General features: G+C 66.3%; 48 protein-coding genes and 1 tRNA gene (2 of these 49 only partly in view). 3 read left to right on the top strand and 46 right to left on the bottom strand.

Translation table 11 applies throughout. From position 1 onward, the window contains the following. The 6 genes from NFR41_RS07610 to NFR41_RS07585 form a co-directional block, all read right to left on the bottom strand. Positions 1-28, bottom strand: partial view of a polyribonucleotide nucleotidyltransferase gene (locus tag NFR41_RS07610; protein ID WP_432762700.1) — the 5' end (the start) only. Its footprint begins 2,210 nt before the window's first position; only the first 28 of its 2,238 coding nucleotides appear in the window; the start codon lies at positions 26-28; its stop codon lies beyond the left edge, outside the window. A 165-nt stretch (positions 29-193) separates the two neighbouring features. Next, positions 194-481 carry a 30S ribosomal protein S15 gene (gene rpsO / locus NFR41_RS07605; protein WP_160212387.1) on the bottom strand — a complete coding sequence of 96 codons (288 nt, stop codon included), beginning with the start codon at positions 479-481 and terminating at the stop codon, positions 194-196. A 222-nt stretch (positions 482-703) separates the two neighbouring features. Further along, the gene (secG, locus tag NFR41_RS07600; RefSeq protein ID WP_160212386.1) at positions 704-964 is read right to left on the bottom strand and encodes a preprotein translocase subunit SecG; all 261 of its coding nucleotides are present in this window, start codon (positions 962-964) and stop codon (positions 704-706) included. A 120-nt stretch (positions 965-1,084) separates the two neighbouring features. Beyond that, positions 1,085-2,986, bottom strand: a complete 1,902-nt coding sequence (dnaG, locus tag NFR41_RS07595) for a DNA primase (protein WP_160212385.1) — start codon at positions 2,984-2,986, stop codon at positions 1,085-1,087. A gap of 3 nt (positions 2,987-2,989) precedes the next feature. Continuing rightward, positions 2,990-4,228: a deoxyguanosinetriphosphate triphosphohydrolase family protein gene (locus NFR41_RS07590; RefSeq protein ID WP_251231357.1), complete on the bottom strand. Its 1,239-nt coding sequence runs from the start codon at positions 4,226-4,228 to the stop codon at positions 2,990-2,992. 99 nt (positions 4,229-4,327) lie between these two features. After that, on the bottom strand, positions 4,328-6,001 hold the full coding sequence (locus tag NFR41_RS07585) for an OPT/YSL family transporter (protein WP_251231356.1): 1,674 nt from the start codon (positions 5,999-6,001) through the stop codon (positions 4,328-4,330). Between the two features lie 129 nt (positions 6,002-6,130). On the opposite strand from NFR41_RS07585, the gene NFR41_RS07580 reads away from it, so the two are divergent. Together NFR41_RS07580 and queA are read left to right on the top strand one after the other, a co-directional pair. Then, complete coding sequence (locus NFR41_RS07580; protein WP_251231355.1) at positions 6,131-6,979, top strand: type III pantothenate kinase; 849 nt, start codon at positions 6,131-6,133, stop codon at positions 6,977-6,979. A 110-nt stretch (positions 6,980-7,089) separates the two neighbouring features. Beyond that, positions 7,090-8,187 carry a tRNA preQ1(34) S-adenosylmethionine ribosyltransferase-isomerase QueA gene (gene queA, locus NFR41_RS07575; RefSeq protein ID WP_251231354.1) on the top strand — a complete coding sequence of 366 codons (1,098 nt, stop codon included), beginning with the start codon at positions 7,090-7,092 and terminating at the stop codon, positions 8,185-8,187. A 404-nt stretch (positions 8,188-8,591) separates the two neighbouring features. Here the strand turns inward: queA and NFR41_RS07570 are convergent, their stop codons facing one another. The 17 genes from NFR41_RS07570 to rnd form a co-directional block, all read right to left on the bottom strand. Then, on the bottom strand, positions 8,592-8,795 hold the full coding sequence (locus NFR41_RS07570) for a cold-shock protein (protein WP_160212380.1): 204 nt from the start codon (positions 8,793-8,795) through the stop codon (positions 8,592-8,594). Positions 8,796-8,982: 187 nt separating this feature from the next. Next, a complete protein-coding gene (gene metK, locus NFR41_RS07565; RefSeq protein ID WP_285833865.1) occupies positions 8,983-10,248 on the bottom strand; it encodes a methionine adenosyltransferase in 1,266 nt (421 codons plus the stop codon). A 206-nt stretch (positions 10,249-10,454) separates the two neighbouring features. Then, on the bottom strand, positions 10,455-12,953 hold the full coding sequence (locus tag NFR41_RS07560; RefSeq protein WP_251231353.1) for an MBL fold metallo-hydrolase: 2,499 nt from the start codon (positions 12,951-12,953) through the stop codon (positions 10,455-10,457). 172 nt (positions 12,954-13,125) lie between these two features. Next, positions 13,126-14,217 (bottom strand): sensor histidine kinase, encoded by a 1,092-nt coding sequence (locus NFR41_RS07555; protein WP_251231352.1) that lies wholly within the window; start codon positions 14,215-14,217, stop codon positions 13,126-13,128. Between the two features lie 86 nt (positions 14,218-14,303). After that, positions 14,304-14,993: a response regulator transcription factor gene (locus NFR41_RS07550; protein ID WP_160212377.1), complete on the bottom strand. Its 690-nt coding sequence runs from the start codon at positions 14,991-14,993 to the stop codon at positions 14,304-14,306. A gap of 116 nt (positions 14,994-15,109) precedes the next feature. Then, the gene (locus NFR41_RS07545) at positions 15,110-15,364 is read right to left on the bottom strand and encodes a TIGR03905 family TSCPD domain-containing protein (protein ID WP_160212376.1); all 255 of its coding nucleotides are present in this window, start codon (positions 15,362-15,364) and stop codon (positions 15,110-15,112) included. 48 nt (positions 15,365-15,412) lie between these two features. Continuing rightward, positions 15,413-16,237: a DNA repair protein RecO gene (gene recO / locus NFR41_RS07540; protein WP_251231351.1), complete on the bottom strand. Its 825-nt coding sequence runs from the start codon at positions 16,235-16,237 to the stop codon at positions 15,413-15,415. A gap of 7 nt (positions 16,238-16,244) precedes the next feature. Then, complete coding sequence (locus NFR41_RS07535; protein ID WP_160212374.1) at positions 16,245-17,522, bottom strand: PASTA domain-containing protein; 1,278 nt, start codon at positions 17,520-17,522, stop codon at positions 16,245-16,247. 72 nt (positions 17,523-17,594) lie between these two features. After that, positions 17,595-18,509: a GTPase Era gene (gene era / locus NFR41_RS07530; protein ID WP_160212373.1), complete on the bottom strand. Its 915-nt coding sequence runs from the start codon at positions 18,507-18,509 to the stop codon at positions 17,595-17,597. Positions 18,510-18,539: 30 nt separating this feature from the next. Next, positions 18,540-19,007 (bottom strand): diacylglycerol kinase family protein, encoded by a 468-nt coding sequence (locus NFR41_RS07525; RefSeq protein WP_251231350.1) that lies wholly within the window; start codon positions 19,005-19,007, stop codon positions 18,540-18,542. After that, positions 19,000-19,479: an rRNA maturation RNase YbeY gene (gene ybeY / locus NFR41_RS07520; protein WP_251231349.1), complete on the bottom strand. Its 480-nt coding sequence runs from the start codon at positions 19,477-19,479 to the stop codon at positions 19,000-19,002. Before ybeY ends, NFR41_RS07525 begins: the two co-directional genes overlap by 8 nt. 5 nt (positions 19,480-19,484) lie before the next feature. Beyond that, positions 19,485-20,468: a PhoH family protein gene (locus tag NFR41_RS07515; RefSeq protein ID WP_251231348.1), complete on the bottom strand. Its 984-nt coding sequence runs from the start codon at positions 20,466-20,468 to the stop codon at positions 19,485-19,487. 24 nt (positions 20,469-20,492) lie between these two features. Continuing rightward, positions 20,493-21,710 (bottom strand): acetate/propionate family kinase, encoded by a 1,218-nt coding sequence (locus tag NFR41_RS07510; RefSeq protein ID WP_251231347.1) that lies wholly within the window; start codon positions 21,708-21,710, stop codon positions 20,493-20,495. Positions 21,711-21,843: 133 nt separating this feature from the next. Continuing rightward, on the bottom strand, positions 21,844-22,095 hold the full coding sequence (xseB, locus tag NFR41_RS07505) for an exodeoxyribonuclease VII small subunit (RefSeq protein WP_285833864.1): 252 nt from the start codon (positions 22,093-22,095) through the stop codon (positions 21,844-21,846). Continuing rightward, positions 22,083-23,498, bottom strand: coding sequence for an exodeoxyribonuclease VII large subunit (gene xseA / locus NFR41_RS07500; protein ID WP_251231346.1), 1,416 nt, complete (start codon positions 23,496-23,498; stop codon positions 22,083-22,085). The genes xseB and xseA overlap by 13 nt, the downstream gene beginning before the upstream one ends. A gap of 4 nt (positions 23,499-23,502) precedes the next feature. Next, positions 23,503-24,171, bottom strand: coding sequence for a zinc metallopeptidase (locus NFR41_RS07495; RefSeq protein WP_251231345.1), 669 nt, complete (start codon positions 24,169-24,171; stop codon positions 23,503-23,505). 163 nt (positions 24,172-24,334) lie between these two features. Continuing rightward, positions 24,335-25,480, bottom strand: a complete 1,146-nt coding sequence (rnd, locus tag NFR41_RS07490; RefSeq protein ID WP_251231344.1) for a ribonuclease D — start codon at positions 25,478-25,480, stop codon at positions 24,335-24,337. Positions 25,481-25,550: 70 nt separating this feature from the next. Between rnd and NFR41_RS07485 the strand changes: the two genes are divergently transcribed. After that, entirely contained in the window at positions 25,551-26,480 is a 930-nt protein-coding gene (locus NFR41_RS07485; protein WP_251231343.1) for a diacylglycerol/lipid kinase family protein, read from the top strand. Between the two features lie 88 nt (positions 26,481-26,568). On the opposite strand, the gene whiA is transcribed toward NFR41_RS07485, so the two are convergent. From whiA to pyrR, 23 genes are all read right to left on the bottom strand, one after another. Continuing rightward, positions 26,569-27,519 carry a DNA-binding protein WhiA gene (gene whiA, locus NFR41_RS07480; RefSeq protein ID WP_251231342.1) on the bottom strand — a complete coding sequence of 317 codons (951 nt, stop codon included), beginning with the start codon at positions 27,517-27,519 and terminating at the stop codon, positions 26,569-26,571. Continuing rightward, positions 27,498-28,625: a gluconeogenesis factor YvcK family protein gene (locus tag NFR41_RS07475; RefSeq protein WP_160212364.1), complete on the bottom strand. Its 1,128-nt coding sequence runs from the start codon at positions 28,623-28,625 to the stop codon at positions 27,498-27,500. The genes whiA and NFR41_RS07475 overlap by 22 nt, the downstream gene beginning before the upstream one ends. Next, positions 28,622-29,599 carry an RNase adapter RapZ gene (gene rapZ, locus NFR41_RS07470; RefSeq protein ID WP_160212363.1) on the bottom strand — a complete coding sequence of 326 codons (978 nt, stop codon included), beginning with the start codon at positions 29,597-29,599 and terminating at the stop codon, positions 28,622-28,624. The genes NFR41_RS07475 and rapZ overlap by 4 nt, the downstream gene beginning before the upstream one ends. Positions 29,600-29,656: 57 nt before the next feature. Further along, positions 29,657-31,867 (bottom strand): excinuclease ABC subunit UvrC, encoded by a 2,211-nt coding sequence (gene uvrC, locus NFR41_RS07465; RefSeq protein WP_251231341.1) that lies wholly within the window; start codon positions 31,865-31,867, stop codon positions 29,657-29,659. Positions 31,868-31,900: 33 nt separating this feature from the next. Continuing rightward, positions 31,901-33,109, bottom strand: coding sequence for a hypothetical protein (locus tag NFR41_RS07460; RefSeq protein WP_251231340.1), 1,209 nt, complete (start codon positions 33,107-33,109; stop codon positions 31,901-31,903). A 348-nt stretch (positions 33,110-33,457) separates the two neighbouring features. Continuing rightward, the gene (gene ilvC / locus NFR41_RS07455) at positions 33,458-34,450 is read right to left on the bottom strand and encodes a ketol-acid reductoisomerase (protein ID WP_251231339.1); all 993 of its coding nucleotides are present in this window, start codon (positions 34,448-34,450) and stop codon (positions 33,458-33,460) included. Positions 34,451-34,516: 66 nt separating this feature from the next. Further along, positions 34,517-35,002, bottom strand: a complete 486-nt coding sequence (ilvN, locus tag NFR41_RS07450; protein ID WP_160212361.1) for an acetolactate synthase small subunit — start codon at positions 35,000-35,002, stop codon at positions 34,517-34,519. After that, positions 34,999-37,005 (bottom strand): biosynthetic-type acetolactate synthase large subunit, encoded by a 2,007-nt coding sequence (ilvB, locus tag NFR41_RS07445; protein WP_251231338.1) that lies wholly within the window; start codon positions 37,003-37,005, stop codon positions 34,999-35,001. Before ilvB ends, ilvN begins: the two co-directional genes overlap by 4 nt. Further along, a complete protein-coding gene (gene ilvD / locus NFR41_RS07440; protein WP_251231337.1) occupies positions 37,002-38,696 on the bottom strand; it encodes a dihydroxy-acid dehydratase in 1,695 nt (564 codons plus the stop codon). Before ilvD ends, ilvB begins: the two co-directional genes overlap by 4 nt. A 418-nt stretch (positions 38,697-39,114) precedes the next feature. Further along, complete coding sequence (locus tag NFR41_RS07435; RefSeq protein WP_251231336.1) at positions 39,115-40,059, bottom strand: TorD/DmsD family molecular chaperone; 945 nt, start codon at positions 40,057-40,059, stop codon at positions 39,115-39,117. A 94-nt stretch (positions 40,060-40,153) separates the two neighbouring features. Then, positions 40,154-42,901: a protein translocase subunit SecD gene (gene secD, locus NFR41_RS07430; protein WP_251231335.1), complete on the bottom strand. Its 2,748-nt coding sequence runs from the start codon at positions 42,899-42,901 to the stop codon at positions 40,154-40,156. A gap of 207 nt (positions 42,902-43,108) precedes the next feature. Further along, positions 43,109-43,183, bottom strand: a tRNA-Ile gene (locus NFR41_RS07425). Between the two features lie 130 nt (positions 43,184-43,313). Next, on the bottom strand, positions 43,314-45,584 hold the full coding sequence (rlmKL, locus tag NFR41_RS07420) for a bifunctional 23S rRNA (guanine(2069)-N(7))-methyltransferase RlmK/23S rRNA (guanine(2445)-N(2))-methyltransferase RlmL (protein ID WP_251231334.1): 2,271 nt from the start codon (positions 45,582-45,584) through the stop codon (positions 43,314-43,316). 1 nt (position 45,585) lies between these two features. Then, a complete protein-coding gene (gene rpoD / locus NFR41_RS07415; protein WP_160212357.1) occupies positions 45,586-46,791 on the bottom strand; it encodes an RNA polymerase sigma factor RpoD in 1,206 nt (401 codons plus the stop codon). A 148-nt stretch (positions 46,792-46,939) separates the two neighbouring features. Further along, the gene (gene carB, locus NFR41_RS07410; RefSeq protein WP_251231333.1) at positions 46,940-50,182 is read right to left on the bottom strand and encodes a carbamoyl-phosphate synthase large subunit; all 3,243 of its coding nucleotides are present in this window, start codon (positions 50,180-50,182) and stop codon (positions 46,940-46,942) included. Next, the gene (carA, locus tag NFR41_RS07405) at positions 50,183-51,523 is read right to left on the bottom strand and encodes a glutamine-hydrolyzing carbamoyl-phosphate synthase small subunit (RefSeq protein ID WP_251231332.1); all 1,341 of its coding nucleotides are present in this window, start codon (positions 51,521-51,523) and stop codon (positions 50,183-50,185) included. A 291-nt stretch (positions 51,524-51,814) separates the two neighbouring features. Then, complete coding sequence (locus tag NFR41_RS07400; protein ID WP_251231331.1) at positions 51,815-52,375, bottom strand: DJ-1 family glyoxalase III; 561 nt, start codon at positions 52,373-52,375, stop codon at positions 51,815-51,817. A 78-nt stretch (positions 52,376-52,453) separates the two neighbouring features. Continuing rightward, a complete protein-coding gene (locus tag NFR41_RS07395) occupies positions 52,454-53,827 on the bottom strand; it encodes a serine/threonine protein kinase (RefSeq protein ID WP_251231330.1) in 1,374 nt (457 codons plus the stop codon). Positions 53,828-54,059: 232 nt separating this feature from the next. Beyond that, positions 54,060-54,482: an XRE family transcriptional regulator gene (locus NFR41_RS07390; protein WP_251231329.1), complete on the bottom strand. Its 423-nt coding sequence runs from the start codon at positions 54,480-54,482 to the stop codon at positions 54,060-54,062. Positions 54,483-54,508: 26 nt separating this feature from the next. Then, a complete protein-coding gene (locus NFR41_RS07385; protein WP_251231328.1) occupies positions 54,509-55,264 on the bottom strand; it encodes a DUF4190 domain-containing protein in 756 nt (251 codons plus the stop codon). A gap of 168 nt (positions 55,265-55,432) precedes the next feature. Beyond that, the gene (locus NFR41_RS07380; RefSeq protein WP_251231327.1) at positions 55,433-56,725 is read right to left on the bottom strand and encodes a dihydroorotase; all 1,293 of its coding nucleotides are present in this window, start codon (positions 56,723-56,725) and stop codon (positions 55,433-55,435) included. Further along, positions 56,709-57,653, bottom strand: a complete 945-nt coding sequence (locus NFR41_RS07375) for an aspartate carbamoyltransferase catalytic subunit (RefSeq protein ID WP_160212350.1) — start codon at positions 57,651-57,653, stop codon at positions 56,709-56,711. The genes NFR41_RS07380 and NFR41_RS07375 overlap by 17 nt, the downstream gene beginning before the upstream one ends. Positions 57,654-57,658: 5 nt before the next feature. Then, positions 57,659-57,671, bottom strand: the final stretch of a protein-coding gene (pyrR, locus tag NFR41_RS07370; protein ID WP_160212349.1) for a bifunctional pyr operon transcriptional regulator/uracil phosphoribosyltransferase PyrR. Its footprint extends 575 nt past the window's final position; only the last 13 of its 588 coding nucleotides appear in the window; its start codon lies beyond the right edge, outside the window — the gene reads right to left on this strand; it ends in the stop codon at positions 57,659-57,661.

The following is a 57,671-nucleotide window of genomic DNA, read 5'->3' as shown; positions in this document are numbered from 1 at the left end:
CGAACTCCTCGACGATTTTCTCGATCATAGTGCTTTCAACCTTTTCTCTTCTCCCCGACGCCCTATGCGCCGGAGCTTCTTCGAGCGGCGGGCACAACGCCCGCCACCCGCGGGCGAGGGCGCCCTTGCGCCTTCGTCCGCTTTAGACGAAAGCCCGCTTACCGCGGGCTTTCGTAATCAAACCAACTTCGCTTTAGATGTTGTCGCGAATGCCGAGCTTCTTGATGAGGGCGCGGTAGCCGTCGATATCGCGCTCCTTGATGTACTTCAGCATCCCGCGGCGCTTACCGATGAGCATCATGAGGCCACGGCGGGTGTGGTTGTCCTTCTTGTGGGTCTTCAGATGCTCGGTGAGGTTACGGATGCGCTCGGACAGGATGGCCACCTGAACCTCGGGGCTGCCGGAATCGTGCTCGTCCTTGCCGAACTCCTTGATGAGCTCCGCGGTACGCTCCTTGCTGATGCTCAGCTTCTCTGCCATGGTTCGTTCCTTTCCCAAATGTCGCCGGCACGTATCCGACGGTAGTTCCTTAACGCCAAGCCGAGTAGCCATGGGGGAATCCGTGGCCACCAGGCAAAGCGCCCCTGCCCTTTTGGCAGTCTACCTATAATAAGAGCGATCGCCGAGGCAAGCAACGGCGATCGCGCAACCACACAGCTTTGGCATAACCTCGCCGAACCGTTCAGGCGAAGCGGTCCTTCCCTACTGGCCCGGGGTGATGGTGCCCTGAGGATAGACGATCATGAGCACGATCAGGGACACGAAGAACACGATGGCCAGGATGATGGTGATGCGGTCGAGGTTCTTCTCCACGATGGAAGTGCCCGTCTGGCTGGAGTAGACCGAGCTGGCGATCATGTCGGACACGCCGGTACCCTTGCCGGAGTGAAGCAGCACGAAGATGATGAGCCCGATGCCGGAGAGCACCAGCAAAATGCACATGATGATAGCGAGGGGATTCAACGAAACACGCTCCTTGGTAGTTTTGATCGGCGCAAGCCGACAGACCGCATACGAAACAGTCATTTTAGCGGTACGAACCGGCCATTGCAAGCAACTCCCGAAGTCCGCACACAACCGCCCTCAGGCTCTTCCGTGGGCGCTCTGCCGCTCGACCAGCTGGGACTGCAGCACCGAGGCCATCTGCAGGAAGACCGCCCGCTCCTCGTCGGTGACCCCCGTGGGGGCCGCAAGCGACGCCCGTATCCCCTGCAGCTCGTCGCGAAGGTCGCCGATGGAAAGCTCGTCGGCAACGAACTGCAGCGTGTCCAGGTAGGACCGCTCGGCGAAGTCGGTCGCCTCGCTGCCCCCCACCCCGCCGGCAAGCACCCGGTCGGCCACGGGGGCGCGCTCGACGACGGCGGCCGCGAAGCGCGAAGGCGACAGGGACGGCTGCTCGGCAAGCACCTCAAGCATGGCCGAGGCGACGTCGCGGTGGGCACCGTCGTGCCAGCGGGTGGACGCCAGCGCATCGGATCGGTCCAGGGCCGCCTGGGGATTGGTCGACAGCTGCCGCAGGAACTCCCGCTCGAAGCTCAACCGGCTGCGCTCCGCCGCAGAAAGCCTCCGGGGACGAGGCGCAGCGGGCGCCGGCGGCGGCACGGACGGTCCCGCAGCGGCAAATCCGAGCGCCTCCTCGTCGGCCGTCTCCGTCCTGCGCGGAGCCTTGAGCGCTGCCAGGCGCGCGAGCACGTCGGCCTCGCTCGCCCGGGTGCGCCCGGCCAGCTGCACCGCGTAGTCCTTGGCCAGAAACGAGCCCTTGATGGGGGCGAGCACCGACAGCGCGTCGGCCAGGGCGGCCGAGCGTCCTTCGGCCGTGGACAGGTCGTGACGGGCGAGCCGCCGGTCGATGCCGTACTGGATGAGGGGGACGGCCTGGTCTATGAGCTCGCGCAGGGCATCGGCCCCGCGCTGCGCCACGAAGTCGGCCGGGTCCAGGTTGTCGGGCAGCGTGACCGCGCACAGCTCCACCTGGGAGCGGCCGGCCTCGGGCGTCATGGACTCGTCGATGAACCCGAGCGCCCGGTCCGCGGCGCGCTTGCCCGCCTCGTCGCCGTCGAACAGGTAGACGATGCGCTTGGAGGCGTGGCGCGAGAGCAGGCGGATATGGCTCAAGGTGAGCGCCGTGCCCAAGGTGGCCACGGCGTTGCGGATGCCGGCCTCGTGCAGGGCGATGACGTCGGTGTAGCCCTCGGTCACGATGGCCACGCCCGTCGAGGCCATGGCGGCCTTCGCCTTGTCCAGCCCGAAGAGCACCTTCGACTTGTGGAACAGCGGGGTCTCCTGGGAGTTGAGGTACTTGGGCTCCCCCTGGCCGATGACCCGGCCGCCGAAGGCGATGGCCGACCCCCGCTCGTCGAAGATGGGAAACATAGCCCGGTTGAAGAACCTGTCGCGCAGAGGGCCGCCGTCACGCTGCAGGGCGACGTTGGCCTGCACCATCTCCTGAGGCGTGAACCCGAGAGACCCCAAGTGGCGCACGAGGACGCCATGGCCCGGCGCAAACCCCAGCTGCCAGCGCTTGGCCACTTCCCCGCCGAGTCCCCGTCCCCCCAAGTACGAGCGGGCGGCGTCGGCCTCGGCGCCCTTCAGGCACAGCAGCTGGCGATGGTAGAAGTCGGCCGTGGCCTTGCACACCTCCTGCAGCCGCCCCTTTCGGTCGCGGCTGACGGCAGGACGGCCGCCTGAAGTCTCCTTGATCTCGATATGGGCGCGCTCGGCCAGAGCGCGCACGGCCTCGGGGAAGGACAGACTGTCCAGCTTCATGAGAAACGAGAAGGCGTCGCCCCCCTCGCCGCAGCCGAAGCAGTGCCAACGCCCCGTGGCGCCGTCGATCTTGCACGAGGGGGTCTTCTCCTGATGGAAGGGGCAGCAGCACCAGAAGTCTCGGCCCTTCTGGCGTATCTGGGTGCGCTCGCCCACCAGGGCCACCAAATCGGTGGCCTCGCGTACCCGCTCGACGTCCTCGTTGCTAATCTGCGCCACGGCCTACTCCCGGCCCAAGTCGGCGCAGTAGCCGCGCGAGACGATGGTCTTCACGCTGCGGGGGAACAGGTGCTCGTAGAGGGCCATGAAGTAGCTGTCGGTCATGGAGGCCAGGTAGTCAACCACGATCTGGTTCGGCTCTCCGGCCATGTAGGCGTCCGCGTCGATGCTCGAGGAGCAGCGAGCGAGGTTTCGGGCGTGGTGGGCGAACACCGGGGAGGACTCGTCGCCCGCGACCACGTCGTCGTACAGGCGCGCGTACATCTCCTGGAACATCTCCTCCACCACGTTGCCCGACCCGTCGGCGAACCCCTCGCGCTCGTAGATGAGCCGGTAGTTCTGGCGCTTGGCCCGCTTGAGGTCCTCGAAGGCCTCCTGCGACATGGCTATGCAGTCGCGCCCGTAGCTGTTGTTCACGATGTCCACGGTGAGGTTGTTCAGTATCTTGGCGTTCTCGCGGCCGATGTAGGAGCTCTCGAAGCACTCCAGGTCGTCCAGCACGCCCATGGCCAAGGCGTCGGCGCGGTCCTTGCCCAGGTAGGCGACCATGTCGGCCACGCGCACCACGCACCCCTCCAAGGTAGCCGGGCGCAGATGGGCGATGACGGACTCGTCGGCGATGCAGGACTCCACCGTGGCGTCCAGGGCGTCGAAGTCGTCCATGGGCGCGCAGGCCAGCTGCTGGCAGGCAAACTCGCCGTTATGGGCGAGCACGCCGTTAAGGGTCTGCAGGCTGACGTTTCGCCGGTAGAGCTCGTCGAGCACCCGCACGGAGTGGACGTTGTGGTTGAAGAAGCGGCCCGTGCGTTCGTGGTAGCACTCGGAAAGGAAGCGCTCCCCCGCATGCCCGAAGGGCGTGTGCCCCACGTCGTGGCCCAAGGCTATGGCCTCGATGAGCTCGGTGTTGAGCCCCAGCAGCCGGCCGATGTTGCGCGCCACGCGACTGACCAGCTGCACATGCAGCCCGCGGCGGCTGATGTCGTCGTTTTCCACGAAGGAGAACACCTGGGTCTTGTCGGCGTAGCGGTTGTAGGCCGGGACGTTGATGATCTTCTCTATGTCGCGCGCGAACCCCGGGCGCAGGAGCGTCGCGCGGTCGTGGGGCAGATCCTCGCGGCGCACCAGGTCCTCGTCGCAAAAGCGCAGCGGGTGGAGCCGTCCCGATTCCCTGTCGGCGCGTATGGCCGCCTCGACGGCGGGGTCGAGGCTTCTGTAGGGGATGGCATCAGAGCTTCTGGTCATAGTCTTCGCAATCGTCCGTAGCAGGCGTCCGTTTTCCGCCGTCAGTATACTACGGGTCGTGGTCGGGCGCCGAGCCGTCGGCGCCCGACCACGGAATAACTAGCCGGCAATGCCCATGCCGATGACGATGAACGCGGCAACGACGCCGACGATGGACTCGCCGCCCAGAAGGCCGCTCGACACCACCAGGCCGGTCTCGGCCTGATCGAGCTGGCGACGTTGCCGCTCCTGCTCGGAAAGGTCCTTGTCGCGGCGCTTGCAGACGGCATCGTAGACGAGCTTGGCCATGGCGCCCAGAAACGCCGTGAGCGACATGTAGAAGGGCAGGTAGACGCCGAGCCCCAGCATCATGGCCGGGAACCCGACGAAGTACAGCGCCACGCCGACGACAAGCCCCGCGGCGAAGGCCGGCACCGACGGGATGCCCGAGACCATGGTGGCCACCACGCTTGCCTGGGCGGAGACGAACTCCTTGCCCACGCCGAAGGCATCGGGGCCGTAGGCCCCCACGAGGGCGACCATGACCGCCACCGCCACAAGCGCGCCCACCACGGCCCCGATGGCCTGGCCGACCCACTGGGCCTTCGGGGACGTTCCCAGCACATGACCCGCATGGAAGTCGTTCATGACGTCGCCGGCAAGGCCGCAGGCCACAGACACCACGGCGGCGACGAAGAACAGCTGCACCTGGGGCAGGTCGGAGGCCGCAGCCACGGCCAGAAGCACGATCAGCCCGAAGATCTCCATGGGGTCGATGCCCGTTTGGCCGACGCTCTGGGCGCTCATGGCCGTGGCCACCCAGGCGAGCGCCACCACGATGACGGCAGGAACGGGACCGAGCCCCAAAGCGAAGCACAGCACCAGGGCGACGGCCGCAACGACCAGGGCCATGACGCCGGCACCCAGCCTGGCGCGCCGAGGGGCTTCAGCGGATGCGGACGAAGCGGCCTGGCGGCGCAGCATCGAGGCCGCCTTCGGGACGATGTTCTTGAAGATGACCCCGAAGCCGGCTCCCATCATAAGGCCCATCCCCAAGCTGGAGACGATGCTCTGGCCGTCGGATACGTCCCACAGCCCCGCAGCCGAGCCGCCCACGATGATGCCGAAGTTGGCGAACAGGCCGCCGGCGAACCACACGGCCACGGCCCCGGTGCCCACGAGGAAGCCCACTGCCAGCATCATGGGCGAGTTGTAGATGCCGAACACCACGCCGGGGATGGAGACGTTGCCGAGGAACATGGAGGGGATCGCACCCAGAAGGTCGCGCAGCACCGTGTAGACCCCGGCGAACCCCATGGCGCCGAAGAGCTTCGCGCCGGTCTTGCCGCCGGCGTCGCCCGCTTTGAGCGTTTGGGCGGCCGCTTCGCCGATGGGAAACTCCAGGCCGGAGTCCTCGATGAAGTGACGGCGCAGCGCTACGGTGCACACGAGTCCTATGGCCACGCCCGACAAGGCTATGAGCAGCATCTCGGCCCAGCCCACCTGGTCGGCGTAGCCCAGCATCCAGATGCCGGGGATGGTGAAGCACAAACCGCCGGCCACCATGGCGCCGGCGCTCATGACCGTATGGGTGACGTTGGCCTCGTTGAGCGTGGATTTCCCGCGGCTTACGGCTTTCAGGAAGAACAGCGAGATGATTGCCGCGAACACGATGGGCCATGGCAGGGCCCCCATTCGCAAGGCGATGTAGACGGAAGACGCGGTGATGAGCGCGCAGCCTATGCATCCGATGACGATGCCGCGCAGGGTCAGCTGCCCTTTGACAGAGTCCATTCTCTCTCCTTTTCGTATATCCGCTCCCCCGCAATCCAGGGAGTCGGGTTACCGATGGACGGTGGAACAGTATAATGAAACGAGCGAGGAAATCCAGCCCCGCCCCGGGGCCGACAGAAAGGCTGCAGCATGGCCGGCAATGCAGACAACCGCCAGGACGCAACGGCTCCCCTCCTGGTGATCGACGTGGGCAACACCCGCGTCAGGCTGGGCTTGGCCCGAGACGGACGCCTCTTGCGCGTCTGGAGCGCCTCCACGGCGCCGGGGTGCACCCGCGACGAAGCCGTGGCCACCGTCCTGTCGCTTGCGGCCTGCCCCGGCCAACCTGCGGGAAGGCCCGACGGCGCGGACGCCTTCCAGCCGGCGCCCGCCCGCTGGAAGGACGCCGTGGTGGCCTCGGTAGTGCCCGACCTCACCGACGCCTGGGTGCAGGCCGCCGCACAGCTGACCGGGCGCCGAGCCCTGGTGGTGGGACCGGGCATCAAGACCGGCGTGCCCATGAGCTACAACGACCCCGGCGAACTGGGGGCCGACATCGTCGCGAACCTTGCCTGCGCCATGGCCTCCTACGAGGCGCCGTTCATCGTGGTTGACCTGGGAACCACCACGACCTTCGCGGTTGTGGATGGAAAGGGCCGCTTCGTGGGCGGCATCATCGCGCCGGGGCTTCAGGTAGCCGCCCATGCGGCGGCCACGGCGGCGGCCAAGCTGCCCTCGGTCGACCTGCGCGCCCCCAGATGCGCTATCGGCAAGAGCACCCGCGAGGCCATGCAATCCGGATTCGTCCTGGGGCAGGCGGCCATGATCGACGGGCTGGTGGAGCAGTGCCGACGCGAGCTGGGAGAGCCGGCGCAGGCGATCATGGCCGGCGAGAACGCCCGCGCCATGGCCGCCCTCTGCAAGACGGTCGGCGAGCATCGGGAGCACCTCACGCTCGAGGGGCTCGTGCGGCTGCATCTTCTCAATCGTCCCGCGTAGAGCGGCCTCCTTGACGCTACGAGCAAAAGCGAGAACCGCCACGCGAGACGCAGCCTTGTCGTGGGACAATAACCCCAAGCATCCAAGAAGCAGGAAGGAAGGCGCCCTCCTTGAGAACCGACGATTTCGACTACGAACTGCCCCCCGAGCTCATAGCCCAAACGCCGGCAGCAGTGCGCGACCGCTGCCGCTTGCTCAAGATGGACCGGCAAAGCGGCCAGATTGAGGACAGGCTGTTCTGCGACATCTCCGACTACCTGCGCCCGGGCGACCTGCTCGTGGCCAACGAGACCCGCGTGCTGCCCGCGCGGTTGCTGGGAGCCAAGCGAGGCACGGGCGGCGCAGCGGAGGTGTTCCTGCTGCGCGAATGCGGCGGTCCCGAGCCGCGCACCAACCGCGTTGCCTTCTGGGAGGCGCTCGTGCGCCCGGGCAAGCGCCTGAAGCCCGGCACCGGGGCCGTGGTCGACTTCTTCGACGAAGCGGGGGACGTGGCCATGAGCGCCGAGGTGATAGACTGGGCCGAGGGCGGGAACCGCGGCGAGCGGAAAGTGCGCCTCTCCACGCCCCTCCCCTCCCTCGACGAGGCGCTCCACGCGGTGGGAAAGACGCCGCTGCCCCCCTACATCCGCGACTACGCCGGCGACGAGGAGCTGTACCAGACGGTGTACTCCCAGCGCGAGAGCTCGGCCGCCGCCCCCACGGCTGGCCTCCATTTCACGCCAGAGCTCATCGAGCGCCTGAAGGACAGCGGCGTCGGCTGGGCCTGCGTCGAGCTGGAGGTGGGCCTGGACACGTTCCGAACCGTGGACGAGGACGACCCCGAGCAGCACGTCATCCACACCGAGTACTACACCGTTCCCCCCGCCACCGTGGAAGCCGTAAAGCGCACCAAGGAGGCCGGCGGGCGCGTGGTGGCCGTCGGCACCACCAGCGTCCGCAGCCTGGAAAGCGCCTGGGACCCCAAAACCGACGGCGACCAGGGCGGTCTGCGGGCGCGCCAGCGCGAGGCCACGAGCCTCTACATCCTGCCCGGCTACGACTTCCACGTAGTGGACGGCCTGGTCACGAACTTCCACGTGCCCCGCTCCACCCTCATGATGCTGGTGAGCGCCTTCAGCAGCCGCGAGAACCTGCTGGCCGCCTACGAGCACGCCATCCAAGAGCGCTACCGCCTGCTCTCCTTCGGCGACGCCATGCTTATCCTGTAACGAGTGCACGCTTGGGCCCGCCCGGCGCAGGATGCCACGCGCAGTTCCGCACGAGCGTGAGCGCGAAGCGCTCGTAAGCGAGCAGGACTGTCCGAGCATGGCGTTCTGCGCCGGGCGGGCCCAAGCCCCATTGCTTGCCGGCGGAGCGGCTTCGATCCGAGCGTGAGCGCGAAGCGCTCGTAAGCGAGCAGGACTGTCCGAGCACGGCGTCCTGTATGTCGCGTCGATGCCGGGGGCGCAGGGGTCCACGCTCAGTTCCGCACGAGCGTGAGCGCGAAGCGCTCGTAAGCGAGCAGGACTGTCCGAGCACGGACCCCTGCGCCCCCGCCCTCCACATCAAAGCGCAAAAGAAAGGCGGCCCCGTTTCCGAGACCGCCTCAGGCATTTGAGTTTGAGAGCGCGAGTTAGATCTTCTGAACGTTGCTCGCCTGCTTCTTGCCGTTCTGGCCTTCGGTCACGTCGAAGGACACACGAGCACCCTCGTCAAGGGTCTTGAAGCCGTCCATCTTGATCTCAGAGAAATGGACGAACAGATCTTCGCCCTGGTCCTGAGAGATGAACCCGTAGCCCTTTTCGGGGTTGAACCACTTCACAATACCTTCCGCCATTTTATTCCTCTTTCCTTTCCCCGCTTTTTGGAGGGAAGTAACAATGCGTGCTGCATGGCGGCAACACTTGCCTTCGCTCCGAAGGCACGGGGAATACAATACACTAAAACGCGTGCTTGTCACCCCTCATTTTGGCAACCACGCCGATTTTGCCGAATCGCCCCGAAGCCGGATGCAACCGCGCGGTTTACGCCAGGTTGCACGCAGCCCGTAGCTCGTCGGCCTTGTCCGTGCGCTCCCAGGTGAACTCGGGCAGCTCGCGACCGAAATGCCCGTAGGCCGCGGTCTTGCGGTAGATGGGCCGACGCAAATCGAGGGCGTCGATGATGGCGCCGGGGCGCAGGTCGAACACCTTCGCGACGGCGGCCTCGATATCGGCCTCGGGCACGTGGTTCGTACCGAAGGTCTCCACCATGATCGACACCGGGCGCGCCATGCCGATGGCGTAGGCCACCTGCACCTCGCAGCGGTCGGCAAGACCGGCGGCCACCACGTTCTTGGCCACCCAGCGCGCGGCGTAGGCGGCGGAACGGTCAACCTTGGTGCAGTCCTTGCCCGAGAAGGCGCCGCCGCCGTGTCGGCCCATGCCGCCGTAGGTGTCCACGATGATCTTGCGGCCCGTAAGGCCGGCATCGCCCATAGGGCCTCCGATAACGAAGCGGCCGGTGGGGTTCACATGAATCTGGGCACCGTCGGCCAGGGCCACTCCCTCGCGGGCCAGCACCGGCTTCACCACGTTCTGAATCACCTCGTTGGCCAGGCGCTCGTGCTCCACGTCCTCGGCATGCTGGGTGGACACGATCACCTTCTCCACCGACACGGGCTTACCGTCCACGTAGCGAACCGACACCTGGGTCTTGCCGTCGGGACGCAGGTAGGGCATCTCACCGGACTTGCGCACCGCCGTCAGCTGCTCGGCCATGCGGTGGGCCAGGTAGATGGGCATGGGCATAAGGGTGGAGGTCTCGTTGCAGGCGTAGCCGAACATCATGCCCTGGTCGCCGGCGCCGATGCGCTCGTAGGGGTCGTCGGCGCCCTCGCCGTGCTGAGCCTCCCAGCTCTCGTCGACGCCCATGGCGATGTCGGGCGACTGCTCGTGGATGGCGTTGATCACGCCGCAGGTTTCACAGTCGAAGCCGAACTTCGCGCGGTCGTAGCCGATCTCGCGGATCACGTCGCGCACGATGCCGGGCACGTCCACGTAGGCTTGGGTGCGGATCTCGCCGGTCACCATGATCATGCCGGTGGTGGCCATGGTCTCGCAGGCGCAGCGAACCTGGGCCGGATCGGCCGGATGTCCGTTGGGGGCAATGTAGCCGGATGCGGCCAGCTCGGTCTCCTTTGACAGGATGGCGTCCAAGATGGCGTCGGAGATCTGGTCGCAGATTTTGTCGGGATGTCCCTCGGTAACGGATTCCGAGGTAAACAGGTAGCTTTGCACAGCGTTTGCCATAGGGCGTTTCCTCCTTCATCGCTGTCGGCTGGACCACCTTGGCTTGCAGGCGCGAAGCCAGGTTGGCGCCGGGATCGGTGAGCCAACTCTCTCCCCCGGCTCTTGATGAGTATGTGCGTCCGAATCGCGGACAGCTAGTCAGTATAGACCATCGCAAACGGCAACGCCGTCCCTCACGAAACGACCACGCCGATGCCTGGCGTCCGCTACTTCGAAGAGTCCCAACGGCCCGTCGCGTCGACGTAGTAGCCGTCCACCCATGCGTCGGTAACCATGGCCCCCGACCCGTCCACATAGTAGCTTCCCACCCAGCAGCTATGCGCCATAGCGCCGGACTCGTGCAGGAAGTACCACGTGCCGCCCACCTTCTGCCAGCCGGTGCGCATGGCGCCGTCATCGGGCGAGTCGCCCAGGTAGTACCACTCGTCGCCCACCTTCTGCCAGCCGACGGCCATGGAGCCCGACCCCGTCAGGTAGTACCACACTCCGCCGATGCGCTTCCAGCCCGTGGCCATGGCCCCGCTATCCTCGAGGAAGTACCACTGCCCCGACACCTTCTGCCAGCCGGTTCGCATAGCGCCGTCATCGGCGGAGTCTCCCAGGTAGTACCATTCACCATCCACTCTCTGCCAGCCGATGCGCATGGCTCCGTCGCCAGCCAGATAGTACCAGCGGCCGCCGGCAAGACACCATCCGATGCACATATAGCCCGAACCGTCGAAGCGGTACCATTCGCCGTCGATAAGCTGCCAGGAGCTTGTCGGGTACGTTCCGTCGGCCCAGGCGTACCACCAGCCGGCAGCGTCACGTTTCCACTCGTTCGGATGCCATACGCCTTCGGAATCAGACCAGTTCCACTCGCCGTTCACCTTGTACCAGCCCGTGGCCATCGCATAGGTCTGCGGGTCGAGCCAATACCACCGATCGCTGACGAGCCTCCATCCTGCGGACAAGGCGCCGGAAGCCGAAGCCCAGTATCGCCGGCCGTCGTGCAGAACCCACCGGTCCGCAGCCATGGCCCCATCGTCCCCAAGCACATAGCTCCTGCCGTCCACCTCAAGCCAGCCCGTGGCCATCGCATAGGTCTGCGGGTCGAGCCAGTACCACAGCCCCTCGACAAGATGCCAGCCCGACGCGAAGGAACCGTCGGCGGTTACCCGGAACCGAGAGGTGCCGTCCTCGATCCACCGCGGCCCCTTCAGCAGCACCCCGGTCTCATCGTCGAAGCAGTAGCGCTTGTCGTCGATGGTTTGGAACCCCTCAAGGGGAAGACCGTCGGAGTCCAGCCGGTACGTACCCGACCCGTCCGTATACCAGGCGTCCTCCAAGGCCACGAAGCTGTTCTTGAAGAAGAACCGTCGGTCTTGGTCCTCGACGATACCGGAATAGCGCACGGGAGCGAAGTTCCTGAACAGATAGTAATGCGGGGAGGATGAGCGGCTCCGCACGCGGTAGCCTTCGACCGCGATATTTGTCGTAAGCCGACCGTCCTCGAAGGTAACGGCAAGGGCGGGCAAGCCCTTTTCGGTCACCACGGCGGAATCGTAGTAGCGATACCCCAGCTTCAGGGAGTCGTCGACCAGCGCCTGCGAGGCTCCCGGGAAATCGGAGGTCTGCATCACGACCGAAGGGCTCAGCGTCCGCAGGTAGTCCGAGGTGTTCGATCCGGCTCCGCCGTGATGGCCCAGCTTGAGGAAGTCCACCTTGCCCACTAGCGGCGCAAGCATTGTTTCGTCCCCGTCTCCGTAATTGTTGATATCCCCGGCAAGAAAACCCGATTTGCCTCCCGCGCTCACCTTGACGCCCAGAGAGAAGTAGTTCGCGTCCGGCTTCGGCGTATGCTTGTAGTCCTCGGAATAGTTCATGACCTCGATAAGCGCGCTTCCCAGCATGAAGACGGGGTTTCCGATGAGGGAATCGCCGGAGTCGTCCGCAGGCTCGCCGAAGGCGACCGGAGCATCCTCGCCAGTACCGGGGGCTCCTTCGGCATCCCCGGGAGAATCGGGTTCGGGCGCATCCTCGCGAGAAGCGGGGATGACGGGGGCCGCCTCGTCGAAGGATTGCACGAGCACCGCCCCGGTATCGGCCGTCGCCTGCAGAACGTGGTCGTAAACGTACAGGTTGTCCCACAGATCGTCGGGCCTCGTCACGTAGGAGTCCTGGTACTCCATCAAATACACCCGCGAGGGCTGAAACTCGTAGATGACCTCGTCCAGCGCGCCGATATGGTCGGAATGGGGATGGGTACCCAGCACGAACTCCAGGTTCCCGGAGGTCACGCCGAGCGACTTCATGTAGGCGATGAGCTCGTCTTCGTGGCCCTCTCCTATGATGATGCCGTCGCGAAGCGGGTAGCGGGGGTCGGACCCGTCCGGATAGTCGTCGTCCTCGCCCGCATCCACCAGCCCGAACCGACCGTCGCTCTCCACCAGGATAGCATCTGAGCTCATGAACGCCATAACGTGAATGGTGACGTTGCCCCCTTCGGCAAGCTCCCGCAGGTAGGACAGACGCTCTTCGGGACTGGAAGCCCCCGGGGCATCGTCCCACGCAGGCGCGCCGGCCTCGTCGGCCCATGCCCGCCCAGGGGCAGATGCGGCCGGCAAGCACAAGACCGAAGCCAGCAGCAGCGAAAGAACGGCGGCGAATGCCGCCCGTGAGGAAAGCGAAGCACCGCCGAAGCGGGCGCAAGGCGAAAGTGTCATCGAGAACCCCGTTCGAGCACTCGCCTGGGCTACGCCAGGCAACATGCTCCTTGTTGCGCGTCAGTTTTCTCGGCTACCCTAGCAAAAACAAAGCTGACATTTCAACACGGCTCACGCAAAACCCGAAACGCCACAGCATGCCGTCGGGCGCAGCGATGCACCGCCTGAAGCCCTACGCCTGCGACGGCTCCCCCGAGACGACGGCCCCCTGGGGAATCCACACGGTGAACGACGTGATGCCCGCCGCGCTCTGCACGTAGATGTCGCCGCCGTGGGCGCGCGTGATCTCGCGCGCAATGGCAAGCCCCAGCCCGGCCCCGCCTCCCGTGGCCGTGGGACGGGCGTCGTCGGCGCGGAAGAAGCGCTCGAAGATGCGCTCGATATGCTCGGGCGACAGCTCGCGACCCTTGTCGGTCACCGTGAGCTCCCACCACAGGAAATTGCCCTGCCCCACCGTAAGCGACGTGCGGACGCGGACCTCGGTCCGGGCGTCGGCGTAGGCCAGGGCATTTCGCAGCACGTTGTTCAGCACGCGCGCCACATGGCTCGCATCGGCGAACACCTCGAAGCTCGCAGGGCCATCGTAAACCACTTGCAGGCCCCGCGCCTGCGCCACCGGGTACAGCTCGTCGATGATCTGGTTCACGAACAGCGCCCCGTCGAAGGACGACCGCTCGATGGGGATGGTCTGCAGGTTGTAGCGGGTGATCTCGAAGAAATCGCTCATGAGCTCTTCCAGACGGTAGGACTTGGAAAGCGCCGTGGCGATGTAGCGGCGTCGAATGTCCCCGGGAAGGTCGGGGGACTCGTCCAGCAGCGCCAGGTAGCCGATGATGGAGGTGAGGGGTGTCTTGATGTCGTGGGCAAGGTAGGCGACCAGCTCGTCTTTGCGTTCCTCGGCGGCTGCGGCGGCGCGCTCGTTCTGCTCCGCCTCCTCCTTCAGCGCATTGAGCACCTCCTGCGCCGGCTCAAGCCCTCGCGGCAGGGCGATGGAGCCTTCCCGCTTGCCCGCGACGTCGGCCATGGCAGAGAACAGCTCGTCGAAGCGACGCACCACGTATCGTATTCCGGTCTTCGCCACCAGATACAGCCCCAGCACCAGGCCGACGAAGGCCAAAAAGGACCAGATACCCAGCACGAAGCGGGCGCCTAGCGCCCAGACGGACCCGAAGATACCGGGAACGACCCACTCGATCAGGCAGTACGTCAAGGTGGCGCACGCGCCGCCGTAGGTGACGAGGAAGAGCAGCAGCCCTGCCAGCACGCGGCGCGACGCCTTTGCCTGGAGGCTCCTGCTCTGATTGGCGCGCTCCCGCGCGATGATCGACCGGTCCACGACGGCAGCCCGCCCTAGGGAATGCGGTAGCCCACGCCCCACACCGTCTCGATGAAGGCTTGGGACGAGTCGATGTCGGCGAGCTTCTTGCGCAGATGGCGGATATGGACCATCACGGTGTTGTTGCTGGATTCGTCCGCCGGCTCGCTCCACACGTCCTCGAATATCGCCTGGGACGAAACGGGGCTTCCCGCGTTTCGCAGCAGCACGGACAGGATGCCGAACTCCTTCGGCGTAAGCGACAGCTCCTCGTCGAAGAGCAGCGCCACGTGCTCCCGCTCCCGCAGCACCAGCCCTCCGCGCTCGAGCGATTCGCCGCGAACCTCGTCGGAGGTCTCGTCGGTGCGCATGCGGGCCCTGATACGGGCCACGAGCTCGCGCGGCTTGAAGGGCTTCACCACGTAATCGTCGGCCCCCAGCTCGAAGCCGACCACCTTGTCCGCCTCGCTGTCCTTGGCGGTGAGGAAGATGATGGGGACGCGGCTCTTGCGGCGGATGCGCCGGCAGCACTCTATGCCGTCGATGCCCGGCATCATGATATCGAGCACGACGAGGTCGAAGGACACGTGGTCGCAAGCCGATACGAGGTCGGCGCCGTTGTAGAACACCGTGGTGTCGAACCCTTGCGTTTCCAGCAGCTGGCTGACCAGGTCGGCGATGGCTTGCTCGTCGTCGCAGATCGCGATATGGCCTTGTGATGACATGACGCCGACAGGCTCCTTCCGCATTCGCAGGCCCCCCTCGGGCCATCGGCCCATTGTAGACCTCGTTCGGCGAAAGAACGGCGCTCCGATAACCTTTACGCAACCCTTAAGGCGGCTTAAGCTTTCCCCTGCGTCTGCGCCTCCCTCAAGGCCCGCACCAACTGATCGGCGCAGGAGGTGGGCCTGTTTCCGCAGGTATTGCCCTCGAGGAGGCGTGCCACTTCGTCGACGCTCATGCCCCGCACCAGCTTGGAGACGGCCTTGAGGTTGCCGTCGCACCCCCCTTGGAACCGCACGTCCGCAACGGTATCGCCGTCAAGGGCCACATCGATGGATCGCGAGCAAACCCCGCGGGTCTTGTAGGTATACATAGAACAGTTCCTCTCGTTACAGCGGCGCCGGCACGGCGGTGCGCAAGCTCAAAGAACGCCGCCGTGGCAGCGCTGCAAGCCGAGCACCAGCTGCTCCAGCGACTTCAAACGGATGCCCGTATGGTAGCCCATCCACAGGTTGGCCAGGCGGAGGAGATCGACGGTTTCCGCAGGCGTCGGCGGGCGGACGGCCAACGCCGAGAACGTCGACTCCATCATCGTCTGGGCGTTAGCCAGGGTGAGGGCGGAGACAGGCTGGGCCTGCAGCTGCGACGCGCAACCGGGGCAGAGCACCCCTCCCTCTCCCACCGAGAAAGGGGCCGACGGAAACGGGTTGCCGGGATAGCCCCCCGCATTTTGGCCATCCCCCCGGGCAAGCGCCACGGGAGCGCCGCACGCAGCGCAAGCGTCCAAGGCGGGACGGTAGCCGAACGTCGCAAGCGCTTTCAGCAGGAAAGCGGCAGCGAGGGCGGCACCCGACGCGGGAGACGCACCCTCCATGACCGTAAGCAGCGCCTCGGTCATGGGGAAGATGCGCTGCTGCTCCAAGGACTCCTGAGCGAGGTGGTCAACTGCGTCGGCCGCCACCGACGCTGCCAGGGTCAGCTCGTAATCGCAGCGCAAAGCGCCATGGCCCCGCACCAGGCGCGCCTCCTTCACGATATCGAGGGTACGACCCCGGGCTAGCAGCACATCGACGCTGCTGAACAGCTCCAACCGAGAGCTGAACGTGCTCGCCGGCTTGCGGGCCCCCTTGGCGACCGCCGCCACCTTCGCACCGCTTTCGTCGAGAAGGGACACCACCAAATCCGCCTCGCCCAAGGCGCGCTTGCGCACCACGATGCCGCGAGTCCTGTAGGTCGGGGACGCCATGGTCCCCTTAGGACGCCTGGGCGGTGATGGTCTCGATATGGTTGTCGGAAGTCCAGGTCATGGCACCGAGAACCGTCCCAAGCTCGCCGGTGAGCGTCTTACCGTCGGCGGTAACCATGGAAGGCGTGGCTTCCAGGGAGAACGCGGTGGTGTTCTCGGCCGTGTACTCGACGAAGTTCACCGAGGAGATGCTGTAGTAGGTGTTACCCACCTCCAGAGGCTCGCCGCTCTGGGCAAGGCTGTTCAGAAGCCCGAGCGCGACCTCCACGAGCTCCGCCCCCCGCGACTGGGAGACGTTGAGGGTGACCGTCGAACCGGGGTCGAGCTTGCTCTCCGCAGACGGATCGGTCCCGAGCACGGTGCCGTCCTCGACGCTGTTATCAGCGATGTAGGCCACCACGGGCACGTAGCCGGCCGACTCCAAGGCGGAGAAGGCCTCGTCGTAGCTCATCCCCTCGACGCTGGGCACCGTGTAGGGCCCGGCCACCACAAGGGACACCTCGTCGGTGGTGCGGGCTCGGGAGTCCGCCTCGGGCGTCATCTCGAGCACCGTTCCCTCAGCCTCGGTGGAAGGCTGGGTCTGCACCGCCACCGTCTCGTAGCCCTCCTCGGCCAAGGCCGACCGGGCCTCGTCGAGGGACATCCCGACGACGTTCGGCACGCGATGCATCACCGAGACGTGGATGATGACCTCCGCGCCATCCTCCAGCCGGCTTCCCACGCCGGGGTCGGTCAGCAGCACGATGCCCTCGGTATCGTCGGAGGGAACCTGCAGCACGCGCACCGCGAAACCTTTCGCTCCCAGTACGTACTCGGCGTCGGTCTGGGTCTTCCCGGTCACGTCGGGCACCGCCTTGCCGCCCCAAAGCTCCAGATGGTAGGTGCCCGCTGCAGCCAGGGCGGCCACCACGGCAACGCACAGGAAAGCAACCCCTATACGGCGGCCAACGGACTTCTTCGGCCGCGCGTCAGGTGCGCGGTAGGCCTTGGCGGAGGGCTGCTGGTCCTCGGAGCCGTGGACGCGGGGGATCTCCATGGTGTCGCCGGCACGCCAGTTCGGGGAGCGGGGGACGTAGGTGGAGTCGATGAGGCACTCGTCCACGCCAGAGGTGTCGGGGCGAACGACGCGGGTCTTCCCTTCCGCATCGAGGTCGTCGGCCGACGAGGACGACTTCTTCGTGGAACGCTCGGCGGACGCATCCCGCTGGGCATCGAGCGGCGCTCCGCATTCGTTGCAGAACTTCGCGCCGTCTCGGTTATCGCTGTGGCAGGAAGGGCACTTCATGCAAAGCTCCTTTTGAACTGGTACGTTTAAGCGACGTTTGCGCCATTGTATCCGAAAGAGCGCATTTTGCCCCTATAACCCCTCGCCGTAACCGAATTTCCGTATCTGCGTTGCGTCTCGGCGCCAGTTCTTCTTGACCTTCACGTTCAGATCGAGCCACACCTTGCAGCCGAGGAGCGCTTCCAGGTCGGCGCGGGCCTCGGTGCCCACCTTCTTCAGCGCCTGGCCCTTGCGGCCGATGATGATGCCCTTCTGCGAGTCGCGCTCCACGTAGATGGTGGCGTAGATGCGGCACAGCTCGTTGGCGGCGGAGCCCACGTACTCCATGCTGTCCACGGCAACGCCGATGGCGTGGGGCACCTCGTCCCTGAACGAGCGCAGGATCTTCTCCCGTATGAACTCGGCCACGATCACCGATTCGGGCTGGTCGGTCTCCATATCCTCCGGAAACCACATCGGCCCTTCGGGCAGGAAGAACACCACCTCCTCGACGAAGGCGTCCACGTTTCTGCCCGATACAGCCGAAAGCCCCACCATGGCATCCCACTGTCCCAGGCCGCGGGCGGCCTCGGCTTGGGCGGCCACCGTTTCGGGGGAGGCGATGTCGGTCTTGGTCAGCACGCACAGCTTGGCGCCGCGGGCTCGAGCCACCTGGGCCGCCACCCATTCGTCGCCGCGGCCGATGGGCTTCGAGGCGTCTATGAGCAGCGCCACCACGTCCACGTCCTCGAGCGCCTTGAGCGCCGAGGTGTTTAGCTCCTCTCCCAGGGCATCGTGGGGCTTGTGCAGCCCCGGCGTGTCCACCATAACCATCTGAAACCCCGGCTCCGTAAGCACCGCCCGAAGACGATGGCGGGTGGTCTGGGCTGTGCCGGAGGTGATGGCAACCTTGCGGCCCATGATGGCGTTCACCAGGGTGGATTTGCCCGCATTAGGGCGCCCCACCAAGGTCACGAATCCCGATTTGAAGCCTTTCACGGTATCCACCGCGGCACTCCCCTTCCCTTCGGCACGAGACTACAGACAAGCAAGCAGGGCCGGCACGAACACCAGCAGCCCCGCCGCGACGGAACCGGCCGCGCACAGGAGCACCGCGCCGGCCGCGCAGTCCTTCGCCCGGCGGGCGAGCTCGTGGTAGCCGGGGCTCACCAGGTCGACCACGGCCTCCACGGCGGTGTTCATGCATTCGGCCGCCATGACAAGCGCAATGCACACTGCGAGCACGGCCATGGAGGTAGCCCCCACCTGCAGGACGAGGCCGGCGACCACCACCAGCACCGCTACAGCCAGGTGTATGCGGAAGTTGCGCTGCGAGGCCAGGGCGCAGCCTACCCCCTTCGCCGCGCACAGAAACGCCTGGGCCAGGGAGAATCCCTGATGGTCGCGCTTCGAGCGCTCGTTGCGCACGAAGGGCTTGGCGCTCGGCGCATCCTCGCAGGCGCAGAAGCCCTCGTCGGCGTCTTGACTCCGCGGGCCGCTACCCATTGCGCGCCGCCGGGTAGAACTGGGTCCATGCGTCCAGGATCTCGGCCTCTCGCGCCTCCATCACCTCGGCCTCGGCCTCTTCGATGTGGTCGTAGCCGCACAGGTGCAGAAGCCCGTGGACCAGAAGCAGGCATACTTCCTCGGAAAACGACGTGCCGAACTCCTTGGTCTGGCGCTGGGCCACATCGGGGGCGATGATGACGTCCCCCAGCTCGAAGGCCATGCCCTCGCCCATAGCATGGGACATCTCGTCCTCCACGCCGTCGCATTCGAAGGACAGCACGTCGGTAGGACCCTCCTTGCCCCGGTAGTCGGCGTTCAAGCGCGCTATAGTGTCGTCGTCGACGAAGCTGATGGAGACTTCGGTGCACTCGGGCCGCTCCTCGCGGGAGAGCACATAGCCGGCCAGCTCGTGCAACGGCAGCATCTCCAGGTCCTCTTTGCGGTAGTCGTAGTTGATCTGGATGTCCATGGCACCTAGCCTTTCCTGCCCGCAGCGCCCTTGGCCGCGCGCTCGTAAGCGGCGACGATTGCGGCCACAAGCGAATGACGTACAACGTCGACGCTGGTCAGATCGCAGAACGAGATTCCGTCGATCCCATCGAGAATACCCCTCACGCCGGCCAGGCCGCTCGTCCCCGACGGAAGGTCGGTCTGGGTGACGTCGCCGGTGACCACCATCTTCGAGCCGAAGCCCAAACGGGTCAGGAACATCTTCATCTGCTCGGCGGTGGCGTTCTGGGCCTCGTCGAGCACGATGAAGCTGTCGTTGAGCGTACGGCCCCTCATGAACGCCAGGGGCACGATCTCCACGGTGCCGTCTTCGATGAGCTGCAGCGCCTTCGGACGGTCCACCATGTCGAACAGCGCGTCGTAGAGCGGGCGTATGTAGGGGTCGACCTTCTCCTCCAGCGTGCCGGGGAGAAACCCCAGGTTCTCGCCGGCTTCGACGATGGGCCTGGTAAGAACGATCTTCCCCACCTGCTTGGCCTTCAGCGCCGCCACAGCCAAGGCCATGGCAAGATAGGTCTTGCCCGTGCCGGCCGGCCCGATGCCGAAGGTGACGGTATGGGTGCGGATGGCGTCGGCGTAGGCTTTCTGTCCGGCCGTCTTGGGACGTATGGCCCGTCCCCGGTAGGTGAGCAGCACGTCGTCGCGCAAGCGCTCCGGCGCGAACTCGGCGGTCTTCGCCAGGGAGATGGCCCGGGCGACGTACTCGGCGGAGACGGCGCCTTCGCTGGCAGCCGTCTTCATCATGTCGCTGACAAGGGCGCGAATCGCCTGGGTCTCTATGGGATCGCCCTCTATGGCAACCTCGTCGCCCCGCACGGTGATGCGGGCCCGAAAGGCCTGCTGCAATGCGTCGAGGTTGCGATCGGCCTCCCCCACCACGGCCGCCATATCGCAGCCTCGGGGAGCGTGGATCACGACGGGGGTCTGTGCGGAAGCTTCGCTGTTCATAGGGCCCATTGTATCACGACCGCATCAGATTAGCGGCACGTCCACCCTTTCGTGAACGATCTCGAAGGTGTCCCTCGCGATCATGGACTCCTCGTCGGTGGGGATCACGATGATGGAAACGGCGGAATCGTCGGAGGAAATGAGCCGTTCGGTGCCGCGACCGCGCTTGTTGCGCTCCAGGTCCAGCTTGATGCCCAGAGGCTGCAGCCCGGTGAAGATCATCCGGCGCATCTTCTCGCAGTTCTCGCCCACGCCGGCGGTCAGCACGATGGCGTCCACGCCGCCCATGACAGCGATGTACTGCCCGATGTACTTCTTCACGGAGTTCGAATACATGTCGTAGGCCAGCTGCGCGCGCTCGTGGCCCTCCTCGGAGGCGGTACGCACGCTGCGCAGGTCGTTGCTGATGCCGGAGATGCCCAGAAGGCCCGACTGCTTGTTCATAAGGTCGCTCATCTGCTGGGGTGTGAAGCCCTCGTGTTCCATCACGAAGGTCACGATGGCCGGGTCGATGGCGCCGCAGCGGGTCCCCATCATGAGGCCGTCCAGGGGGGTGAGGCCCATGGAGGTGTCCACCGCGACGCCGTGGTCGACGGCGCTCATGGAGCAGCCGTTGCCCAGATGGCACGTGATCAGTTTCAGGTCCTCTATGGGCTCGTCCAGAAACGCCGCTGCGCGCTCGGCGATGTAGCGATGGGAGGTGCCGTGGGCTCCGTACTTGCGGATCGCGTACTTCTCGTACAGCTCGTAGGGCAGCGGGTACATGTAGGCCTTCGGGGGCAGCGTCTGGAAGAACGACGTGTCGAAGACGGCCACCATGGGCACGCCGGGCATATGCTTCCGACAGGCGCGGATGCCCATGAGCGCCGCCTTGTTGTGCAGGGGCGCGAGCTCTGCCAGCTCGTCGATCTTGGCGATGACGTCGTCGTCGATGAGCACCGAGCGATCGAAGTACTTGCCGCCCTGCACGATGCGGTGCCCCACAGCGTCGATCTGCCCGAGCGAGTCGATGGCGCGGTCGGGACCGCTCGTCATCGCCTCCAGCACCAGCGCCATCGCTTCGTCGTGGTCGGCCATCTTCGCGTCGATGACGGTTTCGTTGTCGTCCAGGCCATGCTTGTGGAACGACTCGGCGGAACCCACCCGCTCGCAGATGCCCTTGGCAAGGAGCTGCTGGCGCTCGACGTTGAACAGCTGGTACTTCAGGGAAGATGAGCCGGCGTTGATGACGAGGACGTTCAAGGAATACCTCCCGCGCTGATCGGAATCAAACGTATCCCGCCATCTTAGGGGAAGCGGGGCCTTGCCGAACCTTACGCTCGGCAAGCGGTGACCGCAGCGCCGCCATGACCCCTATATTTCGGCAAGCGGCGCTTTAGGACAGGCTCGTATCCCTGGCTTGGTCGTCCATCTCGCCGGCCAGCTCGCCCATAAGCACGTCCACCCGCTGCTGGGCGTCGCTCAGGCGAACCTGCAGCGAGCGCAGGAGCACCACGCCCCGCTCATAGGCCGCAAGGCTCTCCTCCAGGTCCATGGTATTGCTCTCCAGCCGGCCGACGATGGCGTTGAGCTCGCCCATGGCCTGGTTGAACGTGAGTTCCTCTACGGGGGTTGCTACCTGTTCCACGAAAGCTCCTTCTTCTCTTTGCCCGAAACGGCGCATTCCAAAACGCCATCGGCAAGGGTTACCTCTAGCTGCTGTCCGACCGACACCTGGTCCACCGACCGGACAATGCTTCCGTCCCCGGTGCTGGCCACAGCAAAACCACGCGCCACGGCGGACAGCGGGGACAGGTCGTGCAGCCTGGATGCGGCCAGGGCAGCCTGGGCCTCGAAGGGGGCCGCAAGGGCCTCGCCCGACAACAGCAGCCGCTGCCGCAGATGGGATAGGGACTGGGCCGGGGGGCCGGCAAGCGCGCGGCCCGCGGCAGCCAGACGGGATGCCTCGAAGCTCAAGGCTGCCCGAGGCCCCTCGGTCAGGCGCGGCAGAACGCGCCCGAGCCGATCGCAGGCCTGGTCAAGCCCCATGGCCTGACCGGCTAGCAACGCCTGCGGGTCGGTGAACAAAGGGCGGCTCGCCACGGAGGCAAGCTGCAGCCGCGCGCGGGAGGCCGCCTGGGAAAGGCCCGCGACGAGCCCCTTCGCCATCGATTCCATCAAAGCCCGCAGCTCCTCGGGGGCCGGGCTTGCGAACTGCGCCGCCTGGGTGGGGGTGGAGGCCCGCACGTCGGCCACCATGTCGGCGATGCAGGTATCCGGCTCGTGCCCAATGCCGGTGACCACGGGAACGGGGCACGCGGCCACCATGCGCGCCACGGACTCGTCGCTGAAGGGAAGCATGTCCTCGAAGGAGCCTCCCCCGCGCACCAGCAGCACCACCTGCGCGCCGGCCGCCACCACGCAGCGCATCCCCTCGCACAAGGCCGCAGGGGCGCCGGGTCCCTCCACGGGAACGCCGGCGAAGACCACCCGGGCTGCGGGCCAACGGCGCCGAAGCGTTCGCAAAACGTCATGGACCGCGTCGCCCCGCGGAGACGTCACCAGCCCTATCACCTGCGGGTACTTCGGAAGGGGCCGTTTGCGCTGGGCGGCCATGAGCCCTTCGGATTCCAGCTTGCGGGAAAGATTGGCCAGCTGCATGCGCAAATCGCCTTCGCCGGCAAGGGCAACGCAGAACACGTCGAAGTTCATGCGGCCCTTGGCCTCGTACAGGCTGAAGCGGCCGGTGAGATCCACCAGCTGTCCCACCGCCAGCCTGATGCCGGCCGCACGGTAGCGGTTGTTCCACATCATGCAGGGCAGCGAGGCGTGCTGGTCCTTCACGGTGAAGTACACCGCCTTGTAGCCGGGCTTGTCCGACACCTCGGACACCTCGCCTACCAGGCGCACGGTCACGGACTGGAGTGCCCCTTTGGCAAGGGCCATCGCCCCCGACACGCTCAGAGGCTGATCCGGTTGCGCCTGGCCCGGCGCCCCGCCTCCCGCCGCCGATGCGCCCTGCAGCGGCATCTGCCCGTACTCGTAAGCCACGGGGCTAATCCTGACGCTGGGACAGCAGGTAGAGCAGTTGCAGCACCGATACCAGGGCGGCGGCCACGTAGGTGAGCGCGCAGGCCCGCAGCACGCTGAACGACCCGCTCTGCTCCTGCTGGGTCATGCCCACCGAGCCCATGTAGGCCATGGCGCGCCGGGATGCGTCGAACTCCACGGGAAGCGTGACGATGGCGAACACGATGGAGACAGCGTACAGCACGATGGCAACATCCACCAAGCCCACGATGTTCATGACGATGCCCATGATGAACAGGAACATCCAGGCGTTGGACGCCAAGTTCACCACCGGCACGATGGCCGTGCGCACCTTCATGGGAACGTAGCCCTGGGCGTACTGGCAGGCATGGCCCACCTCGTGGCATGCGGTGGCCAGCGCCGTGATGGAGCGGCCCGAATAGGCCTCCGGTGACAGCGTGATGGAGTTGGTGCGCGGATCGAAGAAGTCCTGACCGTGGCCGCCGGGCTGCACGGGAACGCCGCCTATGCCGTAGTAGGAGAGCATCCCCCGGGCAACGTCGGCCCCGGTGACGCCGCGGGAGTTCGGCACCTTCTCGTATTTCTTCAGCTGGTGGTTCACGTACCACGAGGACAGGCCGCCGATGGCCAGCGTGGCGACGATGAGCGCGATGTAACCCATATAGCCGTGCATGATGCACTCCTTTTCCGCCCGGGCGTCCGGGCACGCTTCGTTTCTTGCCGCTATTATACGCACGGCGTCGGGATTCAAGATTCGCACAGGTGTTCGCCATGAAAGAACCGCAACAGCAAACGCCGTCCCAAATCGCCGGCGGACCTGCGCGGCGGTGCGGAGCCTACAGTCGATGGACCTCCAGGCGCTGCCCGTTCAGCGACAGCGACAGCCGGCCCTCCACAAGGTCGACAAGCTCCTCGCCCACCAAGGAGCGCCGCCATCCCCGCAGAAGGTCCACGTCGTCGCGGTAGCCGCGGGCCACGCGGACCATGTCGTCGTGGCTGGCAAGGGTCTGGAACGCCACGCCGTTCTGCTTGGCGCGAAGCCGCACCAGCGCGGTCATGAGGTCGATCTGGAAATCCACGTTGGGCTCGCTTCGCCCGGACCGGTCGAGCTTGGGCCAGGTAGAGGGGTCGGAGTCGAAAGCCTGGGCCATAAGGCGCGCGACGGTGCGCGCCTCGGCCGTGGACAGCTTGCCGGAAAGCCCCCGCACCATGAACAGATCGTCGATGGTGCGCGCCTCGCGCTTGCACGCCTCCACGATCTGCTCGTCGGTGGCCACCCACTTGCGCGGCAGATTGCGCGTCTGGGCCGTGACCTCGCGCCACGCCGCGAACTCGCGGGCCCCGGCCAACTGGCGCTGCGAGAGCTGGTTGGCGCGCTTGAGGCGCTTGTAGCGCTCGCGCTCGCCCGCTTCGAACCGCTTCGGATCCACCAGCTCCTGGAAATCCGGGGCGAGCCACTCCAGCCGCCCCAGCTCAACCAGGCGCTCGCGCATGGCCCGGTACATCCGCGGCAGGTAGATCACGTCTTCGGAGGCGTATTCTATCTGGGATTTCGCCAACGGTCGCCGCGACCAGTCGGTGAACGAGTCGAGCTTGCGTATGGTCACGCCGCACACGTCGTGCACCAGGGCGCCGTAGCCGATCTGCTGTGTATGGCCCAGAAGCGCCGCGGCCACCTGGGTGTCGAAGACGCCCACGGGCAGCGCGCCGGTTTCCCGGTACAGAATCTCGATGTCCTGCGTCCCCGAATGGAACAGCTTCGTGCAGCCGGGGTCTTGCAGCAGCGGCACCAGGTCGTCCAGGGTGCGCAGCGCAAAGGGGTCGACCACCGCCACCTCGTCGTCGGTGGCGAGCTGCAGCAGGCACAGCTTGGCGTAGTAGGTCTTCTCGCGGAGGAACTCGGTGTCGATGGCAAGCACCTCGGCGCTGCGGGATCGTTCGCAGAAAGCCGCGAAGCTCGACTGGTCTGCTATATAGAGCACATGAACCTTCCTTTTCCGTCCCCGGCGAATTGCTATACTGGGAGCCATTCTAGCAAGAGAGAGGGCTGCTGTGAAACTGCTCGTCATCAACAACCTGGCATCCGGTCTGGGAGAGGGGGCCATCTACGATTTCGTCCGCTCCGTATCCCGGGACGGCGACGAGATCGTGATGCGCTCCACCGACGGCACCACCGACATCGCCGCCATGCTCGACGGGGCAGCTGGCTTCGACGCTGTCATCGCCAGCGGCGGCGACGGAACGGTGGCCACGGTAGCCTCCACTTTGGCGGGAACGGGCGTCCCGATCCTCCCCTTCCCCGCCGGCACCGCCAACATCCTGGCGCTGAACCTGCACTCGCCCCTCGAGCCCCATGCCCTGGCGAAGGTCGTGCGGCAGATGCGGGTGCTCGACTTCGACCTGGGGGTCATCGAGACCGGCGAGCGGCGGTTCGGCTTCTCCATCATGGCCGGAGCCGGTTACGACGCCACCATCATGAAGGGCGCGAAGCCCGCCAAGCGCATGTTCGGCCCCATCGCCTACCTCTCTGCCGCCATCGCCAACGCCCTGCCCCAAACCTCCACCTTCACCATCTCCCTGGACGACGCCGAGCCCATCGTGCGCGAGGGGGTGGGCATCCTTCTGGTGAACTTCTCGAAGATCCAGTTCGATATCACGGTGACCCACGAGAACGAGCCCCGCGACGGGGAGCTTGACGTGGTGGTGCTGAAGGCCCAGAACGCCTTCGAACTCATCCCGGCCGTCATCGCGGGCATCCTGGACCGCGAGGGGGACTTCCCCGACCGCACCGACGCGCTCGAAATCCACAAGGCCCGCCGGGTGCGGGTGGATGCCGACCCGCCCATGGAGGTGCAGTTCGACGGGGAGCCGACGGGGCAGACCACCCCGTTCACCGCCACGGTGCTGCCGCAAGCCGCGCGCCTCATCGTCTGCGAGGAGGGCTACGAGACCTTTGCGGACAAGGGCGACGGCGCGGTCTAACCGCCATCCGGCGGCGAAGCACGGCCTTAGCGCACACGCGACGAAGGCGGCATGTCCCCTTGACACGCGCCGCCGTTGACGGGCGGAACTACTGGCAGGCGGTCTGGCGCGCCTGGGCCTCGCGGGCCATGGACTCGATGCGTCGCACGCGATGGTAGACCGCGCTCTTCGACAGGGGCGGGTTTGCCCGCGATCCGAGCTCCTTCAAGCTTACGTCGGGATAGGCGAGCCGCAGGCGCATGTAGTCCCGCAGGGCGGGGGGAATCTCCTCGGGTCCGTAGGAGGAGAGCACCGTGCGGATGGCCGCTATCTGGTCCATGGAGGCGTTCACCGCCTTCGCCTGGTTGGCAAGCTCGGCGTTGGTTTGGCGGTTCACGTCGTTGCGCAGGCTTTTCACCACCCGCGCCTCCTCCATGCGCAGCGCGCTTTGGTGGGCGCCGGCGAATGCCAGGAACTCCAGGATGGCAGCACCGCTTTTCAGATACACCATGTGCGAGCTTCGCCGCTGCTTCACCCGGGCTTTGATGCCCTTGCGCTGCAGGATGCGGGCGATGTCGCCGGCCAGCTCGGCGCTTTCCACCGAAATCTCGAAGTGGAAGTCGCCACGGGGGTTCGACACGAAGCCACTGCCCAGGAAGGCGCCGCGCACGTAGGCGGCGGCGCAGCATTCCTTGGCCACCAGCTCGTCGGCCACCCCCATGCACAGCCCCCCTTCGGCCGCGAGCACGCCCATATCGCGCAGCGCCTCGGCCAGACCCGGCTGGGTCGGCACGCCTATCAGGTAGTTCGGAGTCTTGTGGAGCACAGAGCGGCGCATGGTCAGACTGGTCTTGAGCGCGTAGATCTCGTGCAGCGACTTGATGGCCAACCTGGCCACAGCCGGCGAGTCCGTGGCCAGCTCCATACGGTAGCGTCCTTTGCCGCTCACGTAGAGCGTGCCCTCGATGCGCACCAGGGCGGCCAGCGTGGCCTTCTCGCAGTGCGAGCACGTGGGGGCGACGCGGGCCAGCTCCTCCTTTACCTCTGCCGTGAACGACATAGGCGGATCACCCCCGCGAACGCGTTTCGCAGGGCGGTCGGCGAGTGCCAGGTGGGATGCATGGGGTCCACCAGGTTGCGCACGATCACCAGCGGGCCTCCCGCCTCCTGGACCAGCCGGATGTCCTGGTAGGTGATGCGCACGGGACGCACGCGCCCGGAAAGCTCAAGGTCTCCCATCTGCCCTATAGACGAGCGGTCGTCGTCGCCGGTCACTGCGTTGAACAGGCCAGACGCCATGTCCTCCGGGCGCAGGGGCTCGGGAGAGTGCACCAGCACGTAATCCAGGGCGCCCTCCATGCCGTGGGCCAGCAGCGCCTCGATATGCTCCTTGGCCGTAAGGCCCCAGGTCTCCCCCTGCATGTCCGCCAGCGAGCACACGAACAGCGTGGCTGCCTTCGACTCGCGGATGGCCTCGGTCACACCGGGCACCAGCAGGTTCGGGATGATGGAGGTGAACAGCGACCCCGGGCCCAGCACCACCAGGTCGGCCTCGCGGATGGCCTGCAGGGCCGGCTCGTAGGGGCGGATGGGGCCGTCGGCGCGCAGGCTCACGCGCTCCAGGGCGGTGCGGGAATGGCAGGCCACCGCCTGGCCCTCGATGACGCGCCCGTCGCGGGTGACCGCCTCCAGGTACACGCGCTCAAGCGTGGAGGGGTACACGTGCCCCCGCGCCTGCAGCAGCCGCTCGCATATCTGAATGGCTTGGGGAAACGAACCGCAGGCGTCTTCCAGGGCCGAGATCATGAGGTTGCCCAGGGTATGGTTGCGGGCGAAGGCGAACCGGTACTTGAAGGCGCGCGTCAGCGGGTCGTCGGGGTCGGCGGCCATGGCGGCGATGCACTTGCGGATGTCCCCCGGCGGCGTCACGTCGGCCTCCTCGCGCAGGATGCCCGTGGATCCGCCGTCGTCGGCCATGGCCACCACGGCGCTGGTCTGCGCCCCCATGGAAAGAAGCGTGCGGATGGACACCGGCGCCCCGGTGCCGCCGCCTATGACCACCGCCCGCACCGACTCGCCCGCATCAAGCACCGGGTCGGCGTGCAGCAGCGGCTGGAACTCCGCCGTGAGCGACGGGTCGTGGGTGAAGGCCTCCGCGCCGCTCATGACCTCGCCCCTTCTTCGTCGGCGCCAACGCCCCGGCCGGCCGCCCCGCGGGAGGCGGTACGGTCGGCCCCTTCGGCGTACTTCAGGTCGCGGTGGGCGGTGGAGACCCGGTAGCCCTTCGACTTCAGGTAGTCGCCCGTGGCCTCGGCAATGGCCACGCTTCGGTGCTGCCCCCCGGTGCAGCCCACACCTATGGCCAGCTGCTGCTTGCCCTCGGCCACGTAGCCGGGCATGACGCAGTCCAGCAGCGCCCGCCAGCAGCGCATGAACTCCGAGGTCTCGGTGCGCCCCATGACGAACTCGCGCACCGGCGCGTCCAGGCCGGTCAGGGGCTTCAGCTCGGCGTCGTAGTAGGGGTTCGGCAGGAAGCGCACGTCTATCACCAAATCGGCGTCCTCGGGCGCGCCGTGCTTGAATCCGAAGGAGAACACCGTCACCGAAAGCCCCGTCTGCTCGGTGCCCGGGGCGAACAGCTCCCGGATGTGGCGGTGCAGCTGCTGGGGCAGCATATCGGTGGTGTCGATGACGAAGCTGGCGTTCTCGCGCAGCCCGAAGAGCATGTCGCGCTCCCTGTCGATGCCCTGGGCGATGGTGGTGCCGTCGGTACAGAGCGGATGACGGCGGCGCGAGGACTTGTAGCGCGACACCAGCTTGCGGTCCTCTGCGTCCAGAAACAGGATACGGAAGCTTATTCCCTGCTCGGACAGGGTCTTCAGCTCGTCTTGCAGCTGGGGGAAGAAATCCCGGTTGCGCGCGTCGCACACCACGGCTATGCGCCGGTGGGCGTCCGGCTGGCCGGGGATGCCCGTCATCCGCACCAGGTTGCCGATGAGCGACGAGGGCAGGTTGTCCACGCAGAAGTAGCCCAGATCCTCGAAGGCGTGCATGGCCTCGGTGCGGCCGGCCCCGCTCATGCCGCTGACGATGACCAGCTCGGGCATATCCGGCAGGTCGGCAACTTGAGTCGTGCCCATACAGCCTCCTCGGTCTTAGGTTTCGCTACAGGCGCGCCCGCTTGGCGCCGCCCACGGTCATACTACTTCGCCCGCATCCGTTTCGCCACAGGGATTCCCCTCGTCCACGGCACCCCCATCGGAGTCGTCCCCTGCGGTCGGGGACGGCTGCGTCTCGAAATGGCGCAGCAGCGCGTACAGCTCCTCGGCCACCTCGGCGGGCACGGCCTTGGAGTCCACGATGTCCTGAAGCGACGCTGCCCGCAGGTTGCGAAACGACCCGAAATGCTTCATGAGCGCCTTCTTGCGCACGGGACCTAGCCCGGTCACCTCGTCGAGCACCGAGGCGGTCATGCCCTTGCCGCGCAGCTGGCGATGAAAGGCGATGGCGAAGCGATGGGCCTCGTCGCGCACCTGCTTCACCAGGTACAGCGAGGCCGACCCGCCCGGCAGCACCACCGGACCGCTCTCCTGCCACGGCACGAACAGCTCCTCGTCGCGCTTGGCCAGGCCGCACACGGCTATGTCGTCGATGCCCATCTGCTCGAACATGGCCAGAACTGCATTGAGCTGCGGCTTTCCACCGTCCAAGATGATGAGGTCGGGTTTGCTGCCGAAGCGCTCGTCGGCCATGCGCTCGGGCGAGTAGCGCCGGCTCATCACCTCCTGCATGGACAGAAAGTCGTTGGCCTCGTCCAGCTTCGCGCGAATCTTGAACCGCCGGTACTGGTTCTTGTCGGGCTTGCCGGCGGTGAACACCACCATGGAAGCCACCGTGTAGGCGCCGTGGATGGTGGATATGTCGAAGCATTCGATGCGCATGGGCGGCCTGTCCAGGGCAAGGGCGCTCTCCAGCTGCAGCAGCGCATCGTTGACGCGCTTGTCGTCGTAGTTCGTGCGCACCTTGTAGCGCATGAGCGAGTGCTTGGCGTTGTTCTCGGCCATGGCCAGAAGCTGAGCCTTCTCGCCCTTGGCGGGCGCCGAGAAGCGCACCTTGGCCCCGTGCGCGCTGGCCAGCTTCTCCGTAAGCCACGCCTCCATGGCCTCCACGTCCTCGGGCAGCTGCCGCACCACCACCTCGTGGGGGATGGACGTGGTGGCGTCGTAGTAGCGCAGCAGAAACGCCCGCAGCAGGTCCTGGTCGGGCACGTCGGTGCCGCGGTTCAGGACGAACTCGTTGGAGTTGATGATGCGCCCTTCGCGGATCATGAGCACGTGCACGCCGGCCACAGTCTCCTCGCGGAAGAATCCCACCACGTCGGCGCTCAGGTTGCGAGCGGACACCGCGTGCTGCTTGTCGGCCAGGGCGTTCACCGTGTCTATGCGGGCCTTCACCCGGGCGGCGCGCTCGAAGTCAAGCTCCTCGGCGGCGGCGGTCATCTCGGCGGCCAGCTCGTCGAGGAACTCCCGGTGCTGGCCCGACAGGAACCGCTCGATGCGCCGGACGTTTTCCCGGTAGGCCTCGGGGGTGATCCTCCCGCAGCAAGCCCCCGGCCCCAGGCCCACGTGGGCGTCGAAGCAGGGCTTGCACTCCCCCGCCATCAGCGCCAGCGGGTCCTTCTCAAGCCGGCGCTTGAGCTGCCTCCAATCGGCGCAGGAAGCGGCGCACAAAGGCACCACGCGTCGGGCGATGTCCACCATGCGCCGGGCGGCCCGGGAATCGGTGAAGGGGCCGAAGTAGCGGGTGTCGCTGCGGTGCCTCTCGCGGGTGTACTTGATGGCAGGAAACACGTCCCCTCGGGTCACCGCGATGAACGGATAGGACTTGTCGTCCTTGAAGTCGGCGTTGAAGAAGGGGGCGTGCTGATTGATGAGGTTCTTCTCCAGCACCAGCGACTCGTGCTCGTTTTCCACCACCAGGTAGTCGAAGGAGTCGATCTGGTCCACCAGCAGAGGTATCTTGGCACGCTCGTCCTGGAAGTTCACGTACTGGCGCATGCGGGCCCGCAGCTGCTTGGCCTTGCCCACGTAGATGACCTGGCCGGAGGCATCCTTCCACAGGTACACTCCGGGGAGGGCCGGAACACTTTCCAGCTCGTGCTTGATGCGGGCGATCTTCTGGACCTGGGATTCGCCGCGCACGCCCTCGCCCGCCGTCGGCAACTGCGAGCCCTCTTCGTCGGCCGCCTGCCCCCTCTCGGCGAACTCCCGCTCGGCCCGGCGAAGCTCCGGATAGGTCCGCCCCACATGGGTCAACCGCGCCGTGCCGCCACCATCGCCATCGCGAAAGGCCCGCCCCTCATCCGAGGCGGGCCCGCCGTCGCACTCCCTGTTCAGCTCATCGTTCATGGTGCGGGAGTATACCACAGGGCTATGCAGCCCCTATTCGACAGACACCTCCCCGCCGCCCCACTCCACCACCGTAAAGCCGCTGCGGGCAGGCGCCGAAAGCTCCTGAGGCTCCACGACCGCTGGCTCGTCCAGACGCATCCACGTCATGAACACGCGGATGAGCGTGTCGGGCTGAGGATCAACCGTCAGCCGGGCCGTCCGGTCGTAGGCCCCGCCCTGGAACGCGATCAGGTTGTACGGGTTGCCCTGCATCTGCGGAAGCCAATAGGTAATAAAGTCGTCCGCCTCCTTGTCGGTAAGACCCAGCTGGCGAAGGGCGTCCTCGAGGAATTCCGCCGTATCCGCCCCGGCAATGCAGAATCCGCGGTCGAAATCGGGCTCCCAATCGCCTACCCCCTCCCAGAACAGGTAGCCGTACTCGCGGCCGACACGAAGGTCGCTCAGGGTCCCATCAGGATCAGCCTGCACCTTCCAGCTTCCTTCCGACGCGGAGCGCTCCTCGTTGAAGGCTGGATACGCCATACCGACGGTCCCCTCCAACTCTAAAGCCACCTCAACCACGCAAGGCTCTTTTGGATATAGGTAAATCACAGGCTTGGCACACGGCACCTCATTGCGCGGAGAAGGAACGGTGAAGCGCTTTTCCTCGGAGCACTCGTGCGGCGAGGGGACAATGTCGCATCGGTAGGACAAATCCGTTCCATCAACCGTGGCCAGCTCGGCCTCACCAACCGATACGCATTCGGAGAACTCATAAGGCGCAAGAGCTATGCAGACGGAGCCCTTACCCGTATCCACAGGATACAGCCAGTCCATAACGTCGGCGTCCACCCGCTCGTACATATCGCCCGAAACCATCCAAACGCCCTCGGAGTCATAGACGAAAGCAATATCCCCGTACTTCCGGAAGAAGTCGTTTACCTGCTTTGCACCCAACTCGCCGATTCCGATATACGTCGCAGAATCGTCGACTCCCGTTGTTTCGTACAAAACAAAAGCCGCAATCTCACCGCCCACGAACAACGGCGCCCTCATAAGATGAAACGGCTCGAGTGTTCCTTCTGAATTTACCTTGTAGCTTGGAATAGGACTCGATACGGCAGCTTCAGCCAAGTCAAAGGACAGAATCGAGGTTCCGTCTTCGCCAACAAGATGCTTGCTGTAATTCCCGTCCATCTGACCTTCACCCACGTCGCGAGCAAGATCATTCAGAAATGCGCTCAGGGTAGTCCGATTCATAGAGGGATCGTCCTTGGTCGGACGCGGAGAGCCGCCGCCGGCACACTCAACCACGCCTTCCGGCAAAGAAGGATCGACCGAAACATCCGAACCGCCCCCAGATGAGCACGAGCAGGCAAGCGCAAGCAGAAAAGAACATACAGCAATAGCCGAAACACGGAGACCCCTCATGGTTCCCCCTATCCGAGAAGACGTCGAACCGATTCTGGAAACACCCCTCAGGCAACCGAACGAACGGATCGTCTGAGACCATCGTAGCACGATTGCAGGTGGGCAGCAAAAACCGTAACAACGAAAAAAGCGGCCGCCTTTCGGCGACCGCTTCGGGAGACGCGCTTCGATCCGGGTCTACTTTACCCAGCTGAACATGGAGCGAATGCGCTCGCCGGTCTTCTCGATCTCGTGGTCGTTGATGGCCTCGCGCTGCTCGAGCAGCCAGGAGTGGCCGTTCTCGCAGTCGGCGACGAACTCGCGGGCGAAGTCGCCGTTCTGGATGCGGCGCAGGATCTCCTTCATGGCCTCGCGGGACTCGGCGTTGATGACCTTGGGGCCGGCGTAGTACTCGCCGTACTCGGCGGTGTTGGAGATGGAGTAGTTCATGAAGTGGATGCCGCTCTCGTACATGAGGTCCACAATCATCTTCATCTCGTGGTAGCACTCGAAGTAGGCAAGCTCCGGCGGGTAGCCGGCGTCGACCAGCGTCTCGAAGCCGGCCTTCACCAGCTCCACCAAACCGCCGCAGAGCACGGCCTGCTCGCCGAACAGGTCCTCTTCGGTCTCCTGGGCGAAGGTGGCCTTGATGATGCCGCTGCGGGCACCGCCCACGCCCCAGCAGTAGGACAGCGCGATGTCCCAGGCGTCGCCGGTGGCATCCTGGGCCACGCAGGCCAGGTCGGGCACGCCGGAGCCCTCGGTGTACTGACGGCGCACGATGTGGCCCGGGCCCTTGGGGGCGCACATGATCACGTTCACGTCCTCGGGCGGGGTGATGTAGCCGTAGTGGATGTTGAAGCCGTGGGCGAAGGCCAGGGTGTCGCCGGCATGCAGGTGCGGGGCGATGGACTTCTCGTAGACGGAAGCCTGCAGCTCGTCGGGCACCAGGATCATGATGAGGTCCGCTTCCTCGGCGGCGTCCTCCACGCTCATGACCTTCAGGCCGGCCTCGCGGGCAGCCTCGGCGGAGGAGGAACCCTCGCGCAGGCCCACGCGCACATCGCAGCCGGAGTCAAGAAGGTTCAGCGCATGGGCGTGGCCCTGGCTGCCGTAGCCGATGACGGCGATCTTCTTGCCCTTGATGATCTCGGGGTTGCAGTCCTGCTCGTAGTAGATGGTTACAGCCATTGTGGGTGTGTCCTTTCTCTCGGCTGCGATTCCTGATCTATGGCTTCAGGCCCTGAGACGCTGGCCTTAGGCTTCCTTGCTGTTGCGCGACATGGCGATCTTGCCGGTGCGCACGATCTCCTTGATGCCGTAGGCGCGGAAGAGGTCCTCCATGCCCTTGAGCTTGCTCTCGTCGCCGGTGGCCTCGATGGTAAGCGAGCTTCTGCCCACGTCCACGATCTTGGCGCGGAACACCGTGGCGATCTCGATGATCTCGCTGCGGCGGTCGGCCGGGGCGTTCACCTTGAACAGCACCAGCTCGCGCTCGATGGCGCCCTCGTCGGTGAGGTCGGAGATCTTGTGCACGCTGATGAGCTTGTGCAGCTGCTTGGTGATCTGCTCGTAGGCCACCTCGTCGGCCTTCACGATGGCGGTCACCCGCGACATGGTGGCGTCCTCGGTAGGGCCCACGGACAGCGACTCAATGTTGAAGCCGCGCCGCGAGATGAGGCCGGTCACGCGGGAGAGCACACCAGGCTTGTTCTCCACCAGGACGGAAAGAATGTGCTTCATCGGGCCTCCCCTTCCCCGTCGGTCGACGTATCCTGCGAAGCGGCCATGCCGGCGTCGTGGGCCTCCTGGGCGCTCATGCGCTTGCCCACGTCCTGCGGGTCGCTTTCCCAGCGGCCCCCGAACTGGGCGTCTATCTTGGCACAGGGCGATTGGGCCGACGCCGGCACCGAGCTGCCCGGCATGGCGGTGCGCACGGCCCCCACGGCCACGTCGATGGCTCCCATGACGTCGTCGAGGGCTGCACCCGGGGCCACCATCGGGTAGACGTTTTGCTCGCGGGAGATGGCCACGTCCAACAGGAAGGGGCCATCGCAGGCCAGCATGCGGTCCAGGGCGCCGCCCACCGTCTCGGGGTTCTCCACCCGCTCGGCCTGCCAGCCGTAGGCGTCGGCCAGCTTCACGAAGTCGGGGTTGGCGTCCAAAAGCGTGGACGAGTAGCGCTCGCGGTAGAACAGCTTCTGCCATTGGTGCACCATGCCCAGGCAGCGGTTGTCCAGGATGAGCACCTTCACCGGCACACCGTTGATGGCGGCGGTGGCCATCTCCTGGCTGTTCATCTGGAACGACCCGTCGCCGGCAATGCACACCACCTGAGCGTCGGGACGCCCGATGGCGGCACCTATGGCAGCCGGGAAGCCGAATCCCATGGTGCCCAGGCCGCCACTGGAGAGGAAGGTGCGCGGGCGGGTGCGGTCGACGAACTGGGCGGCCCACATCTGATGCTGTCCCACCTCGGTCACCACCACGGAACGATCGGAGTCGAGCTTTGCCGACAGCTGCTGCAGCACCTGCTCGGGCACGATCTGGCCCGCTTCCTCGGTCTCGCCCAGGCGCGCGTGGTAGAACGGGAAGCGCTCCCGCCAGCTGCCCACCAGCTCCAGCCACTCCTGAGTGCCCGGCTGCGCGCCGGCCTTCTCCAGCGCTGCGTTGAGGCCCGAGAGCACGCCCTTGAGGTCGCCCACGATGGGTACCTGCACCTCGCGGATCTTGCCGATCTCGGCCGGATCGATGTCTATGTGGATAACCCGGGCGTTCGGGGCGAACTCGGAGAGCTTGCCGGTCACGCGGTCGGAGAAGCGAGCGCCGGCGGCGATGATGAGGTCGCATTCCGTGAGCGCCAGGTTCGAGTACTTAGCGCCGTGCATGCCCACCGGTCCCAGGTACAGCGGATGCCCCGCCGGAAAGCCGCCCTTGCCCATGAGCGTGGTGACCACGGGGATGCCCATGCGCTCGGCAAGCTCCACCAGCTCTTCGCTGGCGTCCGAGCTGATGACGCCGCCGCCGGCGTAGATGACAGGACGCTTGGCGCGGCGAATCTCGTCCACGGCCGCGCGGATCTGCTTGGCGTTGCCCTTGTAGGTGGGCTTGTAGGAGGGCAGGTTCACCTGGTCGGGGTACTCGAACACCATCTCGGCCGAGGCAAGGTCGCTCGGCACGTCGATGAGCACAGGACCCGGGCGCCCGGTGCTGGCGATATGGAACGCCTCGCGGAAGGTGCTGGTCAGCTCATCGGTGGACTGCAGAAGGTAGCTGTGCTTGACCACCGGCATAGTGATGCCCACGATGTCGGACTCCTGGAACGAGTCGGTGCCGATGACGCCGCGGGGCACCTGGCCGGTGATGACCACCAACGGCACGCTGTCCATGTAGGCGGTGGCGATGCCGGTGACGGTGTTGGTGGCGCCCGGACCGCTGGTCACGATGGCGACGCCCACCTTGCCCGTGGCGCGGGCGTAGCCGTCGGCCTCGTGCACCGCCCCCTGCTCGTGGCGGGCCAGCACGTGGCGCAGCTGGTCGGAGTCGTACAGCGCGTCGTAGATCTTGATGGCCTGGCCGCCGGGGTAGCCGAACACCACCTCAACGCCTTCGGCCTCAAGGGAGGCCACCACGGCCTGGGCGCCGATCATGGTCTTGCCCTGCTTGGGCGTCTTGCTGCCCAGCCCTCGCGGGGCGCCCGCCGACAGCGCCCTGGACTGGGAGGTTTGCGCTTGCTCTTTCGTCATGCTACGTAGGCCCCCTTGTCTGCCGAGCTCACCAGTTTCGCATACTTGGCCAGCACCCCGTGGTCGTGCTTGGGCGCAGGGGCGACGAAGGCCTCGCGGCGGCGCGTCAGCTCGTCGTCGTCCACATGCAGCGTGAGCGCCCCGCCGTCGATGTCCACGGTAACGCTGTCCCCCTCGCGGATGAGCGCGATAGGGCCGCCCGCCGCCGCTTCGGGGCTCACATGCCCCACGGCCGGGCCCTTGGTGGCGCCCGAGAAGCGCCCGTCGGTGATCAGCGCCACGCTGGAGGAGAGCCCCATGCCGCAGATGGCGCTCGTGGGCGTGAGCATCTCGCGCATGCCGGGGCCTCCCTTGGGGCCCTCGTAGCGGATGACCACCACGTCGCCGGCAACCACCTTGCCGCCGTTGATAGCCTCGCAGGCCTCCTCCTCGCTGTCGAACACGCGGGCGGGGCCGGTATGCGTATACATGGACGGGTCGACCGCCGACTTCTTCACGATGGCGCCGTCGGGGGCGATGTTGCCGTGGAGCACCCGCAGGGCGCCCTGGGGGCTGAAGGGGTTGTCGTGGGTGCGGCACACCTCGCCGTCGGCGGCCTTCGTGCACCTTTCCAGGTATTCGGGAAGCGGACCCTCGCAGGTCAGCGCGCTCTCGTCCAGAAGGCCCAGCTGCGCCAGCTCGTGCATGACCACCGGCACGCCCCCCACCTGGTACAGGTCGATGAGCGGGCGGGGGCCGGAGGGCTGCAGCTTCACCAGGTGCGGCGTGCGGGCGCTCGCGGCGTCCCAGTCGTCCATGGTGATGGGGCAGCCGGCCGCCTGGGCGATGGCGGTCAGATGCAGCACGGTGTTCGTGGAACCGCCGAAGGCCATGTCGCATTCCATGGCGTTGTGGACGGCCGCGGCGTTCAGGATATCCTTGATGCGGATGCCCTTTTCCAGAAGCTCCATCACCTTCATGCCCGCGTGCTTTGCCAAACGGATGCGCTCGGAGTACACGGCGGGGATGGTGCCGTTGCCGGGAAGGGCGATGCCCAAGGCCTCGCACAGGCAGTTCATGGAGTTGGCGGTGAACATACCCGAGCAGCTTCCGCAGGTGGGGCATGCGGTGTCCTCGTAGTACTTCAGCTCCTCGGCGTCCATAGCGCCCGCCGCAACCTTGCCCGCCCCGTCGAAGAGCGTGTTCAGATCGGTGGTGGGGCCGCAGCCGCCGGGCTGCACGCCGGGAAGCATGGGGCCGCCAGACACGAAGACCGTGGGAATGTTCACGCGCAAAGCGCCCAGCACCATGCCGGGCACGATCTTGTCGCAGTTGGGAATGCACACCATAGCGTCGAAGGCGTGGCCCTGCACCGCGCACTCCACGCTGTCGGCGATGGCCTCGCGGGACACCAGCGAGTAGTGCATGCCGTCGTGGTTCATGGCGATGCCGTCGCATACGCCCACGGTGGAGATTTCGAAGGGGACGCCGCCGGCCAGGTAAATGCCGGCCTTCACCGCCTCGGAGATCTTGTCCAGGTTGGTATGCCCCGGGATGATGTCGTTGCGGGAGCTGATCACCGCGACGAAGGGACGGCCCATCTCCTCGTCGGTGATGCCGTCGGCCTTGAGCAGGCTGCGATGGGGCGCCCGGGCCACTCCCTTGGTCACCTGGTCGCTGCGAAGCGGCCCCCAGCTATGAGATTCCGCCATGGACCCAACCCCCTTTCCGCGAAACCGCCGCCCGGTTTCGCCCATAAAAAAATCCCGATGCGCGCAAGCTGCACCGAGACCTCGGGGGGCGGGCCGCCTAAGGGCCCTCGACCTTTAACGGAGTCGCCGGTTCAGCCTACGAGCACCGCCCGCCTGCGAGGATTGCCCGCATGCGCACGATGCGCTCGTACCGAACTGCTCGGAGGTGGCGTTCGGACCGCCCGATCGCCGGCTTCCACCAAGTACCGGCTCTCTGGGAAATCGGGTTGGGCCCTACTCTCCTCGTCAACGCATTTCGACTATGAGTTTACGCGGAGTATACGCCTCATGGCTCCCGGAGATGCGGAAAGCCGCCAAGGCGGCGGCTTTTCCACATAAAACGGTGCGATTCGCTCGGCGAACGGAACTACGGAGCCGACTACTGCCCGTCCTCGGCCGCCTGCTCGGCGCGCTGCTGCTCGAAGGCCACAAGGGCCCCCAGGAACAAGGCCACGTCCTTGAAGAAGGGCATGCGGGATTCGCCGTGCAGCGCCTGGGCGAAATCGCCCATCCAGGGGAAGACGTGCTCGCGCTCGAACTGCCCGTAGGCCGCCTCGGCGCTGCCGCCCGGCAGGTTCTCCGAATCGGGCAGCTCGGGGGTCTCGGCCTCCCTGATCTCCTTCACGGCCGCCGCCTGCTCCTCGTCGCCGGCCTCGGCGGCTTCGGCCAGAAGCGCGTCCTCGTCGGCGCGCAGGGCCAGATGCTGCAGGAACTCGCACTCGGTGGCCACGTGGTCGAGCGGCTCGTTGGTCCCCTCGGGGCGTCCCAGGCCGCAGGACTTCATGTAACGCTCCACCGCCATGGAATGGGGGTTCACGAACAGCAGCGGCTGCACGCCCTCGGCTTCGGCCCGGCGCACGCCCTCGAAGGGGCTCACGGCCGGCTTCGGCGCTCCGATCATAAGGCGCGTGGCCTCGGCCCGCAGCTTGTGCATGTAGGCGTCCAGATCCTCCTCGGAGGGCATCTCGAACACGTACTCGACCGCAGCCTCTCCTTCGTCGCCCTCGATGTCGGTCGCCTCGACTTCCTCGACGAACTCCAGGGCCGACTCGCCGAACTCGTCGGGCAGCGCCATGTCCAGCACGATGGCCACCTCCTCGGCGGCATCCACCCACTCCCCCGTCGCGGCGATCTCGGCCAGCTCCATGGTGGGATAGCGCAGGCCCAGGGCGGCCAGCTCCCACGCGGCGGCGCGGATGGCCCACTCGGTGCCCTCGACGTACTCGCAGTCGTCGCAGTCGCCGTCGGCGCAGCATCCGCAGCCGCACTCGAGCTCCATCTCCTCCTCGACCAACACGACGGGTTCCTTATCCTGGTCAGCCATGCTTCTCCTTTCGAAAGCCGCCGGCGGCGGCACCTTACCGAATGCGAAAAGGCGCGCCGGGTCGTATGGGGCCGACCGGGCGCGCCGAAAAACGCTACTTCTTGTGGGGAACCTTGTTACGCTGGCCACGCGGGGGCTTGGCGGTGGTTGCGGGGCGCGAGGGCTTCTTGGGCTCGGGCGCGCTCGCCGATGCAGCCCGGCGCTGCTCGGATGCCTCCGCAGCCCGGGACTCGGTCACGCCGGAAGCGCCTGCGGAAGCAGCGGCCCCCTTCTTCACCAGAGGGACCTGGGCGATGACCGCAGATCCCGCATGGTCGAACTCGAACAGGCCCACTGCGTCTCCGTACTTCTTCTGCAGCTTGGCGAAGCGCGGCTCCTTGGTCTTCCACATAGCGTAGAGCGGGGTGGCGATGGCGATGGAGGAATAGGAGCCCGCAATCAGGCCGATGGCCATGGCGAAGGCGAAGTCCTTCAGCGTCTCGCCGCCGAACAGAAGCATTGCGAACACCGGGATGAACGAGGTCAGCGTGGTGTTGATGGTACGGATGAACACCTGGTTGATGGAATGGTTGGCCATGGTCATGAAGGTGCAGCGGATATCCTCGCCGGACATGTTGTCGTTGATGCGGTGGAACACCACCACGGTGTCGTAGAGCGAGTAGCCCAGGATGGTGAGCAGCGCGGCGATGGTGTTGGGGTTCACCTCGCGGCCCACGAGCGCGTAGATGCCGATGACCAGCAGCAAGTCGTGGAAGAGCGCCACCACGGCCATGATGCCCATCTTGTAGTCGCGGAAGCGCGCAGAGATGTAGGCGATGATCAGCAGGATGGACACCAGAAACGCGATGAGCGAGCTTTGGATGACGCTGGCGCCCCAGTCGGGACCGATGGTGGTCACCTCGAAGTTCTCGCTGGAAAGGCCCAGGGTGGCAGCCACCTGGTTCGCGGCGGCCGTGGCATCCTCGGCGCTCACGGTGGTGGTGCGCACCAGGAAGCCCTCCTGGCCGTCGGCCACGGTGGTCTGGATGACGGCGTCGGGCTCGCCGGCCTCGTCGCAGGCCTGGCGCATCTGCTCGATGGTGACGTCGCCGGTGCCGTGGAACGACACGGAGGTGCCGCCCACGAACTCGATGCCGAAGTTGAGCCCCCGCACGCCGATGGCGATGACGCAGCAGGCCATGACGGCCACGGCGATGCGCAGCAGGACCTTGCGCACGCCCATGAAGTTGATGTCGTACTTGATGAAGCGGCCCTTGATGGCCCGCACGCGCTCGGATGCGCGCCTGCCGGCGGACCCGGCGTCGGCGTCGGCGATGGCCTCGGACTCAGCAGCGTTCATCTGCTCGCCGGTCTCGGCCTCGGCAACCGGCACGCCCTCCACCTTGGCGAGCTCCTTGTAGGCCGATGCAGCAGCCAGGGAGTCGGACACGTCCCAGAAGCCAGGGTTCTTCGCGATGACCTTCGGCGCCAGCAGGCGGATGATAGGCGCCTTGAACAGGAGCATCATCGCGATATCGCAGAAGATGCCCAGCGACAGCGTAAGTCCGAAGCCTTTGACCGACGCGCTAGCCAGGAAGAACAGGCACAACGCCGACACCAGCGTTACCAGGTCGGCGTCGATGGAGGTCAGGATGGCATGGCGCACGCCGGTGGCCGAGGCGGCGCGCACGCTTCTGCCCATGCGAATCTCCTCGCGGAAGCGCTCGAGCACCAAGATGGAGGAGTCGGCGGCCATGCCGATGGTGAGCACGATGCCGGCCACACCCGCAAGGGACAAGCTGAACAGGCCCAAAGACGAGAGGGCCGCCAGGATGCCCAGGTACAGCACCGCGAATACCAGCATGGCGGCAGCGGTGATGATGCCCAGCCCCTTGTAGAAGATAAGCAGGTAGAGCATGACCACGGCGATGCCGATGAGGGCCACCACCACGCCGGAGGCCAGGGCGTCCTGACCCAGCGTCGGGCCCACCACCTGGCTTTGCGCGTACTCGAAGGACACGGGCAGACTGCCGGACTGCAGCACCGTCTGCAAGGCCTTGGCCTCGTCCATGGTGTAGTCGCCGGTGATCTGCACATGGCCGTCGGGGATGACGCCCTGCACCGCAGGGGCCGACTCCACCATGTCGTCCAAAATGATGACGATACGGCCGTGGTCGGCGGCAAGCTCCTCGGTGGCCTGGGCGAACGCTGCGGCGCCCTGGCTGTTCAGCGTCACGTTCACGCCATAGTCGGTCGCTGTCTCCGAAGGCCGGCCGATGGTCACGTTGGTAATCTCGCTGCCGGTGACGAGCGGCGTATAGGTGCCGGGTTCAACCCTGATGGTGCTCGTGGAGGTGCCGGAGGGGAACGACATGCCGAACTCGTCGGTGATAACCCCCTGGGACTCGAACTCGCCGGACTCGATCTGCTTCACCACCTCTTCGTCGGTGAAGCTGTCCAGACGCGCCAGCACCAGCTGACCGGTCTTGCCGATGGTGGCAAGGGCCTGCTCGGAATCGGACAGGCCGGGAATCTGCACCAGGATCTGGTCGTTGCCCTGCAGCTGCACCACCGCTTCGGAGGCGCCCAGCGAGTTCACGCGGCTCTCGATGATGGCCCGGGAGCTCTCCATCTCCTCGGCGGTAACCGAATCGCCGTCGGTGCTCTTGGCAGTGAGCACCACCGACAGGCCGCCCTGGATGTCCAGGCCCTGGTTGATCTTCTCGGAAGGCGGCATGAACAGCGCGACCGAGATGACGACGAGAATGGTCGTTGCGACGAGCAGCCAGACGTTGCGACGGTTCGCCGTCTTCGACGACGGGCGCTTCTTCGCCTTCTGCTGACCCAGTTCCGTGGTTGCCATGATAGGCACAACCCCCTACCCTCAAAAGCGTTTTTCAGCCCCGTGAGCGGAGCTATCCAAATGATGAAGTATATCAGCACCCCGAAGGGTTCTGCCTTGAACGAGAAGAATACACAGTAACAGTTGCGCCGAAGCAGCAGCGCCCCAAGGCCTTCGCCCGGCAGAAGGAAAGCCCGGCGCCGCATGGGCGACCGGGCTTCGAGTTTCTGGTGCGCCCAGCAGGATTCGAACCTGCAACCAAAGGATTATGAGTCCTCTGCTCCACCGTTGAGCTATGGGCACGTAGACGAGACGCGATTATACCCCATTCCGGCGGCCAGGCGGCAACTCCTTCGCATCTTCGCACCGAACGTCGAGGACCGCCGGGGTTTTGGCCGCGCGCGCCGGGACCGCAACCCGCAGGGTATGACGCCTACCTCTCCCGCGTCACCAGGTAGGACTTGTGGATGCGGGGGTTGCGGGAGAAGTCCTCGGGTATGGTCTCGGGCGTCACGTCCTCAAGACGCACGCCGTATTTGGACAGCGTCTCCTCGTCGGGCTTGAAGGTGCGCAGGTTGCACGAGAAGATGGCCCGGCCTCCTTCGGCCAACAGGCGCGACACCCCGATGAGCAGCTCCACGTGGTCGCGCTGCACGTCCCAGGTACGGCTTCCCATGGCCTTGGAGTTCGAGAAGGTGGGCACGTCCACGAACGCCAGGTCGAAGCGGCGCGGGCTGCGGCGGCATTCGGTGACCCAGGTCATGACGTCGCCGCGCTCGAAGGAATGCTGCGGGCCGGCAAGCCCGTTGAGCTCCATGTTGCGCCGCGCCCAATCCAGGTAAGTCTGGGACAGATCCACCGTCACCGTTTCCGCCGCGCCGCCCGCCGCCGCATGGACCGTGGCCGACCCCGTATAGGCGAACAGGTTCAAAAAGCGCTTGCCAGCGCTGTGGGTCTGGATGTACTCGCGCACGGGGCGATGGTCCAGGAACAACCCGGTGTCCAGGTAGCTGCGCAGATCCACTTCGAAGAGCAATCCGCCCTCCTCCACCGTGGTGACGTAGGGACGGCTGCCCGCCTCGCCGTACTGGCTGCCGCCCTTGTCGCGCAAGCGGGTCTTGGCGAACACGTGGTCGGGGCGCACGCCCATGACCACCGGCGCCAGGGACAGCACGTCCTGGAATCGCCGCGCCGCCTTGGCAGGGTCGACGGACTTCGGCGGCGCGTACTCGGCGATATGGAGGTAGGCGTTGCCCTGGGCGTGGTCGGCGCCCTGGTACAGGTCCACGGCTACGGCGTACTCGGGCAGGTCGGCGTCGTAGATGCGATAGCAGGAAACCCCCTCGCGAACAGCCCACTTGCGCCGCTGCTTGGCCATCTTGCGCAATCGGTCGGCGAACTGGCTCGACGCCTCGTCGAACACCTCCACCGGATGCTCGGCCCCGCCGGCGTTGTCGGGCACCATGACCGTGCAGGCCGCCTTCGGGGCGCCCGAGAGCACGGACACAGTCGTCTCCATGCGCCCGCGACCCACGGCAAGCGTCCGAGGCGTCTCGCCGAAACGCTCGGCCACGTCTGCGGCAAAACCCGCTTCCGCGAAGACGGATCCTTCGGGTGCGAGCGCCGCCGCGCGCGCGAAGGCGGCGATCTCGGCCTGGGCCCGGGCGCGGGACTCGCCGCGCTCCAGGCGGGAGAAGTCGCTGGCCACCAGCAGCGCGCCTTCTGCGCTGCAGCGCAGGGCCTGGTCGACGGCGTCCTCGGCGTTCTCCGCATCGCCAAGCACGATGCTCGCCGCCCCCTTGAGCCCGGCGCTGGCAATGCGCCCTCGGCCGCGCGCAATGGCCGGCGACGAAGCGCACAGCCCCACGATGCACGCTTGGGCCGGGTCGGGCGCGCCGTCGCTTCTGCGCACCAGGCGCGCAAGCCCGCGCTCGAAGCGCTCGTCGGCCTCGTCCAGCAGCTCCGCCCATTCGTCGTCCGCAAACGCCGACCAGCCGAAGAAGCCCCACCTCTGCCGGGTAAGCCCCGGCGCCATGTCGGCGGCGGCTGCGGCAGCCTCCACCACCAGGGCGCCGTCGGCGCAAGCCGGGTCCACGAAGCCGCGGCCCTCGGCGCCGCTTTCGCACCAGCCCCCCAGGGCCAGAAGCGACGACGCCATGGCGCAGGCGTTCACGTCGTCTTGGCTGGCGTCATCCTCAAGGTAGTCCCGCGCGAAGAGCGAGCGTCCCGCCAGGTCCAGCGAGATAGTGGCCCGGCTCCCCCGCAGGCGGACGTCGATGAGGGCATCGGGCTCGTCCCTGCTGACCGAAGGGCGCGCAAGCCCCCGCCCCTGAAACCGGTCGCAGACGGCGTCCTTCACGCGCAGCGCGGTGAAATGATCGTTTCTCAGCTGGTCGTTCACGCCGCTCGCCCGCACCTTCACGGTAGCCCCCGCCGCCAGCAGGCGCTCCCAGGGAAGGCCGAGCGCCCCTTCGTAGAGCGCGTCGGCATCTGCGGCGCCCACGCGGCCGAGCACGACGGTTACCCGGGAGGCCAGGCGAGACCACAGGCATGCCTTCAAGGCCGTCCGCGACAGGCCGGCGAAGGACACGCCGCCGCTTAAGGGGCGCACCTCCTTGGCGCCGAGCGTTTTCAGCTCATCGGCAAGCTGCCCCTCCATTCCGGAGAGGCAGCTGGCGAAGAACTCGTAGGTTTCAGCAGGCACCCTAGTCCTCCAGGTAGTCTTTCAGCTTGCTCGAGCGGCTGGGGTGGCGCAGCTTTGCCAGGGTCTTGCTCTCGATCTGGCGGATGCGCTCGCGGGTGACGCCGAATTCCCGGCCCACCTCCTCAAGCGTGCGCGGATGGCCGTCCTCGAGTCCGAAGCGCAGGCTGATGACCTTGCGCTCGCGCTCGGCAAGCCCGTCGAGCACCTTCTGCAGCTGCTCCTGCAGCATGCTGAAGCTGGCGGCGTCGGGAGGAACCACAGCGGCGTCGTCCTCGATGAAGTCGCCCAGCTGGGAATCCTCCTCCTCACCGATGGGCGTGTCCAGCGACACCGGCTCCTGGCTGATCTTCTGGATCTCGCGCACGCGCTCGGCGGTAAGCCCCATCTCCTTGCCGATCTCCTCCGGCGTTGGCTCGCGGCCCAGCTCCTGCAGAAGCTGGCGCTGGATGCGCACCAGCTTGTTGATGGTCTCCACCATGTGCACGGGGATGCGGATGGTGCGGGCCTGGTCGGCGATGGCGCGGGTGATGGCCTGGCGAATCCACCAGGTGGCGTAGGTGGAGAACTTGAAGCCCTTGGTGTAGTCGAACTTCTCGACCGCGCGGATAAGGCCCAGGTTGCCTTCCTGGATAAGGTCCAGAAACACCATGCCGCGGCCTACGTAGCGCTTGGCGATGGACACCACCAGGCGCAGGTTCGCCTCGATGAGCTGCTGCTTGGCATCCAGGCCCACCTGCTCGATGCGGCCAAGGCGGCGCTTCTCGCGGCGGTCGAGCTCGATGCCCTCTTCCTCGGCGCGCTCCAGCTCCTCGGTGGCGGCCACACCGGCCTCGATCTTCATGGCCAGGTCGATCTCCTCGGCCGCGGTGAGCAGCGGCACCTTGCCGATCTCCTTCAGGTACATGCGCACCGGGTCGCCCGTGAGCATCACCACGTTGGCGTCGGCGTTGCGCCGGCGGGCCGCGCCGCGCTTGGTCTTGCCGCTGAGCTTGGGCAGCTGCACGTCCATGGTGGCCTTGAGCTCTTCTTCGGGGATGCCCTCGAGCAGGTCCTCGTCGGAATCCTCGTCCAAGGCGGTGTCGAGCTTGTCGTCGTCGGTGGACGAGTCCACCTGGGCGACGTCGGGCTCTGCCTCAAGATCCTCGACGTCGATCACGTCCTCTTCGATAACGTCGTCGGCGTCGATGGTCTGATCTATCTCTGTCATATGGGAAGCCTCTGTCACTGACTCTTCCTTTCTGGCGAACATCCAGTTTCAGGCACGCCGAAACAGCCCGTTTTGGGCGTAAACGTACAGCCAAGCAGAATAGCACAGGTTTCCGCTGGTGCGCAAGGAGAATCTGCCCGAAGCGCCTTTACAGCGCCGGCTGCCACTGGGGCAGGTCCTGCAGGGCCACCACGGGCAGCTTCCGGGCCCGGGCCGCCTCCATGCCCGCCACCATGGCCTGGGCACCCGCCAAGTTCGTGACCTGGGTGATCCCGTGCTTGACCGCCTCGGTGCGCAGCTCGTAGCCGTCGTCGCGCGTGGCGTTTCCGAAGGGGGTGTTCACCAGCATGGCCACCTGGCCGCCCACCACCATGTCGCGGATGTTGGGGGACGGCTCGCGCACCTTGCGCACCTCCTCCACCTCGATGCCGGCGGCGGCAAGGGTTCGCGCCGTGCCCGCCGTGGCCACTATCTTGAAGCCCAAGCGCTCGATGTCGCGGGCGATGGACACGATGGAGCGCTTGTCGCGGTCGCACACCGACACGAACACGGTGCCGCCCTCGGGCAGCTCGTAGCTGATGGCCAGCTGGGTCTTGGCGAAGGCCGCCGGGAAGTTGCGCGCGATGCCCATGACCTCGCCGGTGGACTTCATCTCCGGCCCCAGCACCGTGTCGGCCCCCGGGAAGCGGCCGAAGGGCATCACGGCCTCCTTCACGCTGAAGTGCTCCAGGCGCCTGTCGTCGGCAGGAAGCCCCAAATCGGCGATCTTGGCCCCGGCCATGACGAGGGCGGCGCACTTGGCCAGGGGCACGCCCGTGGCCTTCGATGCGAAGGGCACCGTGCGACTTGCCCGCGGGTTCGCCTCGATGATGTAGATGACCTGGTCCTTGATGGCGAACTGGATGTTGATCAGCCCCACCACCCCCAAGCGCAGCGCAAGCCGGCGCGCGATGGAGCGAAGCTGCTCGCATACCGACTCGGACAGCGCGAAGGGCGGCGTGCAGCAGGCGGAGTCGCCGGAGTGGATGCCCGCCATCTCGATGTGCTCCAGGATGCCCCCGACGTACACCTCCTCCCCGTCGCAGAGCGCGTCCAGGTCTACCTCCACGGCGCCTTCCAGGAAGCGGTCCAGGTACACCGGGTGGTCGGGGGATATCTTGGCGGCGCTTTCCATGTAGCGCTCCAGCTGGGCGCCGTCGTAGACGATGCCCATGCCGCGCCCGCCCAGCACGTAGCTGGGACGCACCAGAAGCGGGAACCCTATCTGATCGGCCACCACGCAAGCCTCCTGGAAGGTGGAGGCCATGCCGGCCGCCGGGTACGCGATGGCCAGCTCGTCGAGCACGGCCGAGAAGCGGTCGCGGTCCTCGGCCAAATCGATCGCCTCGGGGCTGGTGCCCATGATGGGCACGCCGGCGCGGGCAAGGGGCCAGGCCAGCTTCAGCGGCGTCTGCCCGCCCAAGGTGACCACCACGCCGTCGGGGCACTCCGCGTCCACGATGTCCATGACGTCCTCGAAGGTCAGCGGCTCGAAGTACAGCTTGTCCGAGGTGTCGTAGTCGGTGGAGACGGTCTCGGGGTTGCAATTGACCATGATGGTGGTGTAGCCCGCGTCGTGCAGGGCATAGCTGGCATGGACGCAGCAGTAGTCGAACTCGATGCCCTGCCCGATGCGGTTGGGGCCGGCGCCCAAGATCATGGCCGACCTGCCCGCAGCGGGAGCGGCCTCGGTCTCGGCGGCGTCGTAGGTCTTGTAAAAGTAGGCCGTATGGCTTTCGAACTCGGCGGCGCAGGTGTCCACGGTCTTGAAGGCCGGCAGCACGCGCAGCATCTTGCGGCAGGTGCGCACCGTGGCCTCGTCGGAGCCGGTGAGCCGCCCTATCTGCACGTCGGAGAGGCCCATGGACTTCAGCAGGCGGAACGCGTCGGCGTCCAGCTGGTCCAATCGCATGCCGCGCAGGTTCTCCTCCACGGCCACGATGTCGGCCATGCGGAACAGGAAGAACGGGTCGATGCCGCTGGCCTCGTGCAGCCGCTCGACGCTCCAGCCGCGCCGCAGTGCCTCGGCCAGGTAGAAGATGCGGTCGGCGGTGGGCCGGCTCACCAGGTCGTCGAAATCCGGCCCGTCGGGCACATGCCGCTCGGGGGCGGCGTCCGTCTCGGCCCCGAAGCCGGCCCGGCCGTTCTCCAGGCTGCGCAGCGCCTTGCCCAGCGCCTCCTCGAAGGTGCGCCCGATGGCCATGACCTCGCCCACCGCCTTCATGCGGGTGGACAGCGTATCGTCGGTTCCCTGGAACTTCTCGAAGGCGAAGCGGGGCACCTTCACCACGCAGTAGTCGATGGACGGCTCGAAACAGGCCGGCGTTACCTGGGTGATGTCGTTGACGATCTCGTCCAAGGTGTAGCCCACGGCCAGCTTCGCCGCGGCCTTGGCGATGGGAAAGCCCGTGGCCTTCGACGCCAGAGCCGACGACCGCGATACGCGCGGGTTCATCTCGATGACGATCATGCGCCCGTTTGCGGGGTTCACGGCGAACTGCACGTTGGAGCCGCCGGTCTCCACGCCGATCTTCTCCAGGATGGCAAGCGAGGCGGCGCGCATGCGCTGGTACTCCACGTCGGAGAGCGTCTGAGCGGGCGCCACGGTGATGGAGTCGCCCGTGTGCACGCCCATGGGGTCAACGTTCTCGATGGAGCACACGATGATGCCGTTGCCGGCCCTATCGCGCATCACCTCCATCTCGAACTCCTTCCAGCCCTCGATGGACTCCTCCACCAGCACCTCGCCGGCCGGCGAGAGCTCAAGGCCCTGGGATACGATGAGGTCCAGCTCGTCCTGGTCGTGGGCGATGCCGCCGCCGGCGCCTCCCAAGGTGAACGACGGACGCACCACCACCGGATACCCCAGACCCTCCACGATCGATCGCGCGTCGTCCACCGAGTAGGCGTAGCCGCTGCGGGCGGTCTCGATGCCCAGCTCGGCCATGCACTCGTTGAACTGCTTGCGGTCCTCGCCGCGCTCGATGGCCGCCAAATCGCAGCCGATCATCTCCACGCCGTACTTCTCCAGCACGCCGGATTTCGCCAGCTCCACTGCGGTGTTCAGACCCGTCTGCCCGCCCAGGGTGGGCAGCAGCGCATCGGGGCGCTCCCGCTCGATCACCTGCTCCACGAACGACGCGGTGATGGGCTCCACGTAGGTGCGGTCGGCAAGGCCCGGGTCGGTCATGATGGTGGCGGGGTTGCTGTTCACCAGCACCACGCGGTAGCCGTCGGATTTGAGCACCTTGCAGGCCTGGGCTCCCGAGTAGTCGAACTCGCAGGCCTGGCCGATGACGATGGGACCCGACCCGATGACGAGGATGGTATGGATGTCGGTGCGCTTGGGCATTTAGGCCACCTCTCCGAACTTCCAGCCGGCGAGCCGGTCTTGGGCGATGTCTATATCCAGGAAGTCGTCCCGCCCGTCCATAAGGCGGCGAAACGCGGTGAACAGGTAATGGGCGTCGGTAGGCCCGGGCGAGGCTTCGGGGTGGTACTGCACCGAGAAGGCCGGGATGTCCAGGAAGGCCATGCCCTCGGCGGTGCCGTCGTTGAGGTTCACATGGGTGAGCTGCACGCGTCCGAAGCGCGGGTTGTCCACCACGGGCGCGATGCCGGCGCGGCTCCAGAAACGTAGATCGTCCTCGTGGCCCTTGAACCCGCCGGAAAGCTCCGGCACAAGCGGCCCCAGGCTTGGGAACAGGATGCCGAAGCCGTGGTTCTGCGCCGTGATCTCAACGCGGCCGGTGCGCAGGTTGGCAACCGGGTGGTTGCCGCCGCGGTGCCCGTACTTGAGCTTCTCGATCTGCGCGCCGGCCGCCTTGCCCATCATCTGATGCCCCAGGCAGATGCCGAACACCGGCACCCGCCCGAGCAGCTTCTCCACCTGGCTGTAGGTACCCGCGACCGCCTCGGGGTCGCCCGGTCCGTTGCTCAGGAACACGCCGTCAGGGTTCAGGGCCAGCACATCGTCGGCCGGGGTGTCCCAGGGCACGGCGGTTACGTCGCAGCCGCAGCGCACGAGATTGTGCAGGATGGAGTCCTTCACCCCGCAGTCGTAGGCCACCACCTTGTAGCGCGCGCCATCCGATGCGCTCGTCACGGCGAAGGCGTGGCTTTGCGGAAGGTCGCCCTCCCCCACCGAGCGCGCCTTGTCGCAGGAGACCGTGGCCGCCAGGTTCACGCCCACGATCGACTCGCTCTCGCGCACCTTCTGCAGCAAGGCCTGGGGATCGTGCGTAACGGTGGACAGGCCCGCCCTCATGGCGCCGGCTTCGCGCACATGCCGCACCAGGGCCCGGGTGTCCACCCCCTCGATGGCCACGATGCCGTTTTCGGCCAGGAACCGCGGCAGCCCCTTGGCGCTCCGCCAGTTGGAGGGAGTGGCGCACAGATCGCGCACCACAAGGCCGCGCAGAGCGGGGCGCGCCGACTGGGCATCCTCCGGGTTCACGCCGTAGTTGCCGATCTGGGGATAGGTCATGGTGACGATCTGGCCCGCGTAGGAGGGGTCGGTCAGCACCTCGAGGTAGCCTTCGAGCGACGTGTTGAAGCAGATCTCGCCGAAGGTCTCGCCCGTTGCGCCGCAGCTGGTGCCGGAAAAGCACGTGCCGTCCTCCAGCATCAGAAGCGCAGGTGCAGGCGCCGGCTTCGTGGTCCCCCGCAGAAGCTTGTCCGAAATCTCGCTCACGCCACCATCCCCTTTCATCGGACCGCCGCTACCCGGTGGCCCGGACCCGAGGGAGCGCCCGCAAAAAAACGCCCCCGATCCAACGAGGGCGCTTAAGTTCGCTATGCCGAGCGTAGGGAAGCGCAATCTTCGGCTTCGATACGTATGCGCACCTTGTCGGTCTCTCTGTACCGCCTTAAAGGTTTCGCTACAGTATACGTATTTCCGCAATCCGCAAGGATTATTCCGCAATCTTTTCGGATATCGGCGCTTTCCTATGCGCTTGCGGAAAACTGGCCGGACTCGGGGAGGCTACCCCAGCAGCATGCCCGAGGCCACCTCGTCGGCGGCCTCCTTGCCGCAGAGCGCCTCGGCCAGGGTCAAACCGAACGCAATAGCCTGCCCGGGCCCGCTGGCCGTGACAAGGTTGCCGTCGCGCACCACGCCGATAACCCCCTGGTAGGCACCTTCGGGAAAACCCTCCTCGCAGCCGGGATAGCAGGTGACCTTGCGCCCCTCCAGCACGCCGGCGGCATCGAGCACCATGGGGCCCGCGCAGATGGCGCCCAGAAGCCTGCCGCCCTCGCCCGCAGCATAGGCGGGAATCGCTTGCAGAAGGGGCTCGCAGCCCAGCAGGTTCTGGACGCCTACCGAGCCGCCCGGCACCACCAGCATGTCGAAACCCGACAAGTCGACGGCGTCAAGGTTCGCATCGGGCACCAGGATCAGCCCGTGCGCACCCTCGACAAGGGCCGTAGGCGTGACGGACACGCAGGTCACCTCCGCACCCGCACGGCGCAGCACGTCAGCCGGCGCCGTCAGCTCCACGGGCTCGAAGCCCTCCGCCATAAGTATCGCTACCTTCTTCGCCATTGCATGCACTTCCTTTCGCACGATGAGACCAAGAGCCCGGACGGGAAAGCCCGCGGCACGACCGGCAGAAAGCATCCGTCACAGGATGGAGCGCCTGGCGATCGTCACAACCATGAACACGGCGAGCGTCGCGATCCAGCCGGCGGCCAGCGCCAAGCACGCCTGCCGCATCGTCAGAGGCCTGAAAAGAGGGCTCAACCTGCACAGCAAGCGCTTGTCGGCAACAAGGTAGAGCGGCAAGATCATGACGAACAGCCCGATGGTCGCATTCTCCACGAACCGCATGGGGAGCGGGTCGTCGTAGGCGGAACTGCCGGGAGAGGGGTTGACGGACATGTCCACGACGATGTAGAGGATGAACACGGCCAGCAGCGCCAGAAGGACATCTACCAGAACGCCTGCCGCCAGAGAGCGCCCCGCCCAGAACCTTCCCGCCGACGCGGAACCGTCGGCCTCCTTCGGCGAAGAGACCGGCGCGGCAGCCCTTCGCGCGCTGGTCGCAGAAGGCTGGGCGTAACCGCGGTCGGACGCGACCGAACGGCCCGCAACAGCATGAGTCGGAGCGGCCGACTGGCCCGCAGCGGGCCACGGAACGCCTTGCGGCGGAGGGGCCTGCGCGCTGATCGACGCCTGCCCGTCGGCGCCTTCAAGAGCGCGCAGGCCGTCGAGAAACGCGCTTTTCAGCTCGGCGGCCGATCCGTAGCGCTGCGCAGGGTCGAAGGCGGCCGCGCGGACTATCACCTTCCGAAGCGGTTCGGGGACAGCCGGGTCGCGCCAGACGCGGTCTCGGTCGGACGGCAGCGGGTCGCGTCCGGTCAGGCAGAAGAACAGGATGAGTCCCAGGGCGTACACGTCGCTTCGCACGTCGGTCTGGCCGAAGCCGAACTGCTCGGGCGGCGCGTAGGACCGAGTGCCGAAGCAGCAGGTATCAGCCTGGGCCCCTTCGGAGAAGTTGCGGGCTATGCCCAGGTCTATGAGGGTAACGCCCCCTTCGGAGACCATGACGTTGCCCGGCTTCAGGTCGCGGTGGATCAGCGGCGGCGAGAAGCGCTCGTGCATCTCCGAGGCTCCGTCGCAGATGAAGGGGAACACGCCGCGGGCAAGCTCCAGCGACGGCCCCTGGCTTTCCACCAGCTGCGCCAAGGTGACGCCGCGCACGTACTCCATGACCACCGTCGGCGAGCCGGCGACCTCGCGGCAATCAACCACCCGCGGCAGGTAGAGGAAGCGCTGCCCCCGTTGCTGGGCGTCGAATAGGCGCCTGTAGGCCTGCCCCAGGCCCGGATGGTCCGCGATGGTCTTGCGAATGAAGGGGCCGGTCTCGTCGCCGCCGCACCCGACGAGCCACACCAGCTCGGTGGTTTCCAAGGCGCCTTCCTTGAGCACCTTCTCCACGCGAAAGCTGGTGCCGCCGCCCAGATTGTCCAAGTATCGATTCAGCTCGTCTTCCATGGCTCCATGATAGCAGAAGCACGACGACCGCAGGGGTTCCGACAACCGCATCGACGACTCCGACCACCGCGAAGGCCCAAAACAGTGCATACCGGGCAGGTTCGCGCGCTTTTTCGCACCAACCTGCCCGGCATGCACTCCCGCACAAGCCGCGAGCCTTGCGCAACGGCAAAGCGCCGACGTCGCCGACACCGCGCAAGACCGCGCAAGACCCGCGCATCCCTGGCGCGCCCTAGCAGATGGTGTCCTCGCCGAAGCGGTAGAGCTCCTCCTGCACGTCCTGAAGCGAGCAGCCCCGTGACAGGCAGAATATGATGATGGCGTCGCGGCGGTCCTTGCAGTACAGCTCGCTTACCCCGGCCGCCCGCAGGGCCCGGTTGGCCTGCCGCAGGTCAAGCCCCATGGCGAAGGCGATCTGCAGCACCTTGTTGCGCGAGGGGTTTCGCTGTCCCATGAATATCTGGTAGCCGAAGGTCTCGTTGAGCCCCGCGTCGCGGATAACCTGCGAGCGCGCCAGCCCTTTCTCGTCGAGCAGCTGCTGCAGGTAGCCCGACAGACTGCGATGCCCCACGGCGTTGCGCTCGGCGAAGGCCACGGGGTCGTCGGAGACGAGCAGCTCCGAAAGCAAGTCCTCGGTCAGCGGTTCGGTCACCATCGCTCCTTCCTCATGCGCCCAGAACGCTATTCGAGCACCCAGGACGCATCGGCGCCGTCGTTGAACATGTTCGTATAATACAGCGCCAGCACGCCCTCCCCCTCGAAGTAGACATTGCCGCTCACCGTCCCGCCCGGCGCCAAGCTCCCGGAGCTAAGCTCGTTCTCGCCTTCCATAACGAAGGCTCGGTCGCCCTGCACTCCGTTGGCGTCCTGGCACTTCCAATCGTAAGGATTGAACGACGCGTCCTTCGAACCGTTGTTGACGTAGGTGACCGCAATAACCGTGAGCGGGCTGTCGGAGTACTTCATCTCGACCCCCGTCTGGAACGAGTCGACGCTGACCGAAAGGCCGTTGCTGTCCTCGACGACCGTGCCCACGGCCAGGTTCTGGTAGTCTTCCCCAGCGCCCCGGGCCGCATCGGAAGCGCCCTGTGCCAAACCGTCGGCCCCCGCCGACGAGCTAGAAGAGGCAATGGAGGTCCTGTACGACTGCGACACTTCGTCGATAGCGGCCGAATAGGCGCTCTGCGTGACGAGAACCACCGCGAAGGAGACAACGCCCAGCACCAGCCCGGCTACGGCCAGACCCTTCCCCTTGCGCTTCCCGCGCACGGTTCCCACCAGGCCCGCTATGGCAAAGATGGTTCCCAGGATAGCCAGCAGAAACGAGAAGTTGTTGATGATGGGCATCCACGAGCTCACGATGGCGATAATCCCCAGCACAAGGGCCGTCACGGCCATGGCCGAAGTGGGCAGGTTGCTCTGACTCTGATTCTCCATTGGTTCCCTTTCTCCCGCAGGGCATCGCCCGACGCCCCTATATCGGTGAAATCCTAGGCGAAAAGCCCGGCCGAAACATTAGCCGGCAGCTAAGTTCGGGGAAAGGAAGCGCCCCCGGCAGCCAAAGAGCCGGAGGCGCAGTCGGAAGCTTCGGTACGGCGGCGGACGCTATTCGCAGATGACGCCGTCTTCCAAGGTGGCATAGCCGCCCACGTAGACGTCGGTGGCGCGGCCGGTCAGCCGAGCGCCCAAAAAGCCCGAGTTGCCGGACTTCGAGGTCAGCGCCTCGCGGGTGACCTCCCATTCCACGGAGGGGTCGAACACCGTCAGGTCGGCTGTCCTGCCGGGCGCGATGCTCACGGTGTCCACGTTGAGGATCTGGTTCGGGCGCACGCTCATGAGCTCCACGACGCGGTCCCAGCCGATCTTGCCCGTGGCCACGAGGTTCGTGTACACGAGGGAAAGCGATGTCTCCAGGCCGATCATGCCGAAGGGCGCCAGCTCGAACTCGCGGTCCTTCTCCCAATCGGTATGGGGCGCATGGTCGGTGACGATGGCGTCCACGGTGCCGTCCATCACGCCGGCCACCAGGGCCTCGGCGTCGGCGGCGGTGCGCAGCGGCGGGTTCACCTTCAGAGAGGTGTTGTAGTCGTCGCCGATGGCGTCCTCGGTCAGGAACAGGTGGTGCGGGGTCACCTCGCAGGTGACCGGCAGCCCCTCGGCCTTAGCGGCGCGCACCATGTCCAGGCCGCGGGCGGTGGTCACGTGCTGGATGTGCAGCGGGCAGCCGGTCAGGCGGCACAGGGCTATGTCGCGGGCGATCTCGAGCTCCTCGCCCTCGGCCGGCCAACCCAGCATGCCCAGGCGCGTGGAGGCCACGCCCTCGTTCACCTGGCCCTCCCCCACCAGGTCGTCGTCCTGGCAGTGGGCCATCACGGTGACGCCGAACTGGCTGGCGTAGTCCATGACGCGGCGCATCATGCCCGCGCCCTGCACGCCGCGGCCGTCGTCGGTGAAGGCCACGGCGCCATGGTTGAACATGTCGCCCATCTCGGCCAGGGTCTCGCCTTTGAGCCCTTGGGTGCAGGCGCCGGCCACGTGCACGCGGCACTTGCCCACGGCTGCGGCGCGGGCCTTCACGTACTCCACGCCCACGGCGTTGTCGATGACGGGCAGGGTGTTGGGCATGGCGCACACGGCCGTGAAGCCGCCTTTGGCCGCGGCCCGGGTCCCGGAGGCGATGTCCTCCTTCTGCTCGAAACCGGGCTCGCGCAAATGCACGTGCATGTCCACCAATCCGGGAAGCACGATCTTGCCCCCCAGGTCGCGCTCCACGCCCTTCTCCATGGTCAGGTTGTGGCCCACCTCCACGATCTTGCCGTCGCGGATGAGGATCTCGCAGACCTCGTCAAGGCCGGCCTGCGGGTCGATGCAGTGGGCGTTCTTAAGCAGCAAAGCCATCTTCGCTCCCTCCAAGCAGCAGGTACAGGGCGGCCATGCGGGTGAGGATGCCCGCGTAGACCTGGTCAAGGATGATCGAACGCTGAGCGTGGTCGGCCATGTAGCTGTCCAGCTCGACGCCGCGGTTGATGGGGCCCGGGTGGCAGATGAGCGCGTCGGGCTTCATGAGGCGCTCGCGCTTCTGCGTCAAGCCGTAGAGCAGGTTGTACTCGCGAAGGCTCGGGTAGGGCGCCCCCTCCAGGCGCTCGCGCTGGATGCGCAGCATGTACACCACGTCCAGCTCGGGCAGCGCTTCGTCAAGGTTGCTGGTCACGTGGTCGGCGCCCAGAACGTCGGGTCGGGCGGGCATGAGGGTGGGAGGCGCGATGACCGTCACCTCGCAGCCCATGATCTTGAGCGCGGGGATGAGGCTGCCGCACACGCGGGAGTGCCCAATATCGCCCACGACGCCCACCTTGAGTCCGTCCAGCTTGCCCTTGCGTTCCCAGATGGAGTACAGATCCAGCAGCGCCTGGGTGGGATGCTGGTGCTTGCCGTCGCCGGCGTCGATCACGTGCACGCCGGACACGTCGGCGATCTTGCGCGGCACGCCGGCGTGCTTGTCGCGCACGATGATCATGTCGACCTTGTAGGAGCACAGAGTCTCCACGGTATCCACCAGGCTCTCGCCCTTCACGGTGGAGGTGGAGCTGCCGCCGAAGTTCAGGCTGTTGGCCGAAAGGCGCTTCTCGGCGATCTCGAAGGAGGAGCGGGTGCGGGTGGAGGGCTCGTTGAACATGTTCACGATGGTGACGCCCTTCAGCGTGGGCACCTGCTTGATGCGCCGCTCGTTGACCTCCTTGAAGCGCGTGGCCGTCTCCAGGATGGTCATGATGTCGTCGGCGGAGTACTCCGTGATGTCGATCAGATGCTTGTGATTGAAAGCCATGGGGCCTACTCACCTCCA

It is taken from the genome of Adlercreutzia aquisgranensis, from assembly GCF_943193145.1.
Taxonomy (GTDB): domain Bacteria; phylum Actinomycetota; class Coriobacteriia; order Coriobacteriales; family Eggerthellaceae; genus Xiamenia; species Xiamenia aquisgranensis.
Note: the sequence above shows the minus strand (reverse complement) of the source record. Positions and strands in the feature narration are given on the sequence as shown.

Coding starts and splice junctions, on each gene's coding strand:
- NFR41_RS07475 (WP_160212364.1), bottom strand. CDS start 28,625: ATGAGCGGCGCGGAGGCCTTCACCCACGACCCGTCGCTCACGGCGGAG.
- NFR41_RS07435 (WP_251231336.1), bottom strand. CDS start 40,059: ATGGCTGACCAGGATAAGGAACCCGTCGTGTTGGTCGAGGAGGAGATG.
- NFR41_RS07495 (WP_251231345.1), bottom strand. CDS start 24,171: ATGCACGGCTATATGGGTTACATCGCGCTCATCGTCGCCACGCTGGCC.
- NFR41_RS07560 (WP_251231353.1), bottom strand. CDS start 12,953: ATGACACTTTCGCCTTGCGCCCGCTTCGGCGGTGCTTCGCTTTCCTCA.
- NFR41_RS07400 (WP_251231331.1), bottom strand. CDS start 52,375: ATGGCGAAGAAGGTAGCGATACTTATGGCGGAGGGCTTCGAGCCCGTG.
- NFR41_RS07545 (WP_160212376.1), bottom strand. CDS start 15,364: ATGTATACCTACAAGACCCGCGGGGTTTGCTCGCGATCCATCGATGTG.
- uvrC (WP_251231341.1), bottom strand. CDS start 31,867: ATGAACGATGAGCTGAACAGGGAGTGCGACGGCGGGCCCGCCTCGGAT.
- ilvC (WP_251231339.1), bottom strand. CDS start 34,450: ATGGCTGTAACCATCTACTACGAGCAGGACTGCAACCCCGAGATCATC.
- NFR41_RS07570 (WP_160212380.1), bottom strand. CDS start 8,795: ATGGCGGAAGGTATTGTGAAGTGGTTCAACCCCGAAAAGGGCTACGGG.
- rpoD (WP_160212357.1), bottom strand. CDS start 46,791: ATGACAGAGATAGATCAGACCATCGACGCCGACGACGTTATCGAAGAG.
- ybeY (WP_251231349.1), bottom strand. CDS start 19,479: ATGGACATCCAGATCAACTACGACTACCGCAAAGAGGACCTGGAGATG.
- carB (WP_251231333.1), bottom strand. CDS start 50,182: ATGCCCAAGCGCACCGACATCCATACCATCCTCGTCATCGGGTCGGGT.
- ilvB (WP_251231338.1), bottom strand. CDS start 37,005: ATGACGAAAGAGCAAGCGCAAACCTCCCAGTCCAGGGCGCTGTCGGCG.
- NFR41_RS07460 (WP_251231340.1), bottom strand. CDS start 33,109: ATGAATCGGACTACCCTGAGCGCATTTCTGAATGATCTTGCTCGCGAC.
- NFR41_RS07585 (WP_251231356.1), bottom strand. CDS start 6,001: ATGGACTCTGTCAAAGGGCAGCTGACCCTGCGCGGCATCGTCATCGGA.
- rapZ (WP_160212363.1), bottom strand. CDS start 29,599: ATGGGCACGACTCAAGTTGCCGACCTGCCGGATATGCCCGAGCTGGTC.
- whiA (WP_251231342.1), bottom strand. CDS start 27,519: ATGTCGTTCACGGCAGAGGTAAAGGAGGAGCTGGCCCGCGTCGCCCCC.
- NFR41_RS07515 (WP_251231348.1), bottom strand. CDS start 20,468: ATGAACAGCGAAGCTTCCGCACAGACCCCCGTCGTGATCCACGCTCCC.
- NFR41_RS07525 (WP_251231350.1), bottom strand. CDS start 19,007: ATGGGTAGCGGCCCGCGGAGTCAAGACGCCGACGAGGGCTTCTGCGCC.
- NFR41_RS07550 (WP_160212377.1), bottom strand. CDS start 14,993: ATGTCATCACAAGGCCATATCGCGATCTGCGACGACGAGCAAGCCATC.
- NFR41_RS07535 (WP_160212374.1), bottom strand. CDS start 17,522: ATGAAGTGCCCTTCCTGCCACAGCGATAACCGAGACGGCGCGAAGTTC.
- ilvD (WP_251231337.1), bottom strand. CDS start 38,696: ATGGCGGAATCTCATAGCTGGGGGCCGCTTCGCAGCGACCAGGTGACC.
- ilvN (WP_160212361.1), bottom strand. CDS start 35,002: ATGAAGCACATTCTTTCCGTCCTGGTGGAGAACAAGCCTGGTGTGCTC.
- rpsO (WP_160212387.1), bottom strand. CDS start 481: ATGGCAGAGAAGCTGAGCATCAGCAAGGAGCGTACCGCGGAGCTCATC.
- NFR41_RS07590 (WP_251231357.1), bottom strand. CDS start 4,228: ATGACCAGAAGCTCTGATGCCATCCCCTACAGAAGCCTCGACCCCGCC.
- NFR41_RS07580 (WP_251231355.1), top strand. CDS start 6,131: ATGGCCGGCAATGCAGACAACCGCCAGGACGCAACGGCTCCCCTCCTG.
- NFR41_RS07395 (WP_251231330.1), bottom strand. CDS start 53,827: ATGGAAGACGAGCTGAATCGATACTTGGACAATCTGGGCGGCGGCACC.
- NFR41_RS07380 (WP_251231327.1), bottom strand. CDS start 56,725: ATGGCTTTGCTGCTTAAGAACGCCCACTGCATCGACCCGCAGGCCGGC.
- metK (WP_285833865.1), bottom strand. CDS start 10,248: ATGGCAAACGCTGTGCAAAGCTACCTGTTTACCTCGGAATCCGTTACC.
- secD (WP_251231335.1), bottom strand. CDS start 42,901: ATGGCAACCACGGAACTGGGTCAGCAGAAGGCGAAGAAGCGCCCGTCG.
- NFR41_RS07385 (WP_251231328.1), bottom strand. CDS start 55,264: ATGGAGAATCAGAGTCAGAGCAACCTGCCCACTTCGGCCATGGCCGTG.
- recO (WP_251231351.1), bottom strand. CDS start 16,237: ATGGCGTCCCCGACCTACAGGACTCGCGGCATCGTGGTGCGCAAGCGC.
- NFR41_RS07390 (WP_251231329.1), bottom strand. CDS start 54,482: ATGGTGACCGAACCGCTGACCGAGGACTTGCTTTCGGAGCTGCTCGTC.
- NFR41_RS07375 (WP_160212350.1), bottom strand. CDS start 57,653: ATGGCTTTCAATCACAAGCATCTGATCGACATCACGGAGTACTCCGCC.